45 protein-coding genes and 1 pseudogene (1 of these 46 only partly in view) are annotated in these 57,538 nt (G+C 72.9%); 17 read left to right on the forward strand and 29 right to left on the reverse strand.

What is annotated here, in order from left to right; translation table 11 throughout:
• The 3 genes from ACIRD7_RS34140 to ACIRD7_RS34150 all read left to right on the forward strand — a co-directional run.
• A protein-coding gene (locus ACIRD7_RS34140) for a phosphatase PAP2 family protein (protein ID WP_403459643.1) crosses the window boundary here: on the forward strand, positions 1-313 show its 3' end. Its footprint begins 359 nt before the window's first position; only the last 313 of its 672 coding nucleotides appear in the window; the start codon falls outside the window, past its left edge; its stop codon occupies positions 311-313.
• A gap of 91 nt (positions 314-404) precedes the next feature.
• Complete coding sequence (locus tag ACIRD7_RS34145; protein ID WP_403459645.1) at positions 405-1,136, forward strand: HAD family hydrolase; 732 nt, start codon at positions 405-407, stop codon at positions 1,134-1,136.
• Positions 1,137-1,289: 153 nt separating this feature from the next.
• Positions 1,290-1,973: a TetR/AcrR family transcriptional regulator gene (locus tag ACIRD7_RS34150; protein ID WP_403459647.1), complete on the forward strand. Its 684-nt coding sequence runs from the start codon at positions 1,290-1,292 to the stop codon at positions 1,971-1,973.
• Positions 1,974-2,009: 36 nt separating this feature from the next.
• Here ACIRD7_RS34150 and ACIRD7_RS34155 read toward each other — a convergent pair whose 3' ends face one another.
• Entirely contained in the window at positions 2,010-2,522 is a 513-nt protein-coding gene (locus ACIRD7_RS34155) for a DUF6214 family protein (protein ID WP_403459648.1), read from the reverse strand.
• A 145-nt stretch (positions 2,523-2,667) separates the two neighbouring features.
• Between ACIRD7_RS34155 and ACIRD7_RS34160 the strand changes: the two genes are divergently transcribed.
• Together ACIRD7_RS34160 and ACIRD7_RS34165 are read left to right on the forward strand one after the other, a co-directional pair.
• Complete coding sequence (locus tag ACIRD7_RS34160) at positions 2,668-4,011, forward strand: FAD-dependent oxidoreductase (protein ID WP_403459649.1); 1,344 nt, start codon at positions 2,668-2,670, stop codon at positions 4,009-4,011.
• Positions 4,012-4,075: 64 nt separating this feature from the next.
• Positions 4,076-5,479, forward strand: a complete 1,404-nt coding sequence (locus ACIRD7_RS34165) for a nucleobase:cation symporter-2 family protein (RefSeq protein WP_403459650.1) — start codon at positions 4,076-4,078, stop codon at positions 5,477-5,479.
• On the opposite strand, the gene ACIRD7_RS34170 is transcribed toward ACIRD7_RS34165, so the two are convergent.
• Entirely contained in the window at positions 5,399-5,752 is a 354-nt protein-coding gene (locus tag ACIRD7_RS34170; protein WP_403459652.1) for an ArsR/SmtB family transcription factor, read from the reverse strand. The genes ACIRD7_RS34165 and ACIRD7_RS34170 overlap by 81 nt on opposite strands.
• A gap of 161 nt (positions 5,753-5,913) precedes the next feature.
• Between ACIRD7_RS34170 and ACIRD7_RS34175 the strand changes: the two genes are divergently transcribed.
• Entirely contained in the window at positions 5,914-6,993 is a 1,080-nt protein-coding gene (locus tag ACIRD7_RS34175) for an NADH:flavin oxidoreductase/NADH oxidase (protein WP_403459654.1), read from the forward strand.
• A 139-nt stretch (positions 6,994-7,132) separates the two neighbouring features.
• On the opposite strand, the gene ACIRD7_RS34180 is transcribed toward ACIRD7_RS34175, so the two are convergent.
• A complete protein-coding gene (locus ACIRD7_RS34180) occupies positions 7,133-11,464 on the reverse strand; it encodes an HAD-IC family P-type ATPase (RefSeq protein ID WP_403459655.1) in 4,332 nt (1,443 codons plus the stop codon).
• A gap of 445 nt (positions 11,465-11,909) precedes the next feature.
• Positions 11,910-12,665 (reverse strand): PaaX family transcriptional regulator C-terminal domain-containing protein, encoded by a 756-nt coding sequence (locus ACIRD7_RS34185; protein WP_403459656.1) that lies wholly within the window; start codon positions 12,663-12,665, stop codon positions 11,910-11,912.
• Between the two features lie 75 nt (positions 12,666-12,740).
• Between ACIRD7_RS34185 and ACIRD7_RS34190 the strand changes: the two genes are divergently transcribed.
• Entirely contained in the window at positions 12,741-14,417 is a 1,677-nt protein-coding gene (locus tag ACIRD7_RS34190; protein ID WP_403459657.1) for a DNA alkylation response protein, read from the forward strand.
• Between the two features lie 42 nt (positions 14,418-14,459).
• On the opposite strand, the gene ACIRD7_RS34195 is transcribed toward ACIRD7_RS34190, so the two are convergent.
• Positions 14,460-15,047: a hypothetical protein gene (locus ACIRD7_RS34195; RefSeq protein WP_403459659.1), complete on the reverse strand. Its 588-nt coding sequence runs from the start codon at positions 15,045-15,047 to the stop codon at positions 14,460-14,462.
• A gap of 275 nt (positions 15,048-15,322) precedes the next feature.
• On the opposite strand from ACIRD7_RS34195, the gene ACIRD7_RS34200 reads away from it, so the two are divergent.
• From ACIRD7_RS34200 to ACIRD7_RS34215, 4 genes are all read left to right on the forward strand, one after another.
• Positions 15,323-16,408 carry a WD40/YVTN/BNR-like repeat-containing protein gene (locus ACIRD7_RS34200; RefSeq protein WP_403459661.1) on the forward strand — a complete coding sequence of 362 codons (1,086 nt, stop codon included), beginning with the start codon at positions 15,323-15,325 and terminating at the stop codon, positions 16,406-16,408.
• Between the two features lie 73 nt (positions 16,409-16,481).
• Positions 16,482-17,159: a uracil-DNA glycosylase gene (locus tag ACIRD7_RS34205; RefSeq protein ID WP_403459662.1), complete on the forward strand. Its 678-nt coding sequence runs from the start codon at positions 16,482-16,484 to the stop codon at positions 17,157-17,159.
• Positions 17,156-18,133: an N-acetylglucosamine kinase gene (locus ACIRD7_RS34210; protein WP_403459664.1), complete on the forward strand. Its 978-nt coding sequence runs from the start codon at positions 17,156-17,158 to the stop codon at positions 18,131-18,133. Before ACIRD7_RS34205 ends, ACIRD7_RS34210 begins: the two co-directional genes overlap by 4 nt.
• Positions 18,134-18,253: 120 nt before the next feature.
• The gene (locus ACIRD7_RS34215) at positions 18,254-19,177 is read left to right on the forward strand and encodes a sirohydrochlorin chelatase (RefSeq protein ID WP_403459666.1); all 924 of its coding nucleotides are present in this window, start codon (positions 18,254-18,256) and stop codon (positions 19,175-19,177) included.
• A 66-nt stretch (positions 19,178-19,243) separates the two neighbouring features.
• Here ACIRD7_RS34215 and ACIRD7_RS34220 read toward each other — a convergent pair whose 3' ends face one another.
• Complete coding sequence (locus ACIRD7_RS34220) at positions 19,244-20,299, reverse strand: lactonase family protein (protein WP_403459667.1); 1,056 nt, start codon at positions 20,297-20,299, stop codon at positions 19,244-19,246.
• A 316-nt stretch (positions 20,300-20,615) separates the two neighbouring features.
• Positions 20,616-22,109: an FUSC family protein gene (locus ACIRD7_RS34225; RefSeq protein ID WP_403459669.1), complete on the reverse strand. Its 1,494-nt coding sequence runs from the start codon at positions 22,107-22,109 to the stop codon at positions 20,616-20,618.
• 193 nt (positions 22,110-22,302) lie between these two features.
• Between ACIRD7_RS34225 and ACIRD7_RS34230 the strand changes: the two genes are divergently transcribed.
• The 4 genes and pseudogenes from ACIRD7_RS34230 (at position 22,303) to ACIRD7_RS34245 (ending at position 24,085) form a co-directional block, all read left to right on the forward strand.
• Positions 22,303-22,782: an Lrp/AsnC family transcriptional regulator gene (locus tag ACIRD7_RS34230; protein ID WP_403459670.1), complete on the forward strand. Its 480-nt coding sequence runs from the start codon at positions 22,303-22,305 to the stop codon at positions 22,780-22,782.
• Positions 22,783-22,801: 19 nt separating this feature from the next.
• A complete protein-coding gene (locus ACIRD7_RS34235) occupies positions 22,802-23,497 on the forward strand; it encodes an HAD family hydrolase (RefSeq protein ID WP_403459672.1) in 696 nt (231 codons plus the stop codon).
• 116 nt (positions 23,498-23,613) lie between these two features.
• Positions 23,614-23,781 (forward strand): annotated as a pseudogene (locus tag ACIRD7_RS34240) (LamG-like jellyroll fold domain-containing protein); the annotation flags it as partial.
• Positions 23,782-23,863: 82 nt separating this feature from the next.
• Positions 23,864-24,085 (forward strand): hypothetical protein, encoded by a 222-nt coding sequence (locus ACIRD7_RS34245; protein WP_403459674.1) that lies wholly within the window; start codon positions 23,864-23,866, stop codon positions 24,083-24,085.
• Positions 24,086-24,113: 28 nt separating this feature from the next.
• On the opposite strand, the gene ACIRD7_RS34250 is transcribed toward ACIRD7_RS34245, so the two are convergent.
• Positions 24,114-24,932 (reverse strand): LysR family transcriptional regulator substrate-binding protein, encoded by an 819-nt coding sequence (locus tag ACIRD7_RS34250; RefSeq protein ID WP_403459675.1) that lies wholly within the window; start codon positions 24,930-24,932, stop codon positions 24,114-24,116.
• A gap of 58 nt (positions 24,933-24,990) precedes the next feature.
• Here ACIRD7_RS34250 and ACIRD7_RS34255 point away from each other — a divergent pair, with 58 nt between their 5' ends.
• Complete coding sequence (locus tag ACIRD7_RS34255; RefSeq protein WP_403459677.1) at positions 24,991-25,383, forward strand: DUF5997 family protein; 393 nt, start codon at positions 24,991-24,993, stop codon at positions 25,381-25,383.
• Positions 25,384-25,410: 27 nt separating this feature from the next.
• Here the strand turns inward: ACIRD7_RS34255 and ACIRD7_RS34260 are convergent, their stop codons facing one another.
• Positions 25,411-26,373, reverse strand: coding sequence for a Dyp-type peroxidase (locus ACIRD7_RS34260; RefSeq protein WP_403459679.1), 963 nt, complete (start codon positions 26,371-26,373; stop codon positions 25,411-25,413).
• A 167-nt stretch (positions 26,374-26,540) separates the two neighbouring features.
• Between ACIRD7_RS34260 and ACIRD7_RS34265 the strand changes: the two genes are divergently transcribed.
• Positions 26,541-28,706, forward strand: coding sequence for a TerD family protein (locus tag ACIRD7_RS34265; RefSeq protein WP_403459680.1), 2,166 nt, complete (start codon positions 26,541-26,543; stop codon positions 28,704-28,706).
• A 125-nt stretch (positions 28,707-28,831) separates the two neighbouring features.
• Here ACIRD7_RS34265 and paaE read toward each other — a convergent pair whose 3' ends face one another.
• From paaE to ACIRD7_RS34365, 20 genes are all read right to left on the reverse strand, one after another.
• Positions 28,832-29,947: a 1,2-phenylacetyl-CoA epoxidase subunit PaaE gene (gene paaE / locus ACIRD7_RS34270; protein ID WP_403459681.1), complete on the reverse strand. Its 1,116-nt coding sequence runs from the start codon at positions 29,945-29,947 to the stop codon at positions 28,832-28,834.
• Positions 29,948-30,460 (reverse strand): 1,2-phenylacetyl-CoA epoxidase subunit PaaD, encoded by a 513-nt coding sequence (paaD, locus tag ACIRD7_RS34275; protein ID WP_403459682.1) that lies wholly within the window; start codon positions 30,458-30,460, stop codon positions 29,948-29,950.
• On the reverse strand, positions 30,454-31,281 hold the full coding sequence (paaC, locus tag ACIRD7_RS34280; RefSeq protein WP_403459684.1) for a 1,2-phenylacetyl-CoA epoxidase subunit PaaC: 828 nt from the start codon (positions 31,279-31,281) through the stop codon (positions 30,454-30,456). The genes paaD and paaC overlap by 7 nt, the downstream gene beginning before the upstream one ends.
• Positions 31,282-31,291: 10 nt before the next feature.
• The gene (gene paaB, locus ACIRD7_RS34285) at positions 31,292-31,585 is read right to left on the reverse strand and encodes a 1,2-phenylacetyl-CoA epoxidase subunit PaaB (RefSeq protein ID WP_403459685.1); all 294 of its coding nucleotides are present in this window, start codon (positions 31,583-31,585) and stop codon (positions 31,292-31,294) included.
• Positions 31,582-32,559 (reverse strand): 1,2-phenylacetyl-CoA epoxidase subunit PaaA, encoded by a 978-nt coding sequence (paaA, locus tag ACIRD7_RS34290; RefSeq protein ID WP_403459686.1) that lies wholly within the window; start codon positions 32,557-32,559, stop codon positions 31,582-31,584. The genes paaB and paaA overlap by 4 nt, the downstream gene beginning before the upstream one ends.
• A gap of 144 nt (positions 32,560-32,703) precedes the next feature.
• Positions 32,704-33,594, reverse strand: coding sequence for a peptidoglycan-binding protein (locus tag ACIRD7_RS34295; protein WP_403459687.1), 891 nt, complete (start codon positions 33,592-33,594; stop codon positions 32,704-32,706).
• Positions 33,594-35,141 carry a DUF6519 domain-containing protein gene (locus ACIRD7_RS34300; RefSeq protein ID WP_403459688.1) on the reverse strand — a complete coding sequence of 516 codons (1,548 nt, stop codon included), beginning with the start codon at positions 35,139-35,141 and terminating at the stop codon, positions 33,594-33,596. The genes ACIRD7_RS34295 and ACIRD7_RS34300 overlap by 1 nt, the downstream gene beginning before the upstream one ends.
• Before the next feature lie 114 nt (positions 35,142-35,255).
• A complete protein-coding gene (locus ACIRD7_RS34305) occupies positions 35,256-37,436 on the reverse strand; it encodes a hypothetical protein (RefSeq protein WP_403459689.1) in 2,181 nt (726 codons plus the stop codon).
• On the reverse strand, positions 37,436-41,266 hold the full coding sequence (locus tag ACIRD7_RS34310; protein WP_403459690.1) for a putative baseplate assembly protein: 3,831 nt from the start codon (positions 41,264-41,266) through the stop codon (positions 37,436-37,438). Before ACIRD7_RS34310 ends, ACIRD7_RS34305 begins: the two co-directional genes overlap by 1 nt.
• Complete coding sequence (locus ACIRD7_RS34315) at positions 41,263-44,364, reverse strand: putative baseplate assembly protein (protein ID WP_403459691.1); 3,102 nt, start codon at positions 44,362-44,364, stop codon at positions 41,263-41,265. Before ACIRD7_RS34315 ends, ACIRD7_RS34310 begins: the two co-directional genes overlap by 4 nt.
• Complete coding sequence (locus tag ACIRD7_RS34320) at positions 44,361-44,753, reverse strand: GPW/gp25 family protein (protein ID WP_403459692.1); 393 nt, start codon at positions 44,751-44,753, stop codon at positions 44,361-44,363. Before ACIRD7_RS34320 ends, ACIRD7_RS34315 begins: the two co-directional genes overlap by 4 nt.
• Positions 44,750-45,085, reverse strand: a complete 336-nt coding sequence (locus ACIRD7_RS34325) for a hypothetical protein (RefSeq protein WP_403459720.1) — start codon at positions 45,083-45,085, stop codon at positions 44,750-44,752. The genes ACIRD7_RS34320 and ACIRD7_RS34325 overlap by 4 nt, the downstream gene beginning before the upstream one ends.
• A gap of 53 nt (positions 45,086-45,138) precedes the next feature.
• Positions 45,139-45,675, reverse strand: a complete 537-nt coding sequence (locus ACIRD7_RS34330) for a phage baseplate assembly protein V (protein WP_403459693.1) — start codon at positions 45,673-45,675, stop codon at positions 45,139-45,141.
• A 51-nt stretch (positions 45,676-45,726) separates the two neighbouring features.
• Entirely contained in the window at positions 45,727-46,866 is a 1,140-nt protein-coding gene (locus ACIRD7_RS34335; RefSeq protein ID WP_403459694.1) for a hypothetical protein, read from the reverse strand.
• On the reverse strand, positions 46,859-47,242 hold the full coding sequence (locus ACIRD7_RS34340) for a hypothetical protein (protein ID WP_403459695.1): 384 nt from the start codon (positions 47,240-47,242) through the stop codon (positions 46,859-46,861). The genes ACIRD7_RS34335 and ACIRD7_RS34340 overlap by 8 nt, the downstream gene beginning before the upstream one ends.
• A gap of 10 nt (positions 47,243-47,252) precedes the next feature.
• A complete protein-coding gene (locus ACIRD7_RS34345) occupies positions 47,253-47,945 on the reverse strand; it encodes a hypothetical protein (RefSeq protein ID WP_403459696.1) in 693 nt (230 codons plus the stop codon).
• A gap of 54 nt (positions 47,946-47,999) precedes the next feature.
• Positions 48,000-48,563: a HEAT repeat domain-containing protein gene (locus ACIRD7_RS34350; RefSeq protein ID WP_403459697.1), complete on the reverse strand. Its 564-nt coding sequence runs from the start codon at positions 48,561-48,563 to the stop codon at positions 48,000-48,002.
• Positions 48,564-48,577: 14 nt separating this feature from the next.
• Positions 48,578-55,255, reverse strand: a complete 6,678-nt coding sequence (locus tag ACIRD7_RS34355) for a DUF4157 domain-containing protein (RefSeq protein WP_403459698.1) — start codon at positions 55,253-55,255, stop codon at positions 48,578-48,580.
• Positions 55,252-55,542 carry a hypothetical protein gene (locus ACIRD7_RS34360; protein ID WP_403459699.1) on the reverse strand — a complete coding sequence of 97 codons (291 nt, stop codon included), beginning with the start codon at positions 55,540-55,542 and terminating at the stop codon, positions 55,252-55,254. Before ACIRD7_RS34360 ends, ACIRD7_RS34355 begins: the two co-directional genes overlap by 4 nt.
• Positions 55,539-57,512, reverse strand: a complete 1,974-nt coding sequence (locus tag ACIRD7_RS34365) for an ATP-binding protein (RefSeq protein ID WP_403459700.1) — start codon at positions 57,510-57,512, stop codon at positions 55,539-55,541. Before ACIRD7_RS34365 ends, ACIRD7_RS34360 begins: the two co-directional genes overlap by 4 nt.
• Between the last annotated feature and the right edge of the window lie 26 nt (positions 57,513-57,538).

The following is a 57,538-nucleotide window of genomic DNA, read 5'->3' on the forward strand; positions in this document are numbered from 1 at the left end:
GGCCCTGCTCGACCGCCCGCGCCCGGCCTGGCCCGACCCCGTCGACTCCGCCCACTACGCCGCCTATCCCTCCGGCCACGCCATGACGGCCACGGTGGTCTGCGGCCTGCTGCTGTGGCTCCTGCACCGCCACGGCGCCGATCGCACACTGTGGCGTACGGCCGTCTGCGTGGCCGCGGTCTCGGTGGCCGGCGTCGGCCTGACCCGGGTGTGGCTCGGCGTCCACTGGGCCACCGACGTCCTCGGCGGCTGGCTGCTGGGCGCACTGGTCGTGGTGCTCGCGGTGGCGGTGCACGAGCGCCTGCGGGGGTGAGCAAACCGTCCTGCGCGAGGGCGAATTCGGCATCGCGTTCGGTCGCGGCGATCTTCCCTCGCGGGACGGTACGGGCCCGTAGGATCCCTTCATGACCGCAGTTCTGTTCGATTTCTCCGGGACCCTTTTCCGCGTCGAGTCCACCGAGTCCTGGCTGCGCGGAGCGCTGGCCGAGGCCGGGCTGGTGCTCCCCGAGGCCGAGTTGGCCGAGGCGGCGCGGGCGCTGGAGGCCATGGGCGCGCTGCCGGGCGGCGTCGATCCGTCCTGGCTGCCCGAGGACGTGGCGAGTGTCTGGGGGGTGCGAGACAAGAGCGCGGAGCTGCACCGGGCGGCGTACACCGGGCTCTCCCGGCAGGTGGCGCTGCCCGACGACCGGCTGCACGACATGCTGTACGACCGCCACATGGCACCGGCCGCCTGGCTGCCGTACCCGGACGCACCCGAGGTGCTGCGGGCGCTGCGCGAGCGGGACGTTCGGGTCGGGGTGGTCAGCAACATCGGCTGGGATCTGCGGCCGGTGTTCCGGGAGCACGGCCTGGACCCGTATGTGGACACCTACGTGCTGTCCTACGAGCACGGTATCCAGAAGCCCGATCCCCGGCTGTTCGCGGCCGCCTGCGAGGCGCTCGACGCCGATCCGCGGGAGGTCGTCATGGTCGGCGACAACCGGCGCGCGGACGGCGGTGCGGCGGCCCTGGGCTGCGCGGTGCACTTCGTGGACCATCTGCCCGCGGCCGAACGGCCGGACGCGCTGCGTCCGGTGCTGGACCTGGTGGGTGCCGGGGCTCGGGCCGACGGGAGCGGCGCACGGGCCGAGAAGTAGCCTCCGGCGACTATCACGGGAGGGGTGTGGCCCACCCCGGACGATCCCCCGCGTCGCCCGGGGCAGGCGGCAACCGCGGCCTGGCCGTGTTGAGGCCGGACCGCATGTCCTGAGTATAGTTGGCTGGCAGCCAGTCAACGCAGGAGTTTCAGGATGTCCCCGCGCAGCGCATCGGTCAACGAAGAGCTGCGACGCCGCTCCCGGGAGCGGCTCCTGCAGGCGGCAGTCGAGCTGGTCGGCGAGCGCGGCTACGAGGCCACCACGCTGGGCGACATCGCGGACCGGGCGGGCTCGGCGCGCGGACTGGTGTCGTACTACTTCCCGGGCAAGCGCCAGCTGGTGCAGTCCGCTGTGCACCGGCTGATGCACCGCACCCTGGAGGAGGCGCTGGAGCGCGAGCCGCGCACCGAGGACGGCCGGGAGCGCCTCGCCAGGGCCATCGACGCGATCCTGGGCCTGGCCCGCGACCGGCCCGTGCTGATGCGCCAGCACATGGCGGGGATCCTCCAGGCCGAGGGCTTCGTGCAGTGCCCGGAGCAGCGGCGCCTGGCCGAGCTGCTGCGCGACACCTGCGTGCGGTACGGCTCGCCGGACGTCGACGCCGACTACCCGATGCTGCGTGCCCTGCTCATGGGCGCGGTCTACGCGGCGCTGGTGCCCGGGGTGCCGATGCCGGTGCCGGTGCTGCGGGCCGAGCTGTTCAAGCGGTACCGGCTGGACCAGGAGTCGGGACTGCCGCCGGCCGAGGGGGCGGCGCCCGGCGAGGCGTGCGACGCCGATCTGTCGCGGTTCTTCGCCACCGGGTCCCCCGACTGCGCCGAGGAGCGGTCGAAGTAGGCGCCCGGCGTCGCCGCGGGCGCTACCGGACCGAGGTCAGCGGCGGGCGCGGCGAGGGGTGAGGAATCCCGCGTCGCGTGCCTGCCCGATGAGCCGGAGCGACCTGCGGCGGCTGTGCCCCGTCGCGCTCATCACCGCGAGGACGGGGTCCAGTCCCGCCTCCTGGGCGGCGCGGTACTTCTGCGCGATGAGCCACTGCCCTTCGACGCCCCGCGGCCAGACCGGCCGGACCCCGCCCGGCCCGCCGTCCTCGCCGTCCGTCGCGTTCCCGATCCCGCACGCCTGGGAGAGCGGAACCTCGATCCAGTCGGCGAGCGCCGCCAGGTCGTCGAGGGACAGCGCGGGCTCGGCCCGGACGTCCTCGATGGACACACACCCCTTGGCGACCACGGCGAGCGCGTCGACCCGGGCGCCGTCGCCGAACTCCAGCCGGACGCCGAACCAGGCGGTGGCCCCGCCGCCGTCCCGCACCTGCCACGCGGGCCAGACCGAGACGGCACCGTCCGTCGCGGAGCGATCGGAAAGATTAAGAAAGGATGCTTCCAGCACACACGCAACGTAACCGCATGATCACATTCCATACGAACGAACACGCACCCCGCACGGCGCACAGCACCCTGTCAGCGGAGCGGCCGCGGTGCGATGCTGGACTCGAGAGCGACTCCTGACGATCCCCCGGACAAGGAGTTCCGCCGTGCTTCATGTCGCCGTCGTCGGCTCCGGGCCCAGCGGGTGCTACACCGCCCAGAGTCTCGTACAGCAGGATCCCGACGTGACCGTCGACGTCCTGGACCGGCTGCCGTGCCCGTACGGCCTGGTGCGGTACGGCGTCGCGCCGGACCACGAGAAGATCAAGTCCCTCCAGAACAACCTGCGGACGGTCCTGGAGCACGAGCGGGTGCGGTTCCTCGGCGGCGTCCAGATCGGCCCCGGCGGAATCCCGGCCGCCCGGCTGCGGGAGCTCTACCACGCGGTCGTGTACTGCGTCGGGGCCGCCACCGACCGGCATCTGGGGATTCCCGGCGAGGACCTTCCTGGCAGCTGGTCGGCGACCGAGTTCGTGTCCTGGTACAGCGCCCATCCGGACACCGCCGAGGACGGGTTCGTGGCCGGCGCGCGCTCGGCGGTGGTGATCGGCGTCGGGAACGTCGCGGTGGACGTCGCGCGGATGCTGGCCCGGGGCGCGGCCGAACTGAGCCCCACCGACATGCCGCAGGCGGCGCTCACCGCCCTCGGCGCGAGCCGCGTCACGGACGTCACGGTGGTGGGCCGGCGCGGCCCCTCGCAGGCCCGCTTCACCACCAAGGAGCTGCGGGAGCTGGGCACCCTGCCGGACACCGAAGTGACCGTGGATCCGGCGGAGTTGGCGCTGGATCCGGCGTACGCCGATCCGTCCGGACTGCCCGCGCCGCAGCGCCGCAACGTCGAGGTGCTGCGCGGCTGGGCCGAGTCCCCCACGCGCAGCGCCCGCCACCGCATCCGGCTGCGCTTCTTCCTGCGCCCCGTCGAACTCCTCGCCGACGCGGGGCGGGTGGGCGCGGTGCGCTTCGAGCGGACGGTGCCCGACGGGCGGGGCGGCGTGACGGGCACGGGCCGGTACGAGGACGTCGAGGCCCAGTTGGTGCTGCGTTCGGTGGGCTATCGCGGAGTGCCGCTGGAGGGCCTGCCGTTCGACACGGCGACCGGCACGGTGCCGCATCTCGCGGGCCGCGTGCTGCGGGAGGGCGTCGTCGCGCCGGGCGAGTACGTGGCGGGCTGGATCAAGCGCGGCCCGACCGGCGTCATCGGCACCAACCGGCCGTGCGCGAAGGAGACGGTGACGTCGCTGCTGGAGGACGCCGACGTGCTCGTACGGAAGGACGTGCCCGAGGATCCGCTCGCGGCGCTGGGCGCCGAGGGGGTCACGCCGGTCGAGTGGGCGGGTTGGTGCGCGATCGAGCGGGCGGAGGCGGAACTCGGGGCTTCGCTGGGCAGGGGTGTGGTGAAGCTCCCGGACTGGGATTCACTCATGACCGCCGCTCAGGGCAACACCGTTTGAGCGGGCAACGAGGCGGCAACACCCCCGAAATCAACAAACTGTGCAAGGAGTCTACGGTCCGCCCATGACCACAACCGCACACCCCGTCGACGAAGTCCCACCCGCCCGCCACCTCGCCGCCTTCGGCCTCCAGCACGTACTGGCGATGTACGCCGGCGCCGTGGCCGTCCCCCTCATCGTCGGCGGCGCCATGAAGCTGCCGCCCGCGGACCTCGCCTATCTGATCACCGCCGATCTGCTGGTGTGCGGGATCGCGACGCTGATCCAGTGCATCGGCTTCTGGCGCTTCGGCGTACGGCTGCCGATCATGCAGGGCTGCACCTTCGCCGCCGTGTCCCCGATGGTGCTCATCGGCACGACGGGCGGCGGGCTCCCCGCGATCTACGGTTCGGTGATCGTCGCCGGGCTCGCGATCGTGCTGCTGGCGCCGGTCTTCGGAAAGCTCCTGAGGTTCTTCCCGCCGCTCGTCACGGGCACCGTGATCCTGATCATCGGTCTCTCCCTGCTGCCGGTCGCGGGCAACTGGGCCGCGGGCGGTGCCGGTTCGGCGGACTTCGGGGAGCCGGAGAACCTCGCGCTGGCCGCGTTCGTCCTCGCGGTAGTGCTCGGTGTGCAGCGGTTCGCGCCGGCGTTCCTCGGCCGGGTCGCGGTGCTGATCGGCATCGCGGTCGGGCTGGCGGTGGCGGTGCCGTTCGGGTTCACGGACTTCGGCGGGGTCGGCGAGGCCGACTGGCTCGGGATCAGCACGCCGTTCCACTTCGGGGCGCCCGTCTTCGAGTTCGCGGCGATCGTGCCGATGCTGGTGGTGGCGCTGGTGACCATGACCGAGACGACCGGTGACCTGATCGCCGTCGGCGAGATGACGGACCGGAAGGTCGATCCGCGCTCCCTCGCGGACGGCCTGCGGGCCGACGGACTGTCGACGGTGCTGGGCGGCGTCTTCAACACCTTCCCGTACACGGCGTACGCCCAGAACGTGGGCCTCGTCGGCATGACCCGCGTGCGCAGCCGCTGGGTGGTGGCCACCGCGGGCGGCATCCTCGTGCTGCTCGGGCTGCTGCCCAAGCTGGGCGCGGTGGTGGCGGCGATACCGGCTCCGGTGCTGGGCGGTGCGGGCCTGGTGATGTTCGGGACGGTCGCCGCGAGCGGGCTCAGGACGCTGGCCGGGGTGGACTTCAAGGGCAACGACAACCTGACGGTGGTGGCCGTGTCGGTCGCCGTGGGCCTGCTGCCGGTCGGCGTGCCGACGATCTACGAGAGGTTCCCGGACTGGTTCCAGACGGTGATGAACAGCGGCATCAGCGCCGGCTGCCTCACGGCGATCGCGCTGAACCTGCTCTTCAACCACCTGCCCGCGAAGGCCGGTTCAGGCACCGAGGACGCGTCTTCAGCCGTCGGCGAGCCGGGCGGCCTGGCGGGCGGCGGCGTCGAGCAGGGCGTCGAGAAGTCCCGGGAAGAGTCCGTCTAGGTCGTCCTTGCGCAGGCCGTTCATCTTGGCCGTGCCCCGGTAGTTCTGCTGGATCACGCCGCTCTCGCGCAGCACCCGGAAGTGGTGCGTGGTGGTGGATTTGGTGACCGGCAGGTCGAAGTGCGAACAGGACAGCTCGTCGCCGACGGCGGCGAGCTCCCGCACGATCTGCAGGCGCAGCGGATCGGACAGCGCGTGCAGCACGCCTTCCAGACGGATCTCCTCGCGCGCCGGGTGCGGGAGGTCTCGGCTGCTCACGGCGGGGCTGGTCACGGCGACTCCACTTCGTCGGATTCCCTCACTGGGCTCCCCTGACCGGGGTTCTCCCATTGTACGAGACCTTGTACGAGACCTCTCGTAGTTTGACATCTCCCGTACTACGATGGTTATCGTACGACTTGACGACTGGTCCCCCGTGACGAATGGAGTCCGCCGTGAGCGCGCTCTTCGAGCCCTACACCCTGCGCGATGTGACGATCCCGAACCGGGTGTGGATGCCCCCGATGTGCCAGTACTCGGCCGCGCCCGACGGCCCCGACGCGGGTGTCCCCAACGACTGGCACTTCGCGCACTACGCCGCCCGCGCGGCCGGCGGCACGGGCCTGATCGTCGTCGAGGCGACCGGCGTCAGCCCCGAGGGCCGTATCTCCCCCTACGACCTGGGCATCTGGAACGACGCGCAGGTGGCGGCGTTCCGCCGGATCACCCGCTTCCTGGAGTCGCAGGGCACGATCCCGGGCATCCAGCTGGCCCACGCCGGCCGCAAGGCGTCGACCGACCGGCCCTGGACGGGCGGCGCGCCGGTCGGGCCGGACGCCCACGGATGGCAGCCGGTGGCGCCGAGCGCGGTGCCGTTCGCGGACGGCCACCCGGTGCCGACCGAGCTGACGGTCGCGGAGATCCAGGAGATCGTGGGGCAGTTCGCGGACGCCGCGCGCCGTGCCCTCGCCGCCGGGTTCGAGGTCGCGGAGATCCATGGCGCCCACGGCTATCTGATCAACGAGTTCCTCTCGCCGTACTCCAACCACCGCACCGACGAGTACGGCGGCTCGTACGAGAACCGCACCCGTCTCGCCCTCCAGATCGTGGACGCCGTACGGGAGGTGTGGCCGCAGGGCAAGCCGCTGTTCTTCCGTATCTCCGCGACGGACTGGCTGGAGGAGGGCGGCTGGACCGCCGACGACACCGTCCGCTTCGCCGCCGACCTCAAGGCCCACGGCATCGACCTGCTGGACGTCTCGACCGGCGGCAACGCCTCCGGCGCGCGCATCCCGGTCGGCCCCGGCTACCAGGTGCCGTTCGCGGCGCGGGTGAAGAACGAGACCTCGCTCCCGGTCGCCGCGGTGGGTCTGATCACCGAGGCCGAACAGGCGGAGAAGATCATCGCGAACGGCGAGGCCGACGCGGTCCTGCTCGGCCGCGAGCTGCTGCGCAATCCGTCGTGGGCACGGCACGCGGCGCGGGAGCTGGGTGCGGACGTGCACGTGCCGGACCAGTACCACCGGTCCGTGTGACCGGGCGGGCCGGCCGCGGGGGCGCCCTGCGGCTGGGCCGGGGCCGGCCGGCTGCCCGGGGGACTTGAGGTCAGCCGGCAGCCATCCGGCCACCAGCGGCCCGGCCCCCGGCGTACGCCCCTCCCGCCGGCCCCGCGCGTCACCCCATGCCGCCCGGCAGCCGTCCCTCCACCAGCCGCTCCAGGTACGGCAGGGCACGCTGGCCGGTCACCGCGAGGGCGATGGAGGCGGCCACGCCCGCCCAGGCGAGCGGGCCGAGCGGCGTGCAGCCGAAGAGGTGGCTGAGGCCGGGTACCTGGACCAGGACGACCAGGGCGGCCGCCGAGCCCAGGGCGGTGGCCTGGACGAGTGGGCTGCCCCGGCGGTCGGCGAGGGTCTGGGCTAGCTGGGTGCCGACCACCGCGCACAGCGCCATCGTGGTGGAGCGCCGGGCGGTGCCCGGGGTGAAGCGGCCGAACAGCCAGGCCGAGGTGGCGCCCAGGGTGGTGGTCAGGGCGCGGTGGCGGATCTTGCGGATGAGGGGTGCGCCGAGGGGTTCGGTGGCCTCCGGGCCGGTCCCCGGTTGCGTGTACGGCGACTCTGCGGCGCCCTCGGCCCCGTCGCTCTCCTCCTCGCCCGTCTCCTTCGGCGTCACCGCGACCGCCATCGCCGGGAACAGGTCGGTGAACAGGTTCACCAGCAGCATCTGGCGGGTGGACAGGGGCGAGGCGCCCGACAGCAGCGTGCCGAGGAGGCCGAAGCCCACCTCGCCCGCGTTGCCGCCGATCAGGATGGCGATGGCGTCGGCGACGCTGTGCCACAGGGCGCGGCCCTCGGCGACCGCGTCGATCAGGACCGTCAGGTCGCCGTTGGTGAGCACGAGGTCGGCCGCGTTGCGGGCGGCGGCCGAACCGCGGGCGCTGATGCCGACGCCGATGTCGGCGGCACGGATGGCCGCGGCGTCGTTGGCGCCGTCGCCGACCATGCCGACGACCCGCTCGGCGTCCCGCAGCGCCTCGATGACCTGGAGCTTCTGTTCGGGCGCGACCCGGGCCACGACACCCATGTCGCGCAGCATCCGTATGCGCTCCTCCCGGTCCGCGGACGCGAGCTCGTCCCCGGTGATCACCCCGGTGTCCTCGGGCCAGCCCAGCTGCGCGGCGATCGCCCGCGCGGTCTGCGGATGGTCGCCGGTCAGCATGACGGGGCGTACGCCTGCCTCGCGCAGCCCCTCGACGAGGGCCGTGGAGGTGTCGCGGGGTACGTCGGCGAGTGCGAGCAGCCCGGTGAACTCCAGCTTTTCCAGGGGCTGTTCCAGGACCTCCGACGCGTCGTCGGCCCGGTCGAGCGGGCGCCGGGCCACCGCCAGGACCCGCAGTCCGTCGCCGGCCAGCTCGTGTGCCGTGTCCGATGCCGACGCGGGCAGGTCGGGGCAGGCGGGCAGCACCGTCTCGGGGGCGCCCTTGACCACGAGTACGGGAGAGCCGTCCTCGGCCCGGCCGACGGCGGCGGCGTAGCCACGGCCCGCCTCGAAGGGCAGCCCCTCGGTCTGGGACCACTCGGGGTCGGGTGCGGCCGCGTCCAGGACGGCCTCGTCGGTGGCGTGCACGGGCCGGTCCGAGCCGCCGTTGAGCTGGGGGCAGGCACGTGCCGCGACGCGCAGCGTGGCGTCGGCCTCCGGCTCGTCCGGCGTGCAGACCGTGCCGTCGGCGTCGCTGACGCGCACCAGGCGCAGCCGGTTCTCGGTGAGCGTGCCGGTCTTGTCGAAGCAGATGGTGTCCATCCGGCCGAGCGCTTCCAGCGTGCGCGGGGCCCGGACCAGGACACCGCGTCCGCTCAGCCGGCGGGCGGCGGCCAGCTGCGCCACGGTCGCCACCAGCGGCAGCCCCTCCGGGACCGCGGCCACGGCCACCGCCACCCCGCCGCTCACCGCACGGCGGATGGGCGTGCCGCGCAGCAGCGACAGGGCGGTCACCCCGGCGCCGCCCGCGAGGGTCCACGGCAGGGCCTTGTCGGTGAGTTCACGGAGCCGGGCCTGCACTCCGGCGGAGGGCGGCTTGCGGGAGGCGAGGGAGACGGCCCGTGCGGCCTCCGTGCGGTCCCCGGTCTCCACCACGACGGCACGGGCGTGCCCGGCCACCACGGTCGTGCCCTCGAACACCATGCAGTCGCGGTCCGGCACGGCGGCGTCCGGCGTCGGTTCGGTGGACTTGGCGGCCGCGATGGACTCGCCGGTCAGCGCGGACTCGTCCACCTCGAGGCCGTCCGCCGACACCAGCCGGGCGTCGGCGGGCACCACGTCGTCCGCGAGGAGCTCGATCAGGTCACCGGGCCCCAGCTTGGCCGCGTCCACGATGTCCGGCTGGGACGACCGGTCGTCGGAGGTGACGCGTGCCTTCTGCTTCTGCTTGGCCAGCAGCCCGGACAGCGCCCGCTCGGCCCGCATCCGCTGGACGCCGCCGACCAGCGCGTTCAGGTCGAGCGCGCCGACGACCAGCAGGGCGTCCAGGACCGAGCCGAGGATCGCCTCGGCGGCCGAGCCGACGGCCAGCACCGGGGTGAGGGGGTCGTCGAGTTCGCCGCGCATGGCGCGGGCGAGCCGCAGCGGCCCGCTCAGCGGGGCGAACACGCGCTGCCGGCCCATCGTGCTCAGCGCCTCGCGCGTGCGGTCGGTGACCTGCTCGCGCACGGTCGGCTCGGGTCCGCGTTCGTGCTCCAGCCGTTCGCGGACCTCGGTGGGCTCCAGCTCGTGCCAGGCGACGCGCGGCCGGGGGTGCGGGGAGCGGGCCAGTGCCACGCCGAGGGCGGCCCGGGTGCCGGTCAGCAGAGCCCAGGTGGCGCTCACGTCGACGGGAGTGTGGCGCAAGCCGGGCCAGGGCGTCGGGCGCCCTCGCTGGGACTTGCCGATGGCCACCAAGATCCCGGACAGGGCGGCCCCGGACCGGGCCAGGACCTGCGAGCGGCGGCCGACCCCGCGCGCGGCCGGGACCGCCCGCAGCAGCCGCCAGACGTCGGCGAGGCCGTGCGGGGCCAGGACGTCCGCGCCCCAGACGACGGCCCCGTCCCGGTCGGTGAGGGCGACGGCCACATCGGCCGCGAGCAGCCCGGCGAGCACGTCCTCGTCCGCCTCTCCCGGCCGCGCGACCGTGACGACGACGCCGTTCTCGCCGCGCAAGGCGTTCACCACGTCGCTCAGCGGCCGCTCGTCCCGCACGACCTGGTCGGCGAGGCCGGTGAAGTCGGCCAGGGCAGGATCGTCCACCATCACGACCCGCAGCCCGGCCCGCCGTGCCGCGTCCAGCACCACCTCCGCCCACGGGTCGGCGTCCGCGCCGGGAGTCCTGAGCCCGCTCGGATGCAGGACGACCGTGTCGGCCATCTCCAACTGCCGCAGCCGCTCGGCGTCGCGGACCAGGACGCCCGTGCGGGACAGCGTGGAGCTCAGTACGGCGTGGAAGGCGGCGGGGCCGTAGCGGGCGGCCTTGGGAGAGCCCGCGAGCACGGCCTCGGCCGCCTCGGTGCCGTCGTGCTTGACGAGCAGCATGGCCGCCGCGCCGGCGAGGCTGCCGGTCTCGGCGTGGGCGGCGTACTCCTGGGCCGGGGACGTGCGCAGCGGCGGGCGCGGGAAGCCGCCGCCCGCCACGCTGGTCCGCTCCGGCGCGCAGAGTTCGTCGTGGACATGGTCGAAGGCCGCGGCGCGGGCCACGGTCTCCCCCAGCTGGAGCGAGCGCAGCGCGCCGTCGAGCAGGAGGGCGGTCGGGGTCCGGCCGGCTCCGTGGGCGGCCGCGTTCGCGACGGCCAGGACCATGTCCATACGGGAGCGGCCGATCCGCTCGCGCAGCCAGCCGCGGAAGGCGGGGTTCTCCCGCAGCAACGTCACGGCCGCGGTCACCGCCCGGGGGGAGGCGGGCAGGCGCAGTGCGTAGCCGGCGAAGGCGGTAGCGATGCCGAGCCCGTCGGCGGCGAGCGCGGTGGCGGCGGCCCGTACTCCGGCGGGGTCCGCCGGGTGGGGGACGTCGTCCACCGACCCGTCCGTCGGGACCAGTCCGTACCGGGCGGCGATCGCGGTGGCCTTGTCGACGACCAGGTCGCCGGCCGCTTCCTCGACGGCCGTCACGACCAGTCGGCGCAGGCCGCCGTCCCAGTAGGCGAGGGCCACGTCGGGCCGTTGGGCCAGTTCCGCGGCGACCTTGCGCGCCACCCGTTCCGTCCCGCCCTCCCGCCGTACGCGTTCGGGCTCCTCGGGTCGCAGCGCCAGGTGCGCCCGGGCACCGGACCGCCAGGGGCGTGGGCGGCCGGGCAGCGTGTGGCGGGCGACCCGAGTGACGCGCACCGCGGTGTCGACGCCGCGGACCCCCGCCCGGGCCGTACCCGCCACCGCCCCCGCGGCGACTCCCACCGCGGGTGCGGCTCCCCTGGCCAGCAGTCGCGGCCCCGCGGCGACCAGTCCGGCCGCTGCGGCTGTCGGACGTGTGAGCAGTCCCAGAACCATGGTGTGACCTCGGGTGACGGATGGCCTCGATCGATGTCGTCTCGCGTGCGGCTCCGGGTTCCCGCAAAACGGCGGGTCACCCGCTCGCACGGAGGCTGATCGCGGCGCCGTCAGGGGCGGGGCGGCCGGAGTCTCCCGCTCCCGCCACCTCGCGCACCTGGCGCGAGCGCCGCGTTGTACGAGGTGTTGGTCGCCGTCACCGTGCCGGTGGCGGGGGCGTAGCCGCCCCCCCCAGCCGCCCGTGATCGTCCGGCCGGCGGGCAGGGTGAGGCCGAGCCACCGGCCGTTGACCGGCATCGAGCCGGTGTTGGCGAGGGTGCTCCAGGCGTTGGTGGTGACGCCAGCTCGGACCTCACCTACAGGTAGCCCGCACGCGCAGCTAGCCCCCCACGGTGAAAGCGGCCGTCCGAAGCGTCCCCGCCGGGCGCTCCGGACGGCCGCCGCGTCATGTCCGCGGGCCGTGCGCGCGTACGTCCTGCGCCAACTCCCGCCGGTAGTCCGCGTACGCGTCGCGCAACCGCTCGCCCGGCCAGCGGGCGGGGAGGAGTTCCGGGGGCAGCACCGGGTCGGCGAGCAGGTGCCGTACGAGGGCGGCGAAGCCGGTGAAGCGGTCGGACGGGCGGTGGGCACCGGCGACATGGGCCAGCAGGGCGTGCCCCGTGTCGGCCCACGCGTCCAGCGGCCACAGGTCCGCGGCCAGCTCCCGCGCGGGGCTTCCGGGGCGAGCCGTGTAGCACTGGGCCACCTCATCGAGGTCCGGCAGGGTGCGCAGCAGGTTGGCCGGTCGCAGCCAGACGCCCTCGCGGAGTTCGGCCAGCCGCAGGCGGGTCAGTTCGGTGCGCAGTTCAGCGCGTTCGGCGGCGCCGCGCCCCGTGGCCGTGACCACGACCATCTCCCAGTCGCCGCCCCAGGGCCGGGTTCCGGGGTGGACGGCGTCGTCCTGGCGGCGCTGGCGTTCCAGCAGCCGGTCGCTGAGCCCGTAGACCGTGTCGGCGCGCCGCAGGTCGCCGGCCGCCGTCATCCGGCTGAGCGCGGCCCGCAGGGTCGACCCCGCGATCCCGAACGGCTCCACCGCGCTCACCAGATCCTTCACCGGCAGCTCCGGCGGATGCAGACCCAGCAGCAGGCTGAGGACGACCGAGCGGGCGGACAGCGGGCGCAGCTCCACCTCGTCGGCCTGCGGGGACGCGTTGTTCGGCATGGCCAGGTACCTTACGTGCCGGCTCGGCGTATTACAGGATTGCTGCGGCCGCAGCGATAGTGCAACACTGACGGCATGGTCTCGATACGCGCGCAGGAGCAGTCCGAGCAGTACGCCACGCACGACGTCACCAACCAGCCCCCGCCCCTGGCGCCGTACGACGCGTCGCAGGACACGGCCCTGCTGGAAGGGCTGCGCCGGGAGGGTGCCGGGTGGGCCGAGGAGGACATCCGGCGGCTCGGCCTGCGGGCCGGGAGCGCCGAGGCGCAGGAATGGGGTGAGCAGGCCAACCGCCACGAGCCCGTGCTGCGCACGCACGACCGGTACGGGCACCGGGTGGACGAGGTGGAGTTCCACCCGGCTTGGCACCACCTGATGCGGGTCGCGGTCGGTGAGGGCCTCGCGGGGGCTCCCTGGGCGGACGAGCGGCCCGGAGCGCATGTCGCCCGGACCGCGGGCGGCATGGTGTGGGGGCACACCGAGGCGGGGCACGGCTGTCCGACGTCGATGACGTACGCCGCCGTCCCCGTGCTGCGCCGCCAGCCAGAGCTGGCGAAGGTGTACGAGCCGCTGCTGACCAGCCGGGAGTACGACCCCGAGCTGCGCGTGCCGACCGAGAAGCGGGGTCTGCTGGCGGGCATGGGGATGACGGAGAAGCAGGGTGGCTCCGACGTCCGTACGAACACGACGACGGCGTGGCCGACCGCCGAGCCCGGCGTGTACACACTGCGCGGGCACAAGTGGTTCACGTCCGCGCCCATGTGCGACGTCTTCCTGGTGCTGGCGCAGTCCCCCGGGGGTCTGTCGTGCTTCCTCGTGCCGCGTGTCCTGCCCGACGGCAGCCGCAACACCTTCCGCATCCAGCGCCTGAAGGACAAGCTGGGCAACCGCTCCAACGCCTCCTCCGAGCCGGAGTTCGACGGGACCGTCGCCTGGCTGGTCGGGCCCGAGGGGCGGGGCGTGAAGACGATCATCGAGATGGTGAACTGCACGCGCCTGGACTGCGTGATGTCCTCGGCGACGCTGATGCGCAAGACGCTCGTCGAGGCGGGACACCATGTGCGCCACCGCAGCGCGTTCGGCGCCCGGCTGATCGACCAGCCGCTGATGCGCAACGTCCTGGCCGACCTGGCGCTGGAGTCGGAGGCCGCGACGACGCTCACGCTACGGCTGGCCGGGGCGGCGGACCGCACCGTGCGCGGAGCCGACGACGCGGACGGGACCGAGGCGGCGTTCCGCCGCATCGCGACCGCCGTCGGCAAGTACTGGGTGACCAAGCGGGGTCCGGCGTTCACCGCGGAGGCCCTGGAGTGCCTGGGCGGCAACGGCTACGTCGAGGAGTCGGGCATGCCCCGGCACTACCGGGAGGCGCCGCTGCTGTCGATCTGGGAGGGCTCGGGGAACGTCAACGCCCTCGACGTACTGCGCGCGCTGAGCAGGGAGCCGGGCACCGCCGAGGCCCTGTTCGGGGAGCTGTCGCTGGCGCGCGGCGGGGACAGCCGGCTGGACGCGGCCGTCACCCGGCTCAAGGGCGCGGTGGCCGCGGGCTCGGAGGCCGGCGCCCGGCGCCTGGTCGAACAGATGGCCCTGACCCTCCAGGCGTCCCTGCTGGTCCGGCACGCGCCCGCGGCGGTCGCCGACGCCTTCTGCGCGACCCGTCTCGGCGGCGACTGGGGGCACGCGTTCGGGACGCTGCCGGACGCGGCCGATGCGGACGGGATTCTGGCACGGGCGTTGCCAGGGGGAGAGTGAGGAGAGGCCGGGCCGGGACGGGCAGGCCGCTCCCGGTCCTCGTCACCCGGTCGTCCGCCCACCCCACAACGGCCCGAAGCGTGCCCACTCGTACCCCCAGCGATCGATACGGCGGCTCTCCAGCCGGCTGCGCAGCGCCCGGCCCGCGACGAAGGGGACGGACGCGGCGCACAGGCCCGCCAGGCCGCCGACGAGGGCGGCCCGGGTGCGGGCCTCCGCGGGGGTGGCGGGCCTGGTCACCAGACGGCCTTCGGGGTCCGTCCAGACGGTGACCGGGGTGCCGACACCGCTGCCAGGGTGGACACGGGCCTGCCCGGTGTGCGCGGAGCCGTCCCGCGCGCTCCAGCGGACCTTCGCCCACACCTGCTCACCGCTCGCGCCGCCGGAGCGCGGCTGGGCCGTGCCCGGCGCCTGCTCGGTGAGCAGGGCCACGGCGGGCCGCCACTCCACGCGTTCCCTGGCCATGCCCCGCTCCACCGTGCCGGCCGTCGCCAGCCCGCCGAGCACTCCGGCGAGGACGGTGAACACCCAGGCGGTGAGCAGCACCCAGGCCTCGACCGCGTCGGCCCGGCGCCTGAGCGGATTGCGCCGCCACCGCCAGAGCCACACCTTCGGACCACGGAACGCCATCGAAGGCTTCCTCCTCATGAGCGCACGAACATGCCGGACCGACCTCCCTCCCATACGGGGGACGGCAGGCGGATGCTCACGGCACCTACCGGGAGTCGACGGTGGCACGCGTCACGCGGCGCCGTCGGCGACTTCGCGAAAGGAGCCCGCGGCTGCCGGGGGCGGGCTATCATCGCCGCGCTGACCTGCGACGTCATCGTTTGCGGAGGTGACTGTCAGTGCCGGGGTGCAGACTGGCCCCTGTCTGAGACGAAGGCGTCGCGGAGGTGATCGGCATGACCGAGGTATTGCTCGCCGTGGGGACACGCAAGGGCCTGTTCATCGGGCGCGGGCGTGGTGGCACCTGGGAGTTCGACGAGAGTCCCTACTTCAACGCCCAGGCCGTGTACTCGGTCGCCATCGACACCCGGGGCGAGCGGCCGCGGCTGCTGGCGGGCGGCGACAGCGCCCACTGGGGCCCGTCCGTGTTCCACTCCGACGACCTGGGCCGCACCTGGACCGAACCGGCCCGGCCGGCCGTCAAGTTCCCGAAGGACACGGAGGCTTCGCTGGAGCGGGTGTGGCAGCTGCACCCGGCGGCCGCGGAGCCGGACGTGGTGTACGCGGGCACGGAACCGGCGGCGCTGTACCGCTCGGAGGACCGCGGCGAGACCTTCGACCTCGTCCGTCCGCTGTGGGAGCACCCGACCCGGTCGAAGTGGGTGCCGGGCGGCGGCGGTGAGGGGCTGCACACGGTGCTCACCGACAAGCGCGACCCGAAGGCCGTGACGGTCGCCGTCTCGACCGCCGGGGTGTTCAAGACCGCCGACGGCGGCGCGAGCTGGGCGCCGTCCAACTCCGGGGTGTCCGCGGTGTTCCTGCCGGATCCGAACCCCGAGTTCGGCCAGTGTGTGCACAAGATCGCGCAGGACGCGGGGAGTTCGGACCGGCTGTACCTGCAGAACCACTGGGGTGTGTACCGCAGCGACGACGCCGGGGCGCACTGGACGGACATCGGCGAGGGTCTGCCGTCCACGTTCGGCTTCGCGGCGGCCGCGCATCCGCACCGCGGTGACACGGCCTACGTCTTCCCCATCAACGCCGACTCCGACCGGGTACCCGCCGACCGCCGCTGCCGCGTCTTCCGTACGGCGGACGCGGGCCGCAGCTGGGAGGCGCTGTCGGCGGGGCTGCCGCAGGGCGACCACTACGGCACGGTGCTGCGCGACGCGATGTGCACGGACGACGCGGACCCGGCGGGCGTGTACTTCGGCAATCGCAACGGCGAGGTGTTCGCCTCCGCGGACGACGGCGACAGCTGGCGGCAGCTCGCCTCGCACCTGCCGGACGTGCTGTGTGTCAGGGCCGCGGTGGTCGCATGAGCCGGCACGGCTTACCGGCCGGCCTTGGCCACTGGTTGATCGCCGCTGCCCGTACGGCAGTAGGGTGACGCCCGTGGCACCACGACCCTTGCATGAAATCGTCGAAGCGGGCTGGGCGAAGGCCCTGGAGCCCGTTGCCGATCGGATCGCCGCGATGGGCGACTTCCTGCGCGCGGAGATCGGCGCGGGACGCACCTATCTGCCGGCCGGGCCGAACGTCCTGCGGGCCTTCCAACAGCCCTTCGACGACGTACGGGTCCTGATCGTCGGACAGGACCCGTATCCGACACCCGGTCATGCCGTGGGGCTGTCGTTCTCGGTGGCGCCCGAGGTGCGCCCGCTGCCCGGCAGCCTCATCAACATCTACCGGGAGCTGAACACCGACCTGGGGCTGCCGCAGCCGTCCAACGGCGATCTGACGCCATGGACGCAGCAAGGCGTGCTGCTGCTCAACAGGGCGCTCACCACGGCCCCGCGAAAGCCGGCCGCCCACCGCGGAAAGGGCTGGGAGGAGGTCACGGAGCAGGCCATCCGCGCGCTCGCCGCCCGCGGCAAGCCGCTGGTGTCCATCCTCTGGGGCCGCGACGCCCGCAACCTCCGCCCGCTGCTGGGCAGTCTCCCGTCGGTCGAGTCGGCGCACCCCTCCCCCATGTCCGCCGACCGCGGGTTCTTCGGCTCCCGCCCGTTCAGCCGCGCCAACGACCTGCTGCTCGGTCAGGGCGGACAGCCGGTGGACTGGCGCCTGCCGTGACCGACGCCGCCGGCTTCCTCGCGGTCGACTCCGGGGGATCCGGGATGCGGGTAGTCGTCGGCACCGTCGACCGGGGCGCCCTGGCCCGGCGCGAGTCGCGCGAGCCCGTGCGCACCGGGGACAGGGGCATCGACCCCGGGCACTTCATGGAGCAACTGGCGCCCATGGTCCGGGCGTCGGCGGCCGAGGCCGGGGTCGGCCGCCTGGGTGCGGTCGCCGTCGGGGCCGCCGGGCTCGCCAGTCTCGGTGCCGGCCTGCGTGCCGAGCTGCCGGGCGCGCTGGAGCGGGAGTTCGGGATCCGGCGGGTCGCCCTGGTCGCCGATGCCGTCACCGCCTATGTCGGCGCCCTCGGGGCCCGGCCCGGTGCCGTGGTCGCGGCCGGCACGGGTCTGATCGCGATCGGCACCGACCTGGCCCGCTGGCATCGCGCGGACGGCTGGGGGCATCTGCTCGGCGACTGCGGCGGCGGTGCCTGGATCGGGCGGGCCGGACTGGAGGCGGCGCTGCGCGCTTACGACGGCCGCGCCGAGGGATCCGCCGAGTTGCTGGCCCGCGCCGAGGAACTGTTCGGGCCGGTTCGGGAACTGCCCGGCAAGCTCTATCCGCGTCCGGACCGACCCGCCGTCCTCGCCTCCTTCGCTCCTCAAGTGGCCGCGTGCGCCGACGCGGATCCGGTGGCCGCGGACATCCTGCGGGCCGCCGCACGGCACATGGCCGACGCCGCGGCCGCCGTCTGCCCCGCCGCCGGAGAGCCCCGAGTCGCGCTCACCGGCGGCCTGTTCAAGATGGGCGACCCTCTCGTCGTACCCCTGACGCGGGAGTTGGCGACGCGCCTGCCGCACGCGCGGACGGTGCCCGCCGCCGGGGATCCACTGGACGGGGCGGTGCGCATCGCGACCGATCTCGCGACGGACGCGCTCGCTCTGCCCGGTGACGAGGCGATGCTCTACGTGGTGGCCGTAAAGGGGGACTGATCCTCCTGGGTCGCCCGGTTCCACTCTGTACGTAACTCAATCAGACAAAAGCGGACGGATACCGCTCACCTGCACCCTCCCCGAACAGGGGAGCCCAAGAAGCCAGTAACATGCGTCGCCATGAGCTCCCCCACTGGGCCCGCGTCCGGCCTGCCAGTACGAATGCCGCGACCTCGTCAGCCCGGGCGGCACCGCCGACCCGAGCCCCTGGCGGCTCCCGAGGGCGCGCCCGCGCTCGTTCTCGCGGTGCCGGGCACGCCGAGCGCCGCCACCCGCGGCCTCGCCGAGGAGGTCGTGAGCATCGCCCGCTCCGAGCTCCCCGGCCTCGACGCCCGGATCGGGTACGTCGACGGTGACGACGCGGAGTTCCCCACCCTCCAGGCGGTGCTCGTGCACGCCGCCGAGGAGCGCACCGCCCGTTATGAGCAGGCGCTCGCCGCGGGTGTGGAGGTCAAGGAGCCCGAGGGCCCCGTCGCGGTCGTCGTGCCGCTGCTGGCCGGCCCGGACAACGCGCTGCTGCGCGTCATCCGCCAGGCCGTGATGGACAGCCGCGTCGCGGCCGACCTGACCGATGTGCTCGGCCCGCACCCGCTGCTCGCCGAGGCGCTGCACGTGCGCCTGTCGGAGGCCGGGCTCGCCCGCGCCGACCGCGCCCGGCTGTTCACCGTGGCCACGGCCGCGGACGGCATCATCCTGGCCTCCGTCGGCGGTGAGGAGGCCGTGCAGGCGGCCGGGATCACCGGCATGCTGCTCGCCGCGCGCCTGGCCGTGCCGGTGATGGCGGCGGCCCTGGACCAGGAAGGCGCGATCACCGCGGTGGCCGAGCAGCTGCGGTCCTCGGGCTCGCAGCAGCTGGCGCTGGCGCCGTACCTGATAGGGCCGGAGATCGACCCGGGCCTGATCGCGGAGGCCGCGCAGGAGGCGGGCTGTTCCGCCGCCGAGGCGCTCGGCCCGTACCCGGCGATCGGCAAGCTGGCCCTGTCGAAGTACACGACGGCGCTGGGCATCGCCCCGCCGCAGCCGCAGGGCGCGCCGGTCCGCTGACCCGCACGTCACAGCCGTGACGCCGAAGGGCCCGCTCCTCCCCGGAGCGGGCCCTTCGTCATACGGTCACGGTGCCGGGGCGGGGTCCGGTCCGATCACCACGCAGGAGGCCGCCGGTACCTCGATGGAGCCCTCGTGGCGCGGGAGGCCCGTGTCCGGGTCGACGGCGAACCAGGACACGTCGCCGGAGCGCTCGTTGGCGACGTACAGGAATCCCCCGGCCTCGGTGAGTGCGCGCGGCCAGTGGCCGGCGCAGGCGACCGTCCCGACCAGCCGGAGTTCCTCGCCCTCGACGGCGAAGGTGGACAGCACGTCCTCGCCGCGGGTGGCCGTCCACACGAAGCGGCCGTCGGGCGAGGCTACGATCCCCGACGGATAGGCGTCGCCGGCCGGGGCGCCCGGCAGCACCGGGGTCTCCGTCAGCGGCTTCAGCGTGCCGTCGTCGGCGTCCCAGTGGCAGACGGTGACGGTGGGGGTGAGTTCGTTCACGACGTAGGCGTAGCTACGGCGCGGGTGGAACGCGAGGTGGCGGGGCCCCGAGCCGGGGCGCAGGGCGATCTCCCGGTGCACCTCCAGCGTGCCGTCGGTCAGTGTGCACACGCGTACCGAGTCGGTGCCGAGGTCGACACTGACGGCCCAGCGGCCGCTCGGGTCGGGTTGCACCTGGTGGGCGTGCGGGCCCTGCTGGCGGGGCGTGTACGGGCCCGAGCCGGTGTGCCGCAGTACGAAGGGCGGGGCGTCCGAGACGGTGCCGTCGGAGCGGACCGGCAGGGCGGTGACGCTGCCGGAGCCGTAGTTGGCCGTCAGGACGTGCCCCGCGAAGAGGCTGAGGTGCGTGGGGCCGCCGGCGGCGACCGGGACCGGTGCGCCGAGGAGCTCCGGCTTGCCTCCTGTCACGCGGTACGCGACCACCGCGCCCTCGGCCGTCTCACTCACCGCGTAGAGCGTGTCGCCGCCGGGCGACAGGGCCAGGTACGCGGGGTCGGGCACGTCGCGCACGCCGCTCAGGACGCTCAGCGCGCCGCTGTCCGCGGCCACGGACGCCGTGGTGATGCCATGGCCTCCGGCCGCCGTGAACGATCCGATGTAGGCCCGTCTCCCCCGCCTGCCGACGTCTGCCAACGCTGTCCCCTTCCGGTCGGGTGCCGTCCGGGCTGACGGTAGCAGCGGAACATCATCGGTCTAGACCAAGGTCGCCTGATCGTCGGCGAGTTCGCCGTGTCGCACCTGCGTGAGGGCCTCGGAAGCGAGGGTGCGGGCGTTGGCGGCCACGCCCGCGGGCCGCTCCCGCGCGGCTCGCGGACTGGTGGGCCCGATGGGTGCGGGGTTACCCCGTGGATGGCCTGATCCACCCTCCGGGTGGCCGACCAACGCGATCGGTCGCCGGAGGGGGGGAGGTGACAGGCGTAGGCGCCGGCCTTGGTCGCTGCTGCGGCCCTCAGGCCCCGACCAGCGGCGAGCCCGACGGCGCGCGCAGGGGGGTGGCGAGTTCGGTGAGGGCCCGCTCCAGGCCGTGCAGGTGGGTCAGGGCGGGATCCGCCGCCGAGGGCCCGGCCGCGGGGGCGGCGGTGATGTCCGCGCCGCCCGTGAGGGCCTCCACTGCGGCCTCGACCCGCCAGCACGCGGCGGCCAGGCGGGCGTCGTGCGAGGCCTCGGGGTCGGCGGCGACGGCGGCCAGGCCGCGGATCTCCCGGGCGCAGTCGTCGAGCAGGGCCAGCACGCGGCGGGCGCGTCGCTTGCGGGCCGGCATCGGGTTCAGCGGGTGCACGAGCGGCGCGATCGAGAGGCGTACGCGGCCGAGGAGCTGCTCCAGCTCGGCCAGCCGTGAGGCAGGGTCGGCGGACTCGTCGCCGGCGAGGCGTGCGGCGGCCTCCGCGGTGGCGGCGTGGACGCAGCGCAGGGCGCGCTGGATCCAGGTGTCGGTGACGGCGTGGGTGGTCACGGGCAGCACGAACAGTACGGCCAGCACGGCGCCGATAGCCCCGACGCCGGTCTCGGCCAGCCGCAGCGCCAGCAGGGCGGGGTCGAGGACGCCCAGCAGGCCGTAGAGGAGCTCGGCGAGGACCGTGACGCAGAGCATCATCCAGGTGTAGGAGACGGCGGCCGTGTAGAAGATGCCGAAGACGCAGAGGGCGAGGAGCGCGGCCGTGGGAATCCCCGCGCCCTCCAGCGGGACGGCGACGAGCAGGCCCAGGCCGATGCCGATCACCGTGCCGAGGACCCGGCGGAAGCCACGGACCAGGGTCTCGCCGCGCGAGGTGGTGTTGACGAAGATCCACCAGGTGGCGCCGACGGCCCAGTACCAGCGCTGCCCCGACACCAGCTGGCCGACGACCAGGGCGAAACCGGCGCCGGCGGTGGCCTGGATCGCCTGGCGGGTGGTCACCCGGGCCAGTCCGGCGCCGCCCGGCGGGGCGGGCACGGGTGCCGGGGGCAGCCGGCGCTCGTAGCACCACAGCCCGAAGCGCACCGCCGACGCGGTGAGCAGGGACAGCAGTACGGCGGCGTAGAGCTCGGGCAGCTGCGCGGGCGTCGCGTGCAGGAACTGCGCCACGAAGAAGGTCATGAACGCGAACACGCCGAGGCTGTGCCCGCGCGGCCCCCAGCGGCGGGCGTACACGCCGGCGCCGACGACGGCGAGGAAGGTGAGGTCGCGGGCGACCGGGAGGTCGTGCAGCTCGGCCGCCGCCGCGAGCACGGGCAGGCCCACGAGCGGCAGCAGCGCGGTGGTGACCGCCTGTCCGCGGACCGTGGCGTCGGTGACGGTGAACAGGGCGAGCAGTGCGGCGAGCCCGCCGGTGACGGCGCCGACGAGGGAGTGTCCGGCCAGGGAGCAGACGACGACGGCGAGCCCGATGCCGAGCACGGCCCGCGCGGCGAAACGCAGTCGCGCCCGCCCCGGGTCCGGCGCCACGAACACCCTCTTCAGCACTGATTCCGCCCTTCGCACCGGCATGAAAAAGGCGCCGCGGGGATCCGCAGCGCCATCGACCGGTTCATTGCAGCATCAACACGGGTGCTGGCTCAAGTGTCCTTCCATATGCTGTGCCATTGGTACAGCAATCCAGGTCCGGGTACGTCCATCAGCGAGCCAACGGACCACACGCGCAGAAAGAGGCCACGTCATGGCCGTCGACGAGCTCGACACCCGCGTCCTGCGGCTCCTGCTGGAGCAGCCCCGCACCAGCGTGCGCGAGTACGCCCGCATCCTGGGCGTCGCGCGCGGCACGCTCCAGGCGCGGCTGGACCGGCTGGAGCGGGACGGCGTGATCACCGGCACGGGGCCGACGCTGTCGCCCGCGGCGCTGGGCCATCCGGTGCTGGCGTTCGTGCACATCGAGGTCACCCAGGGTCATCTCGACGACGTGGGCGACGCGCTCGCCTCCGTACCGGAGATCGTCGAGGCCTTCTCGATCACCGGCGGCGGGGATCTGCTGACCCGGGTGGTGGCCCGCGACAACGCCCACCTGGAGGACGTGATCCAGAAGCTGATCAGCCTGCCCGGCGTGGTCCGCACCCGCTCCGAGGTGGCCCTGCGGGAGCGCGTCACGTATCGGCTCCTGCCGCTGGTGGAGTCGATCGGGCGGACGTCGGCACGGAAATGACCTTTGGCATCCTGGGCCCATGAGCGGACTCAGGGGCATGTCGGTCATCTTCGATCTCGACGGAACACTCGTGGACAGCGAGCCCAACTACTTCGAGGCGGGCCGCCGGCTCCTCGCCGAGCACGGGATCCCCGACTTCACCTGGGCGGACCACGAGCGCCACGTCGGCATCAGCACGCTGGAGACGGTCACGCGCTGGAAGCGCGAGTACGGTCTGGACGCCTCCGTGGACGACCTGCTCGCCGACAAGAACCGCCGCTATCTGGAACTCGCCCGCGCCGCCACACGCGTGTACCCCGAGATGCGCGAGTTCGTGGAACTGCTCGCCGCCGACGTCGTCCCGATGGCTGTGGCCTCGGGTTCGTCCCGCGCGGCCATCACGGCGATCCTGACCGGTACGGGCCTCGACGCCCGGCTGCGCACCGTCGTCTCGGCGGACGAGGTCGCCCGCGGCAAGCCCGCCCCCGACATCTTCCTGGAAGCGGCCCGCCGGCTCGGCGCGACCCCGGCCGACTGCGTGGTCGTCGAGGACGCCGCCCCGGGAGCCGCCGCGGCCCACGCGGCCGGCATGCGCTGCATCGCCGTGCCGTACGTGTCCGCCCAGGCGGACGCGCCCGAATTCGGGACGGCGGGGCTGCTGCTGCGGGGCGGACAGGGGGAGTTCACGGCGCGGGCGGCTTACGACTGGCTGGTGCGGTCGGCTGCCGCCGGCTGAGCCACGCCTCAAGAACCGATCCCGTCGGCACCGTTGACGCGTCCCTACCCCACGCATACCGCCTGGTCGACCCTTCGCACGTCGTTCGCAATCCCGAACTTCGCTGGACCGGGACGCTGTACGTCAACGGCGCCGCCGTCGCGAGGAACACGGCGATGACCCTCACCCCGGCCGCCCTCGGCACCCTCACCAACAACTGGCTCGGCCGCTCCAACTTCGCCACCGACCCGGTCTTCGCGGGCGCCTTCGACGAGTTCAACGTCTGGTCGCGCGCCCTGAGCGCCGCCGAGATCGCTCAGTTGCAGGGCGCTCGGGCCGCCGACGTCCCCGCCGGTCGCGGCGAACTTCAGGCGTTCCGAGCCCCGCGTGATCCTCGGCAACTCCGACTCCGGCGTCGCCAACCCCGTGAAGTCCGACGGCACCACGCTGCTGGACGAGATCTGGGCCGGGGCCCCTTTCGCCGACAAGGGCGCGCTGGTCGCGCGGGTGCGGTCCACCGTGGACGCGTGGGTCACGGCGGGCCTGCTGAGCCAGGCCGACGGGCAGAGGGTGGTACGTACGGCCGCTCAGGCCACGTACGTCCCCTGAGCGGCCGATCCCGGCGCCGCTGACTCCGCTACGACCTGCGGCGGGGCTTCCCGCGCCGCGTGCCCTTGGTGCCCTTGGTGCTCTTCGTACCGCCGGTGCCGCCGGTTCCGCCGCGTCGGCCGCGGTCGGTGCCGGACTGGCGGCGTGCGCCCCCGGTGGCCGTGGCGCGCCCCCGCTGCTTCGGCTGGTCCGCGCCGGCCGCGGGCTGGGACGTGGTGCGGCCGCGGGTGCTGTTGATCGTCCGGCCCCGGACGACGCCGATGAAGTCCTCCACGAGGTCGGTGGTCGCGTCCTCGGGCCAGGACAGGGCGACGCTCGACTGGGGGGCGTCCACAAGGGTCCGGTAGGTGAGGTCCTTGCGGTGGTGGAGGCGGGCAAGGGACTGGGGTACGACGAGGAGGCCGACGTTCGCCGCGACGAGTTCGACGGCGTCCGCGGTGGTCGCGGGGCGTTCGAAGGCGGGCTCCCCCGGTGGCCGCTCCCAGTCGAGGACGTCGTCGAGGGGGTGGAAGACGACCTCGTCGGCCAGGTCCTCGGCGGTCACCTCCTCGACCGCCGCGATGACGTGGTCCTTCGGGACGACGACGACCGTGGTCTCGGTGTACAGGGGGATCGCGCTGAAGATCGTACGGTCGACCGGGAGCCGTACGAAGGCGGCGTCGGCGCCGCCGTCCCGCAGCAGGCCGGGCGCCTCGGCGGCGGTCACCGAGTGCAGGGTGAGGGGGATGTCCGGGAAGCGTTCGTTCCAGATCCGCACCCACTTCGCGGGGGTCACTCCCGGGACGTAGGCGAGCCGGAACGCGGCTGCCGCTTCCGGACTGGAGGGGGGTACTTCCGAGCCTGTCACCTGGCCAGGTTACCGGCCGTGGTCGGCGATCGTTCACTCGGTCGATACCCTGGGGAGCATGACGTCGCACCAAAGCACCCAGACGATGAAGCCCGCCACCGCGGCGAAGAAGCTGGGTGTGTACCTCGAAGCCACCCCCGCCGAGTTCCGGGAGGGGGTCGTCACGCGCGCCGAGCTGAACGCGCTCCAGGCCGACCCGCCGCAGTGGCTGAGCGACCTGCGCCGTGACGGCCCGCACCCGCGCCCGGTGGTGGCGCAGAAGCTCGGCGTCTCCATCGCGGGGCTGGCCCGCGGCGGGGTGACCGAGCCCCTGACCACCGAGCAGATCGAGGCGCTCAAGGAGGAGCAGCCCGAGTGGCTGGTCAAGGAGCGCGCCACCCAGGCGGACGTGCGCAAGGAGGCGGCCCGGATCAAGAAGCGGGACGCCGAGCGGGAGGCTCAGCAGTCCTGACCCCGGCCGGGCCGCCGCCCGGCCCGGTCAGTCCCTGTGCTCCTCTTCCGGAATCGACTCCAGGAAGGTGGCCGAGGGGATGAAGAAGAGGGTCCCGGTGACGGCCTGGGAGTAGTCGAGGATCGGGTCGGGGCCGGATTCCGGGCCGCCCAGGAACATCTTGCGCAGCATGGCCTCGGGTATCGCGGGGGTCCGGGCATAGGCGATGAAGTACGTGCCGAACTCTCCGTGGCCGGGCCGGCCGAACGGCATCGCGCCGCGCAGTATCTCCAGTTCCTCGCCGTCCGGGCCGGTGACCGTGTTCACGTCGATGTGGGAGCCGGGCACGTCGAGCTCGATGTTGGTCAGCTTGGAGCGGCCGATCACCTTCTCCTGGGCCTCGACGGCGAGGGCCTCCCAGGCGTCGACGTCGTGCACGTACTTCTGCACCATCGCATAGCTGCCCGCCCGGAACGCGGGGTCCTCCTCGCCGATGATCGCCGCCTCGGCCGCCGCCCGTCCGACCGGGTTCTCGGTGCCGTCGACGAAGCCGAGGAGGTTGCGCGAGTCGAAGTAGGCGAAGGCCTGGACCTCGTCCTGGACGGTGACCGCCCCGCGCAGCCGCTTCATGATCTCGGCGGACAGGGCGAAGCACAGATCCGTGCGGGCGGCGCGGATGTGGAAGAGCAGGTCGCCCGGCGTGGCCACGGCGTGATGCCGGGGGCCGGTCAACTCCTCGAAGGGATGCAGCTGTTGCGGGCGCGGCCCCTCGAACAGCCGGTCCCAGGCCGCGGATCCGACGCCGGCCACGCAGCCCAGTGCTCCGTCCGGACTGGGGAAGCCCACGGCCCTGACCAGTCCGGCGAGGCCGGACAGCAGGTCACGTACCGCGGGCTCGCCTCCAGGCTCGATCGTGACCACCAGGAACACCGCGACGGGCGCCTGCGGACTCAGCACCGGCTGCGGCAGCGCACCGGTCGAGCGTATGGACGACGGCTTGGATGACGGCATGGTTCCCCTCTCACCCTCGGACCCCGCCACCTAACGATGCCCGGCCGAACCGGGAACGATACCCGGCGAAATCCCGCACTTCTGGCGCGTATGCGAGGTGAGTTCGGACGGTTCGGCCACGAAAAACCCGCATGCGAACGCTTCTACGGTTCTGGGATCATCCCGGCATGGTCCACCGTCTCGAACCCCTGGTCATCCGGCACACCCGTCGTATCCCCTCCCCCACCGGCCCCGCCGGCGAAGGGGCCGTCGCGGCGCGGCAGTTCGACGCCGCGCTCCTGTCCGTGGGGTTCAAGCTCTCGGCCGAGTTGCTGGAGCGGCTGTCGGGGCTGTCCGAGGGGACGGTCGTCGACACGGCGGTGCGGACGCTGGGCACGGTCCGCGAGATGGTCGGTGACCATGTGCGGCACAACGTGTACTTCATCGACTTCCCGGCCAACGTGCCCGACACCTACGACTTCTGGGCGCGCTGCGTCGCCGAGGCGCTGGCCGACGAGTCGGCGCGCGAGAGCGTGCTGGAGCAGTTGGGCAAGGGTGCCGTCGATCTGCTCACGCTGCCCTCGTACGGCCGCTACCAGCACACGTACGCCGAGATGCTCGGCCACCACGAGGAGCTGATCGCCGCCGCGGGCGACCGTGTGACGGTGCTGCACCTCGGCGGGGACGCGGAGGCCGAGGTCACCGACCTGTACCTGGCGTTGGCGGGCAGCACCACACCGCTCGGCGAGGACGGGCTGCGTGACCTCGACGTGCTGGCACGGGCCTGCGTGGACGGGCCGCAGCCCGAGACGATCCCGGTCCGGGAGAACCGGGCCGTGCTCAACAGGGCCCGGCTGCGGGCCGGCGCACCGCCCCTGCTGGACACGGTCACCGATGTGCTGCGGCTGGCCTGCGCGGTGTCGGACGGCGATGTGACCCTCGTGGCGGCCACCCGCTTCCGGCGACTGACCCGGCCGGTGCGCCGCGCGCTGCTCGCGGGCCTCGACTCGGTGGTCGCCGCCGCGCCCGCCAAGCTGGCGGACGTCCACGCGCACCGCGAGGGCTTCAAGCGCCTCGGCGAGCGCCTGCACCCGCACGAGTACCCGCAGTGGCCGCACGCCGCCGACGTGTTCGCGGTCGCGCGGGGTGAGAAGCGGGCGCGCTCGTTCGACAGCCGGGTCGAGGAGCTGCTCGGCATGCACGACGTGACCGGCGCGGTGGAGCTGCTGAAGTCCGCGCCGGGCAAGCTGTTCCGCGCGCTCGACCGGCTGCTGCGCATGGCGCTGGACCAGGAGGAGCGGGACGTGGTGGCGGCCGCCGCCGAGGAGGTCGTGGCCGACGTCTCCGGCCGGGTCCTGCTGTCCGTCCGCGAGCACCTGGCCAACCGCGCGCGGGACACGGGCGAGACCCGGGTGTTCGTGAACCGCCTCGGCCGGGCCTGGGTCACCGAGGACGAGCGTCCGCCGGTGCTGCCTCCCGAGCGGGAGCGCCTGATCGCCGCGCTCGACGCGGAGCTGCGCCGCCGGCTGCCGGCCCCCGGCCGGCTGCTGATCGATCCGGACGCCCTGGATGTCGCGCTGCCGCTGAGTGGCAGGGCGACCGCCGCGGGGCTCGGCGTGCTGCCGCGCGGCTCGGTGTCGCCCGTGGACGGTGAGCTGCTGCGCTTCTTCGTGTACTGGAAGCAGGCCGCCCACCGCACCGACTACGACCTGTCGGCGCTGATGCTGGACGCCGACTACGCGACGGTCTGCTGGCTGGCGTACACCAACCTCAAGGACCTGGAGGGCGAGCACTCCGGTGACATCACCGAAGCCCCCGACGGTGCCTCGGAGTTCATCGACCTGCGCCTGGGCGCCGCGCGCGGGGAGTTCATCGTCCCGCAGGTCAACATCTTCGCCGGGGAGGGCTTCGAGGAGGTCGAGGAGTCGTTCTTCGGGTTCATGCTGCGGGGCTCGGGGCAGCGGGGCCGCCCGTTCGAGCCGCGTACCGTGCGCATGAAGTCGGATCTGCGCGGACCGGGCCGGGTCGCGCTCCCGCTGGCGTTCCGGCGCGGTGAGGACGGCCGGTGGCGGGCCAAGTGGCTGCACCTGTACCTGAAGGGAACGCCGGCGGCCAACAGGGTCGAGGGCAACCGGGTCTCGGTCGCGACGCTGCTGCGCGGCATCGTGGAGCGCGAGCAGTTGACGGTGCGCTACCTGACGGGCCTGATGGACGTCACGACGACGACCTTGTGGGACGGCAAGACGGTCCCGGAGGGCCCCGTCACCTACATCGGCCTTCAGCGGCCCGACGGGCTGCACCCCGACTCGCGGGTCGTCGTCCCCGAAAATCTGCGCGACCTGATCCCCGAGTGACTGTTAGAGTCGGCCGTGGCGAGGCCATGAAGGGGCTTCCTTCTCAACTCCTTATTGAACTAGTCCTTTCGCTTTCCTCGCCACTCAACTCTTCTCGTCGGCTCAGCTGTCGTAATCGCCTCGGCTCAGCTGTCGTAGTCGACCGTCAGCGTCTCGGAGACCGGGTACGACTGGCAGGTCAGCACATAGCCCGCGTCCACCTCGGCCGCTTCCAGGGCGAAGTTGCGCCGCATGTCCGCCTTGCCCTCGGTGACGAGGGCCCGGCAGGTGCCGCAGACACCGCCCTTGCAGGCGAACGGCAGGTCGGGGCGGGTGCGCTGGGCGCCGTCGAGGACGGTCCGCTCCCTCGGCAGCGCCGCGGTGGTGGAACGGCCGTCGAGGGTGATGGTGACCTGGCTGACGGGTCCGTCCGGCCCGGCCTCCTCGTGGTGGACCTCCCGCACGGGCTCGTCGTCGGCGAAGAACAGCTCCTGGTGCACCCGCTCGGCCGGGACCCCGAGGCCCGCCAGCACGCCCTGCGCGTCCCGGACCATGCCGTGCGGTCCGCACAGCCACCAGTGGTCGGCGGTCCTCACGTCGACCAGCGCGTCGACGAGCGCGGCGAGCCGCTCGGCGTCGATCCGGCCGGAGAGCACCTCGGCCTCGCGGGGTTCGCGGGAGAGCACGTGGGCGAGCTGGAACCGGGCCGGGTAGAGGTCCTTCAGGTCCGCGAGCTCGTCGGCGAACATCACGGTGTCGGTGCGGCGGTTGCCGTAGAACAGGGTGACCGTCGAGCGGGAGTCGGCGGCGAGGACGGACTCGGCGATGGACATCATCGGCGTGATGCCGGAGCCCGCCGCGATCAGCACGTGATGGCCGGGCGTGGTGAGGTCGGGCGTGAAGGCGCCGGTGGGGGCCATCACCTCGACGGTGTCGCCGGGGCGTACGTCGCTGACCAGCCAGGACGAGAAGAGGCCGCCCGGCACCACCCGTACGCCGATACGGGGACTCGACCCGACCGGTGAGCAGATCGAGTACGAACGCCGCTCGTCGCGTCCGTCGATCTCGCGCCGCAGCGTCAGCGACTGGCCGGGCTCGAAGGCGAACTCCTCGGCCAGCTCGGCCGGGATGTCGAAGCCGACGGCGACGGCGTCCGCGCACAGGGGCTCGATGGCGGCGACGCGCAGGGAGTGGAAGGCCGGACGGCGGCGGGCGCGCGGGCGTACCGCGGCGGCCGTCTGCTCTTCGGTGAGGCCTTCCATTCAGATCTCCTTGACGTACTCGAACGGCTCACGGCAGGCGCGGCAGCGCCACAGCGCCTTGCAGGAGGTGGCGGCGAAGCGTGAGGTCTCCTCGGTGTCCGCCGAGCCGCAGCGCGGGCAGGTCACCGCGTGCCGGGTGGCGGACAGCACCAGCGGGACGGGGCCGCCGCCGCGCGGGGCGGGGCCGGGCGGGGCGATGCCGTGCTCGGCGAGCTTGCGGCGGCCGGCCGGGGTGATCCAGTCGCTGGTCCACGGCGGGTTCAGCACGGTGCGGATCTCCACGCGCGCGTATCCGGCGTCACGCAGTCGCGCCGCCACGTCCGCCCGCATCTCCGCCATGGCCGGGCAGCCCGAGTAGGTCGGGGTGAGGCTCGCGACGACCGTGCCGTCCTCGGTCAGCTCGACGCCGCGCAGGACGCCCAGGTCGGCGAGGGTGAGCATGGGCAGCTCGGGGTCCGGCACGGCCGCGGCGACCTGCCGGGCGCGCCGGGCGTCGAGCAGGGTGGTCACCATGTCGCCTCCGGGTGGGCGCGGGCCACGATCTGCAACTCGGCGAGCAGCGGGGCGAGATGTTCGGTGTGCTCGCCGTCGCGGCCGGATCCGGGCAGCGGACGGTACACCGGCATGGGCAGTCCGGCCGCCTGGGTGACCTGGCGGATCACCTCGACCACCTCGTCCCTGACGTCGTACGCCGTGAACAACTCGCCGATGTAGGGGGCCACTTGCTCCTGGGCCCGGCGCATCCGGCGATGCGACTCGTCGGTGCCGTCGCCCAGGCGCACCGCCCAGTCGGCGGCGTACTGCCGGTGGTAGGCCAGTTCCTTGACGCCCTTCGCGGCGATGGCCGCCAGCACGGGGTCCGGGTGCGCGGCCAGTCGCTCGAACTGGGCGAGGCGCCAGCTGGAGAGCACCAGCAGCCGCACGATCGTGAACGCGAAGTCACCGCCGGGGAGTTCGGCCAGGCGTACGTTGCGGAAGTCGCCCGCGTCGCGGAAGTAGGCGTAGGCGTCCTCGTCGCGGCCGGTGCCGTCGACCTGGCCGGCCCGGGAGTAGAGCAGGCGGGCCTGGCCGAGGAGGTCGAGGCCGATGTTGGCCAGCGCCACCTCCTCCTCCAGCTCGGGGGCGCGGGTGACCCATTCGCCCAGGCGCTGGGCCGAGACCAGGGCGTCGTCGCCCAACGCCACGCACAGCGCGGCCAGTTCAGCGTGGTCGACCCCCTCGGGCACGGTGGTGTCGACGCCGTGCAGCGGGTCCTCGAAGCCGGTGCCGTAGGCCCAGCGGGTGTCGTCCTCGTGTCCCTCGGCGAGGGTCATGTAGACGTGGTCGTCGCTCATGCCCTCTCCTTCAGATGTGCGGGACGTCGTCGGGGATGTCGTAGAAGGTCGGGTGGCGGTAGACCTTGTCGGCGCTGGGTGCGAAGAAGGGGTCCTTCTCGTCGCGGGTCGAGGCGGTGATGTGCTCGGAGCGCACCACCCAGATCGACACGCCCTCGTTGCGCCGCGTGTACAGGTCGCGGGCGTGGGTGAGCGCCATGCGGTCGTCGGCGGCGTGCAGCGAGCCCACGTGGACGTGGTTCAGCCCACGCTTGCCGCGCACGAACACCTCGTACAGCGGCCAGTCCTGCTTCTCGGGGCTCATGCCACCGCTCCCTTCTCCGCACGGGCGGCCTGCTTGGCCGCGTGGGCGGTGGCCGCCTCGCGCACCCAGGCGCCCTCCTCGTGGGCGCTCCTGCGCCGTTCCATCCGCTGCGCGTTGCACGGCCCGTCGCCCTTGATGACCCGCATCAGCTCGGTCCAGTCGGGGGTGCCGAAGTCGTGCCGGCCGCGCTCGGCGTTCCAGCGCAGCTCCGGGTCGGGCAGGGTGACGCCGAGCTTCTCGGCCTGCGGGACCGTCATGTCGACGAAGCGCTGACGCAGCTCGTCGTTGCTGTGCCGCTTGATCTTCCAGGCCATGGACTGCGCGGAGTTGGGCGAGGCGTCGTCGGGCGGGCCGAACATCATCAGCGACGGCCACCACCAGCGGTTCACGGCGTCCTGCACCATCTCGCGCTGGGCCTCGGTGCCGCGCATCATCGTCATCAGCAGCTCGTAGCCCTGCCGCTGGTGGAAGGACTCCTCCTTGCAGATCCGCACCATCGCGCGGGCGTACGGCCCGTACGAGCTGCGGCACAGCGGCACCTGGTTGCAGATCGCGGCGCCGTCCACGAACCAGCCGATCACCCCGACGTCGGCGAAGCTCATGGTCGGGTAGTTGAAGATCGAGGAGTACTTCTGGCGGCCCTCGATCAGCCGGTCGGTCAGCTCGGCGCGGTCGGTGCCCAGGGTCTCGGCCGCCGAGTACAGGTACAGGCCGTGCCCGGCCTCGTCCTGGACCTTGGCGAACAGGATGGCCTTGCGGCGCAGCGACGGGGCGCGGGTGATCCACTCACCCTCGGGCTGCATGCCGATGATCTCCGAGTGGGCGTGTTGCGCGATCTGCCGGATCAGCGTCCTGCGGTAGCCCTCGGGCATCCAGTCCCGCGGCTCGATCCGCTGGTCGCGCGAGATCGTCGCGTCGAAGTGCTCCTGCAGCGGCTCCTCGCCGGGCGCCTCGGCGGAGTGTGAGGTCGTCATCGCTCCCGCTTCCCAACCGACCATTCGTTCGGTATTCAGTGTGACGTGTTTCCGCCAGGGGGGCAAGACCCTTCGGGCGCGCGAAAAACGGCCCAGGACACCCCCACGGGGTACCTGGGCCGTTGCTTCGCCGGTCGGGGACCGTCACACGTTGGGCACCTTCAGCCGGTCCCAGCTGACCTTGCCCGGGATACCGTCCGCGTCCTTGCCCTTGAAGCCGAGCTTCTGCTGCCAGGCGGCGTAGGAGCGCCGGTCGGCCTCGGTCCACTCGGGGCTCGGGCCGTCCTCGTAGCGGCCGCATCCCTCCGCGACCAGTCGACGCCCCATGGCGGTGATGATCGCGGACTTCTGGCCGACGTGGAAGAAGCCGCTGCCCGGGAACGGCTCCAGCTTCGGCTTGGGCGCCGGCTTCGGGTCGGGATCCGGGTCGGGCCTGCCGCCCCCGCCCCTGAGCCGCTGCGCGATGCGCCCCCGCATGCCGTCCATGGTGAAGCCGCGCGGGTCCTGCTTGCCCGGCTGCCACTCCTTGTGGCCGATCACCGAGCGTTCGCTCCAGCCGTGGTGCCTGCAGATCGCGGCGGCGGCCTTCTCGATCGCCTCCTTCTGCGCCTCGGGCCAGGGGTCCCTGCCGTCGCCGAGGTTGACGCACTCGAAGCCGTAGAAGTGGGCGTTGCCGTCGGTGTCGGCCTCGTTGTCGGGCGGCAGCCTGGACTCGTTGACCACGGCGCGCAGGACGTCGCTGTCACCGAGGCCGGCGTGGTTGGCGCGGCCGTTGCCGACGAGGTGGATGTGGCCCTGCTTGTCGATGACGCCGTGGCAGAGCGGGCCGGGCAGGCCGGAGTAGCCGTTGTAGCAGATGTTCACCGAGTTCTCGGTGCCCTTGGTGACGGTGTGGTGGATCATCACGCCGTTCACCGGGCCCCAGGGGCCCTTGCTGTTGCGGTTGTGGGTGCGCCAGCTGCGGACCTCGTGGACCGTCAGTCCCTCCGCGCGGAGGATCTCCACCATCTTGGACGCGCTAAGGGGCTTCGCCATCATTCGTCTCCTTCCGCCGTGGCCTCGGCTTCCGCCGTGGTCTGCGACCGCCCCCGCGACGGGTCCTCCGCCAACTGCTCCTCGCGGCGCGCCTGTTCCTCCGCCGCGAGCGTCGCCTCGTCCGCGGCCGGGATGCCGCCGGCCAGCGGGTTGAAGGCGAGGCGCAGGTCGACGGTGCCGCCCTCCCCCTTGACCAGGGCGAGCGGGGCGAAGGAGCGGACGATGCCGGCGGGGCCCTGCAGCAGCGGGCGCCGGGCCGGGTCGGTGGGCCACTCGACGTTGCCGGTGGCGGTGCGGGCGGGCACGATCCAGTGGTCGCCGGTGCGGTAGGCGGCGCCCTTGGCGAAGTACACCTCGACCCCGTCCTCCAGAGGCAGCCACTCCCCCTCCGTGACGGGCACGGCACCGCCCTTGAGGGCGGTCGTACGGCCCTTGCGCCTGGGCCCCTCGTGGTGGTCCCAGCGGCGCAGGAACGGGTTGAGGTGGGGCAGCCGTCCGACGCCCTGGTCGGGCTCGGCGCTCAGGCGGACGCGGCGGCCCGGCAGGTCCAGTTCCTCGACCCGCAGCAGGGGCAGGGGTTCGAGTCGGGAGGCGTAGGCGGTGTCGACCAGCTCGACGTGGTCGCCGACGTCCAGGTCCAGCTTGTCGTCGTGGCCGAGGGAGGCCAACTGCACCCAGGTGCCATCGAGTTCGTCGACCGGGAACACCACCGAGCCGTTCTCGCGGGACCACTTGAAGGTGGCGTCCTCGGCCTCGCCGCCGGCGTGCACCTCCACGCGGTAGAGCTGGTTCTCCTGGCCGCGGTAGCGGGCGTCGGGCTTGACCAGGCAGGGGTCCTCGTCGGCGTGGTCGGGCCGTTCGCTGCGGGCGGCCAGACGCGCGGTGGGCGTGGCCTGCTTCTGCGCCCACTTGTCGAAGGCGGCCCGCACGACCTCCTTGGACGGGTCGGTCTCCTCGATGTCCAGGGCGGCCAGCGACAGGGGCAGCACCTGCCAGACGACCTTCACGCGCGCGGCGGTGTCCGGCATCGCGGCGCCGAGGGCGACCTCGCGCAGGGCCGGGTCCTCGGCGGCGGAGACGGCTCGCTCCCACACGTTCAGGTAGACCACGAACGGCGATGTGGCGGGCGAGGGCAGCCGGTCGCCGGGCCGCTCCGGGTCGCGGAAGCCGTCGGGCTGGTCCCAGTAGGTCCAGTGCGCGGGCGGGGCGGCGGTGTCCTGATCCTCGGCGTCCTCGTCCGGGACCGGCACGCCCGGCGCCGGACGGGTCGCGTCCACCAGGATGCCGTCGACGTAGTAGCGGCCGCCGCGGATGTGGAGCGTGTCGATGTCGTGCCTGCCGCCCACGTAGTCGATCTTGAAGCCCGCGGCGTCGCGCGGCCCGCCGTGCCGGCCGATCAGGTCGGCGGCGAGGGTGCGGGCCTGGTGGAGCTGGATCGCGGTCTGCTCGTTGAGGTCGGCGTCGAGCTGGACGCGGCCCTGCTGGGCGATCACCGCCGAATAGCGCCGCTGCGGGCGGAACGTGAGGCGGGAGAGGTCAGCGTGCATGAAGGGGGTCCCCCTGGTTCAGGAAAGTGCGGGTTGGGCTTACGGCGGCGGCGCACGTGTCGCGACTCATGGCCGGCATCACGTCAGGCATCACGTCACGCATCACGTCACGCATCACGTCACGAAGAAGATCCCGGCGTCGGTGCCCGCCGGGGTGTACTCCGCGAGCCGAGCCCGGAGGCCGTCCTCGCGCTGCGGCCGGTACAGATCGTGGAAGGCGCCCATCTCGGCCCCGTCGTCCGCACCGCGCCGGATCTCCTCGGGGCACCGGTCGGCGGGCAGCCCGTACCAGGGCGTCCCGTAGCGCAGCGACGTGAGCAACGGCCGTACACCGGCGTTCAGGTCGGGCTGGCAGCGGTACCGGCGCGGAGTGCGCGAACCGGGCGGCACGTACGAGTACCTGAGGCAGCCGATCCCGCGCCTGGCTACGTGGAGCCGGTCGGTCAGGATCGAGTTCTCGGCGATCCGCACGGCGTGCGTGAAGATCTCGCCGATCACCGTGGTGCGGTGCAGGTGCAGCACCGCGTGGGCGTGCCGGCAGTCCGGCGCGGACAGGGCCTCACGGCCCGTACCGGTGGCGTCGAGGACGCTGTCGCGCAGGTGGATGTCGAGGGGTTCCTCGCTCACCTCGTCGCCGATGACCTCGATGGTGCCGAGGATGCTGTGCTCGATCTGGAGGCACGCGGTGGTGCGCTCCAGGACGATGCTGGGCTCCTCCGGCGAGTGCGGGTCGCACTCGGGCTCCAGCGACCAGCCGGGCACCAGCGTGGAGTGCCGCAGGACGACCGCCCCCATGGGGCCGGTGACGTTGATGCCGCGTCCGGCGACCAGCAGGCCGTCGAGGACGATGCGCGGACGCTCGTGCGGGGCGCAGTCCTCGGACACGGCACGGATGTTGAGGGCGTCGGGACGGTTGCTGTACCAGTCGAGCAGGCGGATCACCGGGCGGGTGCCCTCGGCCGCGCGGACCTCCAGGCGGTCGCCGGGGTCGAGGTCGAAGTCCAGCTGCTCCTGGTAGGCGCCGCTGTGCGTGATCTCGATGACGCCGGCGGGACCGGTCCGGTCGGCGCGGCGGTCGTGCTGCCAGGCCCGGTAGGCATCCATGATCTGGCGGTAGGGCTGTCCGGGTCCGACCCGGTACACCTCCGCCTCCGGACGCGGCTGGCGGTCCGGACGCTCGTACTCGCCGCCGCCCATGTCCGCGCCGAACGCGTACTGGTAGTCCACCCACACGCCCTGCCGGGGCGCCGACCGCGACCCGAACGCGATCCGCCCGAGCTCCGGGTCGACGGCGACCTGCCCGCGCCTGGGCCGGTAGCGCCAGTCCGACAGGTCGGCGACCACGATGTCGGCGGGCGGTACCGGCCGGTCCTCGCCGTCGCGCCGGATGACGAGGCTCTTGCCGGGGCCGTAGTAGTCGGTGAGCCGGTCGTGGAGCTGACGGCGGGTGATGAACGCCGGAACGTTGTCGATGGTCGCGACGTGCGTGGGCGACGGCTCCGGGAACGGCTTGGTGACCAGCGGGGTGTCGTTGCCCAGGATCGAGAACGTGTAGAGGTTGCGGGCGCGATCGATGCAGTACGCCGGGGACTGGGTGAGCGAGTGCGCCTTCAGCCGCCAGACGAACAGCGCGACGCCCGCCGGGGTCCAGCCGCCCTGCCGGTGCGCCGAGTCGGCGCGACGGACGTCCGCCGTGCGGGCCGTCGCGCCGAAGGGGCCGCCCGCGAGGTCGAGGGCGGAGTTGTCGCGCAGGTCGACGAGCCGGCCGCGCTCGCCACGGTGGACGCCGGTGTCGCCGTACAGCTTCACGGGCTGGGTGTGCGCGACTTGCCGGGACAGCTCGACGGCGCGGGCGGGCCAGCCGGTGACCTGGTCGGAGAGTTCCTCCAGCAGGTGGAGGGTGCCCTTGCGGCGGCGGTTGGCCACGGTGGCGGCCACCTCGCGGCGCGGGGCGACGGCCTCGGCCAGGGCGGCCCTGCCTCCCTCGTGCAGGCCGGTCGTGAGGACCCGCTCGTAGCCGGGCAGGGTGCGGTAGCCGACCAGGTCGCCGAGGTACGGCAGCACCCAGGGCGCCGCCGTCTCCACGAACAGGTCCTCGTAGCCCTGCTGGACGCCGTCGCGGACCCGGTCGAGCTGCTCGGCGATCACCGCGAGCAGCGCGCGCAGCGCCTCGCCCTCCTCGGCGTCGCGCAGCAGGTGCCAGCGGGGCAGCAGGGCGGCGAGACCGTCGGGTTCCCTGGAGGCGGTCGCCGGGGCCGCGGCCTCCAACTCGACATCCGCGGAATGCGCGGCCATCACTTGACCTCCGTCAGAATCAGGGTGTCCGCGGCCTTCGGCGACAGCATCGCGAGCTGGGCCGGGCGGATGCCGCGGAAGACGAACACCGAACGGCCCTTCGCCAGGCGCCGGGTGTCGGTGATGTCGGGGTTGAGGCGCAGGAGTTCGGCGAGCGGGACGCCGTACTCGGCACAGATCGCCGACAGGGTCTCGCCGTCGGCGGCGCGCACCGTGTGGATCTTCTCGTCGTACGCCGCCGGGTGCGCCGGGACCGATGCCCTGGGCGGGCCGGGGTCGGTGAGGATCCCGGTCAGCTCCGCCGGCGTGGCGGACGCGGGGACGCCGGTGAACACGTCGACGTCCACGTAGTCCACGCCGGGCACGGTGTGGGCCGTGGCGAGGACGTCGGAGAGGCGGGCCGGGCGGCCCAGCTCCCGTCCCTCGTAGCCGAGCCGGCGCAGCAGTGCCTGGCGCAGGCGCGGTTCCACGATCTCCCAGGTGTGATCGGGGGCGACCTTCACCTTGGCGGCGATCAGCAGCAGGACCAGCTCGCGCACGTCCACGCGCACCGGGAGGTTCAGGTCCCCGTACTCGGTGAGCGCGCCGCGCAGCGCCCCGAGCGTGTCCGAGTCGCCGTCGATCGGCACGTCGTCGGTGCCGGCGACCGTCACGTGCAGCACGCGGCGCCGCCCGTCGAAGAGTTCACGCGCGGCGGCCCGGCCGATGCCGGCCCGGGAGCGGGCGAAGTCCTCGTAGTCGGAGGCGGAGACCAGCCGGTCCAGCGCCGAGACGGCGAGCGGGATCGTACGGCGGGTCAGGCCGGGGCCGTCCGCGTCCGCACCGCCCTTCGCCGGGCGCGGGTTGGTCACCTGGGTGACGCCGAGCGGCCGGGTGAGGGGCTGGGTGACGCGGTCGGCGGCGACGTTGGCCGCCTTGCCGGTGCCGAAGCGGTAGCGGGCGCGGATGTTCTCGTGGCCGGACGGCAGCCGGGCGCCGTTGATCCCGTCGCCGAAGGTCACCGTCGTCCGGCCGTCGGCGGTGGAGCCGGTGATGTAGACCCGCTCGCCCGGGCCGCGTCCGGCGAGGCTGTCGACCTCGTGCCACAGGACGCCGTCGACCCGGATCTCCAGGACCGGCGTGGCGCCGAGGGGGTTGTCGTCGGCGAGCCAGGTCAGCGGGGACTGCCAGAGCGCGAACGTCTGGTTCACGCGGTCGGAGTCACCGCTGCCGATGGCCTGCTCGCGGCTCTCGCCATGGGTGGCCTCGACGACGTTGCCGAGAACCTTGACCGTCTCGCGGCGGTAGCGGTGGGCGAGGTCGGCCGTCAGGGTCAGGCGGGTGTGGACGTGGTCGCCGGGCAGCCGGGGGTCGACGGCCGGGTCGGCGGTGGCGATCGTGACGACCTCGGTGGCCCGCACGCCCGCCGTTCCGGGGATGTCACTGCGCTCCCCGCTCACCATGAGGGTGCGGCCGGGCCGCAATCCGTCGTACAACTCGGCGAGTTCGATCTCGTTGCCGTGGACGTCCTCGCCGAGCGGTTCGTCGGCGAGGCGCAGCGGCTCGCCCGCCGCGTGCACGGTGGTGTCGCGGATGTGCGAGAGCAGGACGTCGAACTCGTCCAGCCACGGGTCGGCCAGGGTGAGTTCGGTGCCGCGTCCGGTGATGCCGTAGTTGCTGTACGCCGCGGTACGGGCCACGACGACCTGCGTGGTGACGAACGCGAGCCGGGAGTCGCCGGGGACGCCGTCCTGGGCGCCCTTCGCGGGGCGCTGGACCGCGACCCAGCTGCCGACCGTGATGCCGGCGTGGACGGTGTCCAGCTGGAGGAGCCGGCGGTTGAGCGGCTCGGGCTTGCTGGCGATGACCACCTCGACGTTCGGCTCCGTGGTACCCACCGTGTACTTGAGACTGACCTCGTACTCGCCGTGCGTGAACTGTTCGTTCGCGCCCGGCCGCAGCGTGATCTGCTCGGACGTGCCGTTGTGGACACCGACGTGGACCAGGCCCTCGTCGTCGGGCCGCGACACGAAGAGCGTCCGCTCGGGCAGGCCCGAGCGGAGGCGGGCCGTGACACCGGGTTCCTGTGAGTCGTTGGGACGTCGGTTGAGCCAGTTGAGGTCGCGGTCCTGGCCGGAGCGCACGGACAGCTCGACCTGGCCCGCGCCGAGCGGGAAGTTCACCGGCTGGGTGACGGGCAGGTTCTCGGCGCGCTGGTCGGAGCTGCTGCCCTCGACGTACTGGAACTCGGCGCGGACCGGGGTCCTGCCCGCCGTGTCGTACACGACGCGCGTGCTCACCAGCACGGCACCCGTGAGCGGCCAGTCGGCGGTGCGGATGACGCGGCCGCGGTCGTCCTGGACCGGCTTGAGCGGGGCCGTGGCGCCGAAGGGGGCGGCGGTGACCCGCATGGCGAGCAGTTCGCGCAGGAGTTGGGGGGTGCCGGGGGCGGCGGCGGTGCGCCACGCCGGGTACAGGGTGCCGAGGGAGGGGTTGAGCGCGGAGAGCAGCCGGGCGGTGTCGGTACCGGGCCGCTGGGAGCCGATGCCGCCGCGCGGGGCGGGGGCGGAGGCACGCAGGGCGGGAAGCACACCGCCGAGGGCTTCGAGAGCAGCGGTGCGCGCATCGCCGCTGCTTGGGGGCGCGGGACTGTATCGATCTGCGGCTCCGCCGCGGGGCGCGACCAGCCCCGACGGCGCGGCAGACGATCGACTGCCCGCTTCCTCCGATTGGGCCGGCGCCAACTCCAGTGCGCGCTCCGCGATTTCGGCCAGCACCGCCTCCAACTGCTCGAACCAGGCAGCGACGTCCTCGTACGGCTCGGCCAACACCTGAGCCTCACCGAGACGCGCCACCGGCTCCGCAAGCCGCGCAGCCAGCCGCTCAGGACTCTTGATCCCGTCCAGATCCCCCCGCAGCGGCGCGAGCACCTGGTCCTCGAAGTCCTCGATCACCCGGCTGACCGGCCGCGGGTTCGGCACCTCGGGCGTGGGCGGCTCGTCCCCCGGCTCGCCCGGCGACCGCGGGGCAGCCGTCCATCGCCGTACCTCGTCGAGGAGTTCCTTCAGGGTCGGCGGGGCCGACTTCGGCAGGGAGATCGCCGTGATCTCGTCCTCCCGGTCGACCCGGGCCTTCGCGACCGGCAGCAACTTGCGTTCTCCGCCTGCCTGTTCACCGAAGACAAAGAGCAGCTGGTCACCGGTCTGCAGCGAGTTGGCGGTGCCCTCGACGAAGATCTCCGAGCGGCTCTCCAGGTCCGCGGGGGTGACGAGGGAGGGGCGCCGACGGCGGACCTTCAGGTCGTTCCAGTCCCAGCGGGCGGTCAGGTCCCGGCTGGTCTCGAAGGTGAGGGACTGCTCGTCGGCGGACGCCGGCACGCTGTGGCTGCGGGCACCGCGCGGGATGAGCACCGGCAGGGCCTCGGCGCGCGGGTCGCGTTCCAGGGTGTACGCCAGGTGCGTGGCGGCGGCGACGCCGGGGCGCGGGCGGTGGCCGACGAGCCGGCCGAGCAGGACCAGGGAGCGGTGCTCGTTGGCCGTGCGGATGTACGCCTCGTCCGCGATCCGCTCGGAGTGGAAGGTGAGCAGGTCACCGAGGACAGCGGTGGCGTCGAGCAGGCCGATCGCCGGGTCGTCGGGGGTGCGCGCGGTGAGCCCTTGGAGGGCCGGGTACGCCGGTGAGGCGAGCCGGTCGAGCAGGGCCGCGCGGAACGAGCCGTACTCGCCGACGCGGTAGTCGAGGGCCGTGCGGCCGGGCGGGTTGTGCACGGGGGCCGGGGCGAGGCGCTCGTCGTGGCCGCCCCGGCAGGCGCCGCCGCAGCCGCAGTCGTCGGTGATCGTGACCTCGGTCATCGCGCACCTCCCAGGGATATCGCCAGCCGGCCGTTCTCCGGCCGGTCGGGGTCGTTGTCGCAGGTGGCGATCTCCAGCGGGCCGAGCCGCAGCACGCCGTCCTCCCTTTCTCCTCGGTCCGGCTCGAACAGCCGTCGCAGTCGGGTGACCTGGACGCTCGCGACGCCGGGCACGGCGGCAGCGACGGCGACGAGCCGGCTGAGCCGTACGGGTTCGCCGAAGGTCAGGGCGTCCGGGTGGAAGAAGCCCCGCAACCCACTGCCGAGGACGCGGTACAGCTCGGCGAGGATCTGGCCGTGCTGGTGGCCGGGCGCGGCGCACACGCTCAGCTCGATGTCGAGCGGGACGAGACGCGCGGCGCCGACGACGACGTCGTGGCCGATGCGCCGGTACGGCTCCAGGGCCTGGGCGACGGAGTCGAGCAACTCGGCCGACGGGGCGCCGGTGCCGTACGCGTCGACCGCGATGTGCGCCTCCTGCGTACTGCCGGTCCAGCGCAGCTCGGCCGCCGCCCGCTGCACGCCGGGCAGGGCGGTGGCGAGGGCCGCGTAGTCCTCGGCGGTGACCGCGCGCAGCCGGGTGCGGCGCAGGTCGAGCGGGGCCAACTGGCGTACCTGCTCGACGGGTTCGGGTTCCGTGCCGCCGACGGCGGGCAGCGGGTTGCGTACGACGGCGGCGGGCGGTGTCTCGCAGTCGGACTGGACGACGAGGTGGTTGATGGCCTCCGCGCCGACGTTGCCGGCCGTGCCGCCGCCGAGGCGGTAGTGCGCGGCGAGCCGCGATCCGGGCGTCGGCCGCGCGCCGTGGCGTCCGTCGCCGAAGCGCAGGGCGAGGCGGCCGTCGTCCTCCAGCTCACCGACGAAGTGGCGCTCGCGCCGGCCGCTGTCGAGGAGGCCGCGGCGCGGCTCCCAGATCTCGTCGTCGCCCTGGTGCAGGCGTACGGCGGGCAGGGCGCGGCGCGGGTCCTGGTCGAGCGCGGCGGTCGCGGAGCCGCGCAGCACCAGCTCGTCGGGGTGCAGTCCGGCCGCGTACGACGGGCCCCAGCTGTGGGCGATCTCCCAGGCGATGTGCCCGTCCAGGACGGTGCCCGCGCGGGCGCGTGCCGTGAGGACCTCGACGCGGCGCAGCTTGGCGTCGAGCAATTCGTCGCTGCGGTGCAGGAGTTCACGCAGGGCGCGGACCGGGTGGCGGCGCAGCTCGATGCGCTCCAGGATCCGCAGCCCGTAGATCACCGCGAGTTCGGCGATCTCCTCCTCGGCGAGGCCGTCCCGGTCGCGGGCGCTGCGCCACAGCTCGACGAGCCGCTGCCGCACCCGCCCCGGGATCGCGGCGATCCTCTCGGCCTGCCCGGCGGCGACGGTGGCCGGTTCGGGGAACGGCACCGCCTGGACGACGGGCGCGCGGGAGAGGACGGGGCGGAAGCGGGGCCGGATGCCGGGGTACACGGACTGGGCGAGCAGCGTTCGCAGGGCGCCGGCCTGGGCGTACGCGGTGCCGGGCACGACGCGTTCGTGGCGCTGGCCGGCGCGTTCCAGGCCGATTCCGGCCCTGTTGGCCGCCGCTTCCCCGACCACCTCGAACAGCTCGCGGACGTCGTCGGCGGTCAGGGACCGGCCCGACTCGGTGCTGTCCGTGAGGGAGTTGATCAGCCGCGCGGGTGCGTTGCCCTCCTCGCGGTCGCCGCAGCCGAACTCCGGTGGGTCGCAGGGGGCGACCTCGGCGGGTGCCTGCGGGACGGTGAAGGTCTCGGGCAGCCCGTGGAGCGTACGGCCGTGGTCGACGAGGACGACGTTGCCGCGGGCCAGCGTCACGTCCTCGACGGGCAGGCAGTCGCGGCCGCCGCGGGTGGCGAGGCAGAGCGGGAAGCGCAGGGCGTCCGCGGCGGCCCAGGTGACCTCCAGGACCGGCTGGTCCTCGATGCGGTCGACGGCCGGGGTGACGGAGGTCAGCCGGACGGCCTGCCGGTGGGCGGGGTCGGCGTCGCCGGGGGTACCGGTGCGCGGGCCCTTGACCTCCTCCAGGACGAGCAGGTCACCGGCCCTGAGGTCGAGTCGGCGGTCCCGGCAGGTCTCCGGGTCCACCCACTCGTCGCGCAGGGTCGCGGAGGTCGCGCCCTTGGGCAGGGTGCGGACCTCGCCGCCCCAGGTCCACAGGCGGATCGCGTTGTGCGCGACGCGCAGCTCCAGGGCGTCGGCGGTGACGACGGGTTCGAAGACCTCCACCGAGCCGCGCTCGTCGAGGTCGCCGAGGTCGGCCTCGTCGACGACCGTGCCCGGCTCGGGGCGGTCGTGCGGGTCGAGGGTGCGGACGTCGACGGAGGCGAAGCGGAAGGTGCCCGGGGCGAGCGTGTGGTCGCCGGCGGTCTCGACGGCGACGTAGGCCCGCGCCGTGCAGCCGTCGTGCATCGCGTAGTCGATGAGCCGCACGTGCCGCCGCACCGACACCCGGCGCCGGGCCGTGTCGAGGTAGGCCTCGGTGGCGACCGCGTCCTGCTGGTAGCTGATCTGGTCGCCGGTGTACGCGAGCAGTTCGACGAGGGTCGTGCCCAGGTCGGCGGGGTTGCGCTCGACCCAGTCGGGGGTGGTGAGCGCGAGCCGGTCCAGGAGCAGCTTGCGGATGGTGTCGTAGTCGCGGGCGGTGTAGTCGATGACGGGCGCGGAGGGGAAGTCCGCGTCGCCGTGCTCCTCCCCCGCGCAGTCGAAGGGGGTCGGGCAGTCGGGCCGGAAGACGAAGGCCGCGCTGTGGTAGCGCTGGTCGAAGCCGCGGTACGGCTCCGTCCCGGGGCGTCCGTACAGGTCGGCCTCGACGAGGGCGAGCCGGTAGCGGGAGGTGTCGCCGGCCTTGTCGAGGGTGACGTAGAGCCGGTCGTCGAGCTCGGGGTCCTCCTCGCGCTCGACGCTGACGTCCACGGCGGTGATGCGGGTGACCCGGCGGCCGCCGTCGATGCGGACGTTCTCCGGACCGAGGCCGTGCGGGGCCTTGCCGAGGAAGGTGACGGTGAGCAGCAGTCCGTCGTCGCTGACCTCGACGGCGTCGACACCGCCCAGCTGCGCGGCGCGGACCTTGGCCCGGCGGGAGGTGACGGTGGTACCGGTCATGCCGCGGCCCTCCCTTCGAAGACGTCGTCGCGGCGGGCGCCGTCGGCGCGCACGACGTACGACAGGTACACGCGGACGGCGTTGTCCTCGCTGATCACGTCGAGGGCCTCCACGTCGATGAGGTCGCCGAGCCAGCGCTGGAGCGAGGCCTGGACGGAGAGTTCGAGGGTGCTGATGAGCTCGGGGCTGGTCGGCGCGAAGACCAGGTCGAGCAGCCCGCAGCCGAAGTCGGGGCGCATCACGCGCTCGCCGGGGCTGGTGAACAGCAGCTGCTCGATGAGGTCGTGGACGTGCTCGCCGCGGGTGGCGTGCGCGGTGCGGCCCCGGCGGTCGGCGCGGAACGGGCTCGCGATGTCGCTGCGGGCGCGCCCGCTCGGGTGGCGGCTCATCGGACGGTGACCTTTCGCTGCGCGGCCTGGACGACGGGTGGCCCCTGCGGCACGAGGGCCGCGCTGAAGCACTCGGCCGCGGAGGTGTCGAGCAGCACGGACCGGCCGTCGACGGTGATCCCGGTGCCGCCTGCGGTCCACCGGACCGTCACGCAGGGCGAGGGCACCCGGTCGACGGTGTGCGGGCAGCCGGTGACGACGTAGCTGTGGGCGGACGTGGCGACGACGCCGCCCGCGAGGCGTACGCCGCCGGAGGGTGTGGTGGCGGGCGCGACACGGCCGCCGTGCGGGCAGCCGATCACGGCACTGGCGTCGAGCAGACTCCCGGACATGTTCGTGAGTTCCCCCGTCTTTCTCATCGCTGTCTTGCTCATCGCCGTCTTGCTCATCGCTTGGAGAGCACGGTCAACTGGCCCTCGTTGATGGTCACTTCGTTGCCGCGCAGCAGGACCTCGGCGCCCGCCCCGGTCGAGATGACCACGGCCTCCTTGGTGATGCGGATGTACGCGCCGCCCTGGGCCTGGAGCAGAATCCCCTGCTCGGCGCCCGGCGTGTCGCTCATGACGAGCTTGTGGGCCCGCGGTGTCTGTACGACCACGGGCTTGTCGGGCGAGCCGGCCTGAAGCTCGCGCCGCGCGTCGGGCGGCAGCTCCTCGGCGGCCCCGTACCAACACCCGGTCCACACCGGGAAACTGGGATCCCCCTGCTCGAACTCCACCCACACCCCCGCCCCCGGCGGCGGCACCACGAACTGCCCCGACTCGGGCCCGGTGAAGGGCAGGCAGGGCAGCGCCCAGGTGGACGGCTCGTCGCCGAGGACGTCCGGGACCTCGACGGTGATACGGCCGATGCGCAGAGGGTCGTCGTTGCTGACGACCCGGCCGCGGAACTTGCCGAGGTAGCGATTGCTGGGTGCCGCCATGGTGGGAGTGCTCCTGGTCGGTGGTGTCTGCCGGTGTTGCCTTGCGGGTGGTCAGGGCCGGACGTAGTCGCCGCGTGCCTCCAGGCCCTCCCTGGAGAGGGTGAAGTTCTGCTGGTAGGAGCCCGGACGCAGGTTGTGGGTGACGGATTTGACGAAGTAGTCGCCGTCGTACGCCCGTCCCGAGCCGCGTACGCCGACGAGCTGGCGCGGCTGGAGGATGTAGCCGTGCCGGATGACGTCGAGCGAGCCTGAGCCGGAGACGACGTCGGCGGACACGGCGGCGCGGGCGAGGAGTTCGGCCTCGGCCTGCTCGCGCTGGTGCTTGGCGGTGCCGGAGAGGGTCCTGCGCTTGAGGGCCGGGGTGGGCCGCTTGCCGAGTGGCGGGCGCAGGGGGCTGATCGACGGCTGCGGGAGCAGGTCGGACTGCCGGGTCTCGGGGTTCTGCCAGCGGGCCTGCGGTTCCTCGCGCGCGGTGCCGTCGTAGGCGAACGTCAGCTGGTCCACGGTCGAGTTGGCGTCCATGTTGACGTTGAGCGCGTGCTGGCGGATGCCGAGGCGCACCTCGGGTCCCCAACGGGCGGCGGACTGGCCGGGGTTGGGTCCGGGTTCGAGGTAGAAGGTGTACCCGTTGGCCCGCGCCAGCTCGGTGACGTACTGCAGGTCGGTCCCCGTCTGGTAGTGCACGCGCAGGTCCTGGTGCGGGGGCTGGGCGACCTTCTCGGTGTAGACGTCGGGCCGGATGCCGTAGTCGGAGTAGCGCCGCAGGATCGCCAGCACCCGCTCGGAGGGCGGCAGGTTCGGGTAGCGGCCGGTGCGCTCCTCGAGGTCCATGAGGAGGGTGAGGTCCTCGCCGGTGACGGTGAGCGTGGAGTGGCCGGGCTGGTTGCTGGCGCCGACCTCGTGCCGGACGACGAGACCGTCGAAGAGCACGCCGGAGGTGCCCTTGACGCTGACGGTGACGATGAGCCTCGTCTTGGGGTCGAAGAACCCCTCGGGCAGCAGCCGTCGGCTGATGATCCCGTTCTTGGTGAGATCGAAGGCGAGCTGGAAGCCGCTGCGCTCCCCCGCGGTGGCGGTGATCTGGGCGGACAGCAGGGCCTCGGTCACCTCGGCCGGGACGGGCCGGGCGAGTTTGGGCCCCATGAGGAGCGTGATGTGCACGGGGCCCTGCCCCACGGGCAGATCAAACACGCCGGTCTCCCCTGCCGCCCGGGAACCCGCCGGCGAGCGGGATGTCGACGACCCGCCCGGCCTCGTCGGTCAACTCGCGTGGATCGAGTACGGGGTTGGCGTCGGCGATCTGCCACCACTGGGAGGGGTCGCCGAAGTACCGCTGCGCCAGCAGGTCGGGGCGCTCGCCGGCGCCGACGGCGTGGGGCTGGGTGAGGTCACTGTCGGGGGTCTGGTCGAGCGGGGGGAGGAGCCGGCGCTTGGTGTACCGGACCTCCGTCCCGTCGGGGCGGCGGTGGATCCCGATCTCGGCGTCGTGGTAGCGGCTGGTGCGGGGGTAGGGGTGGGCGCCGGGTATGGCGTCCAGGGCGTTCTCGTAGGGCTCGATGTCGGCCATGGTGTGCTGTTCAGCCCCTTCCGATCACGGCGTTGGTTCCGATGCCGCCGAGTCCGAGCGAGCCGAGCCCGCCGCCGCGGGCGGCCGCGGCGAGCCGCTCCTTCTGCGCGAGGTGCGCCATGTAGAGATCGGCGCCGCGGTGGCCGGCGGGGAGATCGCTGACGGTGAGGATCTTCATGCCGATGCTGAGGGAGGCCCGGATCGGATTGAGGTTGACGTCGAAGGCCGACTCGTTGACGGAGAGCTCGGTCAGCCGCACGGGCATCACCCGCTTGCTCCCCCAGGTGAAGAGGGTGAGCGGCATCTCGATCGGACTGATCTCGATGGCACCCTTCTGCGACAGCTTGCTCGCGGCCCTCAGCTGGGCGACGGTCGGCTGCACGAGCATTTCGAGGGTGGCGAGCTGGGGGTGAATCCCGTCGGGCGCGGCGACCTCGAACTGGTCGGTGGCGTCGATCTCGGCGGTGAACTTCCAGGTCTCCTGGGCGGGCCCTTTCAGACGCAGGGCTTCGTTACGATCCCCGCTCCCCGTACCGCCGCCTCCGGCATCACCGCTGTCCCCGGCGGACTGGGGGGCGACGCTGCGCTCCAGGGTGTCCGGGTTGAACTGCAGGACGATGATGCGTTGGGGGGTGCCGGTGTCGGGGTTGACGACGACTATTCCGGAGCGGATGGGTTTGGGGATGTCGGCGTAGCGGGTCACCGCGCGGCCTCCGTGAGCAAGGGCCGGCGGAAAGCCGGGACAAGGGGGCTCATGTCAGTTCCCTTCAGAGAGTCCGTCCAGCAATAGCGCGGCGTTTCGGCGAACGTGGTCCACGGGGTCGCTGTCACGCAGTTCCCCCACAAGTTCGACCAGACCGGGCTGCGGAAAGTAGCCCGTGGCGATGACCACGGCCTGGCGGACCCCCGCATCGGGATCGCCCACGAGGTTTCTGAACGCCTCCACGACATGTTCCGCTTCCTGCTCCCCCGCGGAAAGCGCCGCGGCGTAGACCAGCCTCAGCTTCTCGTCCCGGGCGTCCGCCCTTCGCAGCGCTTCCAGCGCCTCATCGGTCGACCAGATGTCGCAGTCCTGGCGGATGTGCCGCGCCACTTCCGCGCTGCTGGGCCCCCGAAGGGTGAAGTACCGGGTGCCGATGGGCTGGTCATCGACCTGGTGGATCTCGGTCTTGCGGTCCAGCGTGACCCAGGTGTCGACGTATGCTCCTCCCTCTGGAATCCGGGAACGCTGCAGAATCCACCCGCGCTGCATGGAAACGAAATCAACGTCATCCGACGAGAAACCGGGCTTGATGACCAATCGCTCAATAAAATCCGTCATAGTGACACCTCTCCTCATTCAAGTCCGTAGAACCTTAGCAGGAACTGACGGATCATCTGACGCGCCTTCTGCTTGGCGTCGTCTTCACTATCGAAGTCGATGTCCTCCATGTTCATTCTGGCCAGCAACCATCGTTCCGCCAATTCACCTTCACGCTTCTTCAGTTCGTCACGCTTGGCCTTCGTACTCTTCAGGCCGCTCGTTTGTTTCCCGACCTCTTCCTGTTCATTTCCCTGGGCTGCTGCAGACGCGCCCAGCATGGACATGGGGAACCAACCGCGGTCACCGAGCCGCACTCCCTCGTACTCGGCAAATGCCTGATGCGGCGTCAGACCGCCCCTCTGAGGGCCGTAGGTGAGCAGATCGGCCGTCATCGCGGCGTACGCCAAGTTGGTCGGATTGCGATGCGACTCCCGAACGAACATCAGCCAGTGAGCATTCCTGACCAATTCTGCCTGAGCGTCCGTGAAGCCTTCGGGCGCCTTCCCCTCAAGAACATAGGTACGCAGACCGAGGGCAAAACGCGGGCCGGACAGGCCGACGCTCCTCAGGCTTTCCTCCGGCATACGGCGACTTACGCTTTCGGGGTCGAACTCCTTACCCTCAGGGAGATGCTGATACTTTCCGATCCCCTGAGTAATCAGATTGGTCAAGCCCCACTTCTGCTTCTGCTCCTTCACCCTTTCCTGGTTCTCGCCTATGTCATAGAGTTCCATCTTTCCCGTGCCGACCTTGTAGGGACTGGCGAGAACCTCGTCCTCGCCCGGCCTCGACACGTCCAGATCTTCACCACGGTCGAGGAGGTACCGCACGGCCGCTGGAATGTCCCCACCACCGATCTGCAGCGCCTCGTCGATCCCCTCACGGTCGGCGGCTTCCTGCGCCTCGTGCTTCTGCCGGCGCAGTTCGCGCGCACGCGCCAGCACTTCCTCGCGATCGAGCAGTTCGTTGGTGACTTCTCGGATGATGGGACGGATCTCCGCGCCGGAAAGCCGGTAGCCGTCCTCGGCCTTGCCGCTCGGATTCAGCGTGGCCACGACTTGGAAGGCATGGGAGCCGTTCTTCGTGAGGCTCGTGAGGCGGTACCAGGCCCGCATGCCACCGAGGGCGGTATCCAGGACACGATCCTGAACGGGCTTTCGTAGCAAGCCACCGATCTTCGGGCGGATGCGCGCGATGATCTTCTGAAGCCGTGCGTCCTTTGACTCCTTGGAGTCCTCCTCCTTCTTCCGCCGGTCCTTCTTCTGCTCCTTCTCCTTCTTGGGATCCCTGTCCTTTGGCTTCCCGTCCGCGTGTTTGTCGCGCTTCGGCTTCCGCGGATCCCTGGACTCGTGCTTCGGCTTGGGGCGCTTGCCGTCCTCGTCCTGCTTCTTCGGCTTGCCGGGCCTGTCGCCGTCCCTGTCCCTGTCCCTGGTCTTGTCCCGGTCCCGGTCCTTGTCCGCGTCGCGCTTGCGCTTGGCCGGGGCGTCCTTGTCCGAGGACTTCGGCTTGGTCGGGTCCTGGTCCTTCGGCTTGTCGGGGGACTTGGGGTCGGTGTCCTTGGGCTTGCCGGATTCCTTGTCGTCCCTCGTCCTGTCCGGGCCGCCCTTCCCGTCGGTGTCCTTCGGCTTCGGCGTCGGTTCGGGCTTCGGCCTGGCCGGGGGCTCTGCCTTCGGCTTCGGCTTCGTCGTCGGGGTCGGCTTGGTGTCCGGCTTCTCGTCGGCGGTCTTCGGCTTGCCGTTCTTGTCCTTGCTCGTGGCCGGCGCGGGCTTCCTGGCGTCGGCGGGGCCTGGCGTCCTGGGCTTGCCGGGGGCGTCCTTGGACTGGCCCGGCTTCGGTGCCGCCGCGGTCGACGGCCTGCCCGGCTGCTTCGCGGAGCCCTCCTGGGCCGGCTTCCGGTCGCCGCCCTTGTCGTCCGAACCGTCCGCCCCCGCGCCCTTGCCCGGCCTGTCCCCCTTGCCCTTGCCGCCGAGCTTGGCCGCGAGGTCCCTGAAGCGGCGGCCCACCTTCGCGACGTACTTGCCGATGCCGCTGATCAGGGCCTCGTAGGCAAGCTCCAGGAGGGCCACGATGCCGGCCGCGACCGCCTTCGCGAAGAGGACGCCGGCGCCGCCCCGGCGGACCGCCTTCAGCCAGTCGAGGACCGCGCCCATCGCACGCAGGATCTCGCCCAGGGCTCCGATGGCCGTGCGGATCGCGTCGATCACCGCCATGACCCAGCCCGCGCCCGGGATCAGCTTGGCGATGACCTTCGTGATGACGATCTCGCCGATGATCAACGGGAGTTGCGGGACGATCGCATCCCACGCCTCCTTGACGATCCGCTCCAGGGCGATGCCGCCCTTGATCAGCTTGTCGAGGATGGCCTTCGGAATTCCGATGATTTCCTGGATCTTGGACTGGAACCATTCCTTGACGGCCGATTTGACCTCGCGGAACAGATGGTTCTTCGCGCCGTCCACCGCGGAATTCTTGGCACCCCCGAGCCACCCGCCCGGGTCGGAGAGGAAGTCGACCGCGATGAGCATGAACTCGCCGAGCGCGCTCAGCATCCGCGAGGCGAACTGAAGGACCGCCTTCACCGCGTCCACGATCGCCTTGACCGCGTCCAGAAGCGCCTTCTTCAGGACGTCCAGAATGCTGCTGAGGAGTTTTCCGATGGCGTTGAGGAGGTCGCTGATCGCCTTCTTCAGCGCTTCGGCCAGGCGGTTGACGAGGGCGATCGCCGCCGCGATCAGGTCGGTGATGAACTTGCGGATGCGCGCCGCCAGTTCGATGACCGCCCGGACCATCGCCACGGCGAATTCGATCAGGTCCTTGATGAGGTTCTTGATCGCCTCGACGATGCCCTTGCGCGCCTCGTTGATCCAGCGCTCGACCGTGTCCTTGAAGTTCTTGATGAAGCCGACGACGGCGTCCCGCGCCGCCCGGATGACCCGGACGATCGCGTTCTTGATCTCGATGACCTTCTGCTTGATCCAGTCGAAGGCCTTGGTGATCCAGTTGCCGGACTCCTGCGTGGCGCCGTCGCGCTGCTTCTCCGCGTCGCGCTCCGCCTTGTCGCTCTCGTCCTGGATCTTCTTGTCGCTGCCCTCCTTCTCCTTCTCGACGTTGTCGTCGGTCTTCTTCTCCTGGTCCTCGACGTCCTTGCGGACCTTGTCGTGCCGCTCCGACTTCTTGTCGCCGAGGCTCTTGAGCTCCTCGTCCTGCTCCGCGCGCCAGCCCTCGCGCTGGGCGGTGACCTCGCCCATCGCCTTCTCACGCTCACCGGCCTGCGTCTCGGTGTTGGTGGCGATCTCGGCGTCGACCTGCCGCTTGTGCCTGGCCTGCGAGTCACGGAAGTCGCGGTCCTTGGCCTGCCGGCCCTCCGACATGCGCTTCTCGCCGTCGCTGAAGGCGGCCTGGAACCGCGGGCCCTGCTCGTGCTCGGCCACCTCCGAGGCCGCTTCCGGCGGTACGGCCCCGGTGGCCCCGCCGCCCCCGGCCGCGACGCCCTCGCCGCCCTGCGCCCCGGGCACTTGGGCGCTCAACTCCTCCTTGGGAGCATTGGGATAGACCTGGTCCTCGCCCATGCCCCGGCCGGAGTCGTCGCGGGCCGTGGCCACGGTGTCCTGGCCCTTGGCGTCGACATGGCCGTCCTGCTCGCCGGCCGTCCGCTCCGCGTCGCCCTTCATCTCCACGCCGGGCGCGTTGCCCGCCTGGGCCTGCTTGAGCGCCTCGTCCTTCGTGGGCAGCCCGGCGAACTTCGCGGCCAGTTCCTGCGCGTCCACCTCGAAGCCGAGCCAGCTCGCGACCTTGCCGATGCCGAAGCCGAGAGCCATCTTGAAGGTGTCCCAGCCGCCGGGCTCCTCGGCCTTCTCCGCCTCGATCTGGCCCTCGGGCTCCTTGGCGCCCTTGACTTCGGCGTTCTTCTGCTCCGGGGCCTGCGCTTCCTGCGGCTTGTCCTGCGAGTACGCGGCCGGGGCCTCCGTCTTCGGCTTGCCCTGGAGAGTCCGCGGCGCGCCCGCCGGGCGTTGCATCGACGGTGGCGCGGCGGCCAGTTCCTTGTGCTCCTCGCCGACCGAGCGGTCCACGGCTCCGCCGACCCCGCCCATCGCCTCAAGTGCCTTGTGCGGCTTGAGCTTCGACGCGGTCGCCAGGCCTGCCTCCGGAGAGACCCCGGCGAGGTTCGGCACCGGAGCCGAATCCTTCTTGCCCTTACCCTGGGCAGGGGTGGCGCCACCGCCCCCACCGCCACCGGTCCCACCGCCACCACCCCGTGCGGCCCCGCCCGACGCCGACTTCGGCGCCGGCGCGCGCTCCGCGTCGCCCTCGGGCTCGGGGGCCGCCTTCGCGGCGGAGGCGGGCGGGGGCGCAGGTGCGGCCTTCGCCGAGGCCGCCGCGGACTGCGTACGGCCGCTTCCTTCGCTACGGGTCTCCGGTGCCGGTGCCTCGCTCGCCGGCTCGGCGCCGCTTCCGCCCGATGCGCCGGACGCACCCGCCCCGCTCGTCGCACCGGACGCGCGAGGCGCCGTAGAACCGCTTCCGACGTCGGACACGTCCGGCCCGCCCGCGGAGCCCCCCGCCTCCTGGGAGCCCTGCGCCCCGGCCCCCGGGCCCGAGGCCGACGCGGAGCCGTCCGCCGTCTCCTTCGCCCCGGCGTCCCCCTGCGCCGACCGGCCGCCCGTCGCCTGCTGGGACTCCTTCTCGGGGGCGGCGCCACCCTTGTCCCCGGCCGCTCCGGTGCCCTTCTCCTCCTTGGCGGCCGGCTCCTTGGCCTCACCACCGCCCTCGGACTTGCTCTCCTGCCGGCCCGGCGCCTCCTGCACCGTCGTCTGCGCGGCGACGGGGCCGGCCTTGGGGTCGTCGCCCTTCTTCGGGTCGCGGGTGCCCGTGGACGGCGCGGCGGCCCGGTCCAGCCCCAGGCCGCCGAGCCCGGCGGCGCTGTCGGGGCTGCCCTCGGTCTCGGGTGCGGACGACTCCGGCTCCGGGGCGAGGTCGGCGGACTCCTCCTCCGGCTCCGCCGCCTCGTCCTCGGCGTCCTCCGCCTTCCGTTCGGCCTGCACCTGCTCGGCCCGGGTCGGTGGCGGCGCCGGGAAGGACGGAGCGCTCTGGGTGGTCGCGGGCGCCGCCGGGTCCAGCTCGTCGGCGGTCGGTACGGCGGACACGTCGAGGTCGTGCTGCGGTACGAAGTCCTCCGGCTGGAGCTTGACGTCCCAGGCGCTCGGCTCCTCTCCGCCGACCTCGACCTCCGACTCGCTGCTGGAGCCGAAGGGGTCCTCGTCGGTCTCCTCCTCCGGGACGAGGTCCTGGTTGCGCTTGCCGTCGAGGGTGCTGACCTTGCCGGGCAGCTGGGCGTCCTTACCGGTCGTCGTCGGCGCACCGGCCGGCTTCTGCTGCCCCTTCTTGTCCTGCTGCCTCAGCTGCCGGCCGGCCACGGCGGCTTCGGCCGCGCCCGGCCGGTTCTTCGCCGCGGACTCCTCCTTGCTCGCGGCGGCCGCGTCCTCGCGCTCGGTCCGCTCCTGGCCGCCCTTCTCCTTGCCCTCGTCCTTGCCCTCGGCAGCCGATTGCCCGGACTTCCCCTTGTCCGCCGAACCACCCGACCCCTTGCCCGCAGCCGAGTCGGCGGATTCCTTCTCGCTCTGCCGGGTGCCTGAGCCCGGAGCCGCCGCCCCGGAACCCTCTGCTGCCGGCGCCGGTTCAGGCGCGCCCACACCCTGGGGTGTGCTCCCGTGCTCCCGCGTATCGCCGTTCTGCGGAGTGCTGCCTTTCGCGCCTTCCTCGGCCCCCTGCTCCTTCTCAGGACCGGGGGCGACACGAGGCCGGTCGTCCCGCGCCCTCCGCTCCTCGGCTTCGCGCAGGGCGTTCTCGCGCTCGGTGCGGACTTCCTCCGCCGTGTCGGGCTCGATCTCGGGCGCGTCGTGGGCGTCCCGCTCCAGACCGTCCTCGGCATGGTCGTCGTACGCCTCGATCTCCTCGACGAGATCGAGGACCCGGTCGTGCTCCGAACCGAGCAGCCGGTTCTCCAGCCGGACCAGGACGCCGTCCAGCAACTCCTCCGGCAGCCGGGCGAGTTGCTTGCGTGTGCGCTGGGAGTGGTCCTCGGGGTCGCCGCGCAGGGAGCGGACGACCGAGTTGGCGAGGCGGTCGACGAGGGTCGCCGGGTCCAGGGTCTCGGCGCGGTTCCGGTCGGCGTCGACGGTGGCGTACCGCAGCCACCCGGGGGTCGCCTGGTCCTGCTCGACGTCCGCCGCCTCCGCCGCGGCCTCGGGCTCCCGTACGACGTCTCGCGCCGCCGACTCCGCCTCCCGTTCGATGGCCTGCTGCGGCAGACTCACCGCACCCAGCTCCCGCCCGGCGCGCAACGTGCCCAGGCCGTGCGGGTTCTGGACAGTGTGCAGGAGTTCGTGGGCCAGCAGGCGGCGGCCCTCGTCGGTGCCGGGCTTGAAGGCCCCTTCGGCGAAGAAGACGTCCTGGCCCACGGCGACGGCGTCCGCGCCGAGGAGCTCGGTCAGCTGCCCGGCGTCACGACCGGTGTGCAGGCGCACCCGGCTGAGGTCGTGACCGAGCCGCTCCTCCAACTCCCGTCGCACACCGGGGTCGAGCGGCTGCCCGGCGCCGCTGACGATGTCCTTCGGCTCCGGCGTACGGGACTTGGCGGCCCGCTCCTTGCGCTTGCGGCGGCGCTGTTCGGCGGCCTGCTCGCTGCGGGCGTCCTGGGCCTGGGAACTCATCGCGTCACCTCCCCGTGGCCACTGAGCCCTTCGTGCACCGCGCGGGCCAGTTCCTGGCCTAGGCGGCGGGCGGAGAGTCCGGCAGGCAGCGAGGGAAGACCGGTCAGGGTGTCGGCGGTCAGGGTGCCGCCGGCCGCCAGCGGCACGCCGTGGACGCGGATGAGGCGGGTCAGCTCGCGTTCGAAGGCGTCCGTCACCCGCTCGGCGTCGACGCGGAAGCCGGACAGGGCGAGTTCGCCGATCTCCACCCGGATCTCACGAGGTTCGTCGCGGGTCTCCCCGTTCACACCCACCCCCGCACCTCCCCCGGCGTCAGGGACCGCTCCAGCTTCTGGTACTCCGTGCGCGCGGCCGCCAGCATGTGCCGCATCTGCAACCGGTCGCCCTCCTCGGCGGCGAGGAAGGCCCCGGACAGCGCGATGTTGCGGATCGAGCCGCCCGCGACGGTGAGCTGGGCGAGCAGGCCCGGGTCGATGCCCTTGACCGGGGCCTGCGAGGGCAGCACCCGCCGCCAGATCTCGGCGCGTTCGTGCTCGGCCGGGAAGGGGAAGTCGACGACGAAGCGGATGCGGCGCAGGAAGGCGGTGTCGAGGGCCTTCTTCATGTTGGTGGTGAGGATGGCGAGGCCCCGGTAGGCCTCCATGCGCATCAGCAGGTAGCTCACTTCGAGGTTGGCGTACCGGTCGTGGCTGTCCTTGACCTCGCTGCGCTTGCCGAACAGCGCGTCGGCCTCGTCGAACAGCAGCAGCGCGCCGCCGCGTTCGGCGGCGTCGAAGACCCGCCGCAGGTTCTTCTCGGTCTCACCGATGTACTTGCTGACGACCTGGGAGAGGTCGACGATGAACAGGTCGAGGCCGAGTTCCTTCGCCATGACCTCGGCAGCCAGCGTCTTGCCGGTGCCGGAGCCGCCCGCGAAGAGGGCGGTGACGCCGAGTCCGCGGCGCAGGGTGCCGGCGAAGCCCCACTCCTGGTGGACGGTGGCCCGTTGCCGTACGTGGGCGACGATCTCGCGCAGCACCGCGGTCTGCCGGTCGTGCAGGACCAGGTCGTCCCAGCCGGCCTGCGGTTCGATCCGGCGGCCCAGCTCGTCCATGCCGATCCGGGCCTCCTCCAGGCCGGCCCGCCAGGCGAGTTCGGCGGCGTCGAGGTCCTCGTGGGGCAGCCTGCGGCGCACGGTCGCGGCGGCGGTCCTGATGACGTGCGGCGGCAGCTGGAACTGGGCGACCAAGGAGCGCAGTTCGGTGTCGTCGAGGTCGGCGATCGGGTGCATCGCCCGGGCCCACAGCTCGACCTGCTCCTCGTCGTCGAGGCGCGGCACCGCCACCCGCGCACCGTGCGGGCGGTCCGTGCGCAGGGGATCCTCGCTCGACACGACGACCGGTACGGCCGCCCCGGCCAGGAACGCCTCGGTCGCCGCCCGCTGGTCGCGGTCCAGGTCGCCGACCTCGACGAGCAGCGCGGACGGCAGCAGGATCGCCTCGCGCTGCCAGAGCCGGGCGAGCCGGTCGCGTTCGGCGGGGTCGGTGGGGATGTCCTCGGCGACCATGGCGTACAGCCCGAGCCCGGAGCGGGCGGCCGCCGCGGCGGCGATGTCGGCGCGGCTGCGCAGGTCACCGCCGGTCACCTCGACGAGCAGCGGCGCGTCGGGGTTCGCCCCGGTCGTCCAGCCCTCGGCGACACGGCTCGCGGCAAGGTCGTACGACGGCGGCAGCTGCTCCGGCACGGGGGTGCGGCGCAGCCGGCCGTGCAGTCGGACGTCCAGGTAGGGAGAGCCCAGCAGGAAGTGCAGGATCCGCTCGTCGAGCCGCAGCCGGGAGGTCGTCAGGCGGGACTCGTCGTCGAGCTCGACGATCCGCCAGCGCCGCAGCGGCGCGACGGGGGTGAGCGCGCTCCAGTGCGGTTCGGCGAGGGCGGCCAGGGCGAGCGAGAACGTCGGGTAGGCCCGCTGCGGGTCACCGCAGGCGGCGGCGCAGCGGGCCGCGGTGGTCGGGTCCAGTTCGTCGGCGGCGGCGAGCAGGATCAGGTCGCGTTCGAAGGCGGTGAGCCCGAAGCAGGAGACGAGGGCGTCGAGCGGTGCGGTGCCGGGGGTCGCCGGCGGCGCGGGGCTCGCGGGGGCGACGGCGTCCGACGGCTCGCCGGCGGCGTGGGCGTCGATCCGGGACAGGACACGCCGGATCTCCGCGGTCAGCGTGACTCCGACGCCGCCCGCGGCCGCCGTACCCGAAGCACCCGCCGTGCCCGGCTCGTTCGTTCCCATTCCCTCACCTGCCCCCGTCGTTCCCA

The sequence above is a fragment of the Streptomyces sp. NPDC093568 genome (assembly GCF_044764945.1).
Classification (GTDB): domain Bacteria; phylum Actinomycetota; class Actinomycetes; order Streptomycetales; family Streptomycetaceae; genus Streptomyces.

Excerpts from the sequence above, each read along its gene's own strand:
- ACIRD7_RS34145 (WP_403459645.1), top strand. The coding sequence starts at position 405 with ATGACCGCAGTTCTGTTCGATTTCTCCGGGACCCTTTTCCGCGTCGAG.
- ACIRD7_RS34150 (WP_403459647.1), top strand. The coding sequence starts at position 1,290 with ATGTCCCCGCGCAGCGCATCGGTCAACGAAGAGCTGCGACGCCGCTCC.
- ACIRD7_RS34165 (WP_403459650.1), top strand. The coding sequence starts at position 4,076 with ATGACCACAACCGCACACCCCGTCGACGAAGTCCCACCCGCCCGCCAC.
- ACIRD7_RS34180 (WP_403459655.1), bottom strand. The coding sequence starts at position 11,464 with ATGGTTCTGGGACTGCTCACACGTCCGACAGCCGCAGCGGCCGGACTG.
- ACIRD7_RS34185 (WP_403459656.1), bottom strand. The coding sequence starts at position 12,665 with ATGCCGAACAACGCGTCCCCGCAGGCCGACGAGGTGGAGCTGCGCCCG.
- ACIRD7_RS34190 (WP_403459657.1), top strand. The coding sequence starts at position 12,741 with ATGGTCTCGATACGCGCGCAGGAGCAGTCCGAGCAGTACGCCACGCAC.
- ACIRD7_RS34195 (WP_403459659.1), bottom strand. The coding sequence starts at position 15,047 with ATGGCGTTCCGTGGTCCGAAGGTGTGGCTCTGGCGGTGGCGGCGCAAT.
- ACIRD7_RS34200 (WP_403459661.1), top strand. The coding sequence starts at position 15,323 with ATGACCGAGGTATTGCTCGCCGTGGGGACACGCAAGGGCCTGTTCATC.
- ACIRD7_RS34215 (WP_403459666.1), top strand. The coding sequence starts at position 18,254 with ATGAGCTCCCCCACTGGGCCCGCGTCCGGCCTGCCAGTACGAATGCCG.
- ACIRD7_RS34230 (WP_403459670.1), top strand. The coding sequence starts at position 22,303 with ATGGCCGTCGACGAGCTCGACACCCGCGTCCTGCGGCTCCTGCTGGAG.
- ACIRD7_RS34235 (WP_403459672.1), top strand. The coding sequence starts at position 22,802 with ATGAGCGGACTCAGGGGCATGTCGGTCATCTTCGATCTCGACGGAACA.
- ACIRD7_RS34255 (WP_403459677.1), top strand. The coding sequence starts at position 24,991 with ATGACGTCGCACCAAAGCACCCAGACGATGAAGCCCGCCACCGCGGCG.
- ACIRD7_RS34260 (WP_403459679.1), bottom strand. The coding sequence starts at position 26,373 with ATGCCGTCATCCAAGCCGTCGTCCATACGCTCGACCGGTGCGCTGCCG.
- ACIRD7_RS34265 (WP_403459680.1), top strand. The coding sequence starts at position 26,541 with ATGGTCCACCGTCTCGAACCCCTGGTCATCCGGCACACCCGTCGTATC.
- paaE (WP_403459681.1), bottom strand. The coding sequence starts at position 29,947 with ATGGAAGGCCTCACCGAAGAGCAGACGGCCGCCGCGGTACGCCCGCGC.
- paaD (WP_403459682.1), bottom strand. The coding sequence starts at position 30,460 with ATGGTGACCACCCTGCTCGACGCCCGGCGCGCCCGGCAGGTCGCCGCG.
- paaC (WP_403459684.1), bottom strand. The coding sequence starts at position 31,281 with ATGAGCGACGACCACGTCTACATGACCCTCGCCGAGGGACACGAGGAC.
- paaB (WP_403459685.1), bottom strand. The coding sequence starts at position 31,585 with ATGAGCCCCGAGAAGCAGGACTGGCCGCTGTACGAGGTGTTCGTGCGC.
- paaA (WP_403459686.1), bottom strand. The coding sequence starts at position 32,559 with ATGACGACCTCACACTCCGCCGAGGCGCCCGGCGAGGAGCCGCTGCAG.
- ACIRD7_RS34295 (WP_403459687.1), bottom strand. The coding sequence starts at position 33,594 with ATGGCGAAGCCCCTTAGCGCGTCCAAGATGGTGGAGATCCTCCGCGCG.
- ACIRD7_RS34300 (WP_403459688.1), bottom strand. The coding sequence starts at position 35,141 with ATGCACGCTGACCTCTCCCGCCTCACGTTCCGCCCGCAGCGGCGCTAT.
- ACIRD7_RS34305 (WP_403459689.1), bottom strand. The coding sequence starts at position 37,436 with ATGGCCGCGCATTCCGCGGATGTCGAGTTGGAGGCCGCGGCCCCGGCG.
- ACIRD7_RS34310 (WP_403459690.1), bottom strand. The coding sequence starts at position 41,266 with ATGACCGAGGTCACGATCACCGACGACTGCGGCTGCGGCGGCGCCTGC.
- ACIRD7_RS34315 (WP_403459691.1), bottom strand. The coding sequence starts at position 44,364 with ATGACCGGTACCACCGTCACCTCCCGCCGGGCCAAGGTCCGCGCCGCG.
- ACIRD7_RS34320 (WP_403459692.1), bottom strand. The coding sequence starts at position 44,753 with ATGAGCCGCCACCCGAGCGGGCGCGCCCGCAGCGACATCGCGAGCCCG.
- ACIRD7_RS34325 (WP_403459720.1), bottom strand. The coding sequence starts at position 45,085 with ATGTCCGGGAGTCTGCTCGACGCCAGTGCCGTGATCGGCTGCCCGCAC.
- ACIRD7_RS34330 (WP_403459693.1), bottom strand. The coding sequence starts at position 45,675 with ATGGCGGCACCCAGCAATCGCTACCTCGGCAAGTTCCGCGGCCGGGTC.
- ACIRD7_RS34340 (WP_403459695.1), bottom strand. The coding sequence starts at position 47,242 with ATGGCCGACATCGAGCCCTACGAGAACGCCCTGGACGCCATACCCGGC.
- ACIRD7_RS34350 (WP_403459697.1), bottom strand. The coding sequence starts at position 48,563 with ATGACGGATTTTATTGAGCGATTGGTCATCAAGCCCGGTTTCTCGTCG.
- ACIRD7_RS34355 (WP_403459698.1), bottom strand. The coding sequence starts at position 55,255 with ATGAGTTCCCAGGCCCAGGACGCCCGCAGCGAGCAGGCCGCCGAACAG.
- ACIRD7_RS34365 (WP_403459700.1), bottom strand. The coding sequence starts at position 57,512 with ATGGGAACGAACGAGCCGGGCACGGCGGGTGCTTCGGGTACGGCGGCC.